The organism is Halobellus sp. H-GB7 (genome assembly GCF_030848585.1).
GTDB classification, from domain to species: domain Archaea; phylum Halobacteriota; class Halobacteria; order Halobacteriales; family Haloferacaceae; genus Haloquadratum; species Haloquadratum inordinatus.
Genome location: NZ_JAVDDW010000009.1, coordinates 56,609 through 112,093, shown reverse-complemented (window position 1 = coordinate 112,093; position 55,485 = coordinate 56,609). Strand labels below are relative to the sequence as shown.

At 66.6% G+C, this 55,485-nt stretch carries 55 protein-coding genes, 2 tRNA genes, 1 other RNA gene and 1 pseudogene (2 of these 59 only partly in view); 33 read left to right on the top strand and 26 right to left on the bottom strand.

The window, feature by feature from the left end; all coding sequences use genetic code 11:
* The 4 genes from RBH22_RS14280 to RBH22_RS14265 all read left to right on the top strand — a co-directional run.
* On the top strand, window positions 1–1,479 hold the 3' portion of the coding sequence (locus tag RBH22_RS14280) for a carboxypeptidase M32 (protein ID WP_306677911.1). 81 nt of this gene lie to the left of the window's left edge; 1,479 of the gene's 1,560 nt are visible here — the last part of the coding sequence; its start codon lies beyond the left edge, outside the window; its stop codon occupies window positions 1,477–1,479.
* 137 nt (window positions 1,480–1,616) lie between these two features.
* A complete protein-coding gene (locus RBH22_RS14275; RefSeq protein WP_256546307.1) occupies window positions 1,617–1,799 on the top strand; it encodes an HVO_0416 family zinc finger protein in 183 nt (60 codons plus the stop codon).
* A gap of 88 nt (window positions 1,800–1,887) precedes the next feature.
* Window positions 1,888–3,744, top strand: a complete 1,857-nt coding sequence (locus RBH22_RS14270) for an ATP-dependent helicase (protein WP_306677910.1) — start codon at window positions 1,888–1,890, stop codon at window positions 3,742–3,744.
* A gap of 6 nt (window positions 3,745–3,750) precedes the next feature.
* Window positions 3,751–4,974: a M24 family metallopeptidase gene (locus tag RBH22_RS14265; RefSeq protein WP_306677909.1), complete on the top strand. Its 1,224-nt coding sequence runs from the start codon at window positions 3,751–3,753 to the stop codon at window positions 4,972–4,974.
* A gap of 12 nt (window positions 4,975–4,986) precedes the next feature.
* On the opposite strand, the gene RBH22_RS14260 is transcribed toward RBH22_RS14265, so the two are convergent.
* The 3 genes from RBH22_RS14260 to RBH22_RS14250 form a co-directional block, all read right to left on the bottom strand.
* Window positions 4,987–5,238: a hypothetical protein gene (locus tag RBH22_RS14260; protein WP_256546304.1), complete on the bottom strand. Its 252-nt coding sequence runs from the start codon at window positions 5,236–5,238 to the stop codon at window positions 4,987–4,989.
* An 81-nt stretch (window positions 5,239–5,319) separates the two neighbouring features.
* A complete protein-coding gene (locus tag RBH22_RS14255) occupies window positions 5,320–6,153 on the bottom strand; it encodes an NAD+ synthase (RefSeq protein WP_306677908.1) in 834 nt (277 codons plus the stop codon).
* Window positions 6,154–6,350: 197 nt separating this feature from the next.
* Window positions 6,351–7,103, bottom strand: a complete 753-nt coding sequence (locus RBH22_RS14250; protein WP_306677907.1) for an SDR family oxidoreductase — start codon at window positions 7,101–7,103, stop codon at window positions 6,351–6,353.
* A 193-nt stretch (window positions 7,104–7,296) separates the two neighbouring features.
* On the opposite strand from RBH22_RS14250, the gene RBH22_RS14245 reads away from it, so the two are divergent.
* From RBH22_RS14245 to RBH22_RS14215, 7 genes are all read left to right on the top strand, one after another.
* Window positions 7,297–8,766 carry an aldehyde dehydrogenase family protein gene (locus RBH22_RS14245; protein ID WP_306677906.1) on the top strand — a complete coding sequence of 490 codons (1,470 nt, stop codon included), beginning with the start codon at window positions 7,297–7,299 and terminating at the stop codon, window positions 8,764–8,766.
* A gap of 187 nt (window positions 8,767–8,953) precedes the next feature.
* Complete coding sequence (locus tag RBH22_RS14240; protein WP_256546300.1) at window positions 8,954–10,291, top strand: ABC transporter substrate-binding protein; 1,338 nt, start codon at window positions 8,954–8,956, stop codon at window positions 10,289–10,291.
* A gap of 15 nt (window positions 10,292–10,306) precedes the next feature.
* Window positions 10,307–11,191, top strand: coding sequence for a branched-chain amino acid ABC transporter permease (locus RBH22_RS14235; RefSeq protein WP_256546299.1), 885 nt, complete (start codon window positions 10,307–10,309; stop codon window positions 11,189–11,191).
* The gene (locus tag RBH22_RS14230; protein WP_256546298.1) at window positions 11,191–12,258 is read left to right on the top strand and encodes a branched-chain amino acid ABC transporter permease; all 1,068 of its coding nucleotides are present in this window, start codon (window positions 11,191–11,193) and stop codon (window positions 12,256–12,258) included. Before RBH22_RS14235 ends, RBH22_RS14230 begins: the two co-directional genes overlap by 1 nt.
* Window positions 12,258–13,085 (top strand): ABC transporter ATP-binding protein, encoded by an 828-nt coding sequence (locus tag RBH22_RS14225; RefSeq protein WP_306677905.1) that lies wholly within the window; start codon window positions 12,258–12,260, stop codon window positions 13,083–13,085. The genes RBH22_RS14230 and RBH22_RS14225 overlap by 1 nt, the downstream gene beginning before the upstream one ends.
* Entirely contained in the window at window positions 13,078–13,818 is a 741-nt protein-coding gene (locus RBH22_RS14220; RefSeq protein WP_306677904.1) for an ABC transporter ATP-binding protein, read from the top strand. Before RBH22_RS14225 ends, RBH22_RS14220 begins: the two co-directional genes overlap by 8 nt.
* Window positions 13,819–13,958: 140 nt before the next feature.
* Window positions 13,959–14,029 (top strand) — tRNA-Gly (locus tag RBH22_RS14215).
* A 124-nt stretch (window positions 14,030–14,153) separates the two neighbouring features.
* Here the strand turns inward: RBH22_RS14215 and RBH22_RS14210 are convergent.
* From RBH22_RS14210 to RBH22_RS14200, 3 genes are all read right to left on the bottom strand, one after another.
* The gene (locus RBH22_RS14210; protein ID WP_256290208.1) at window positions 14,154–15,062 is read right to left on the bottom strand and encodes an acyltransferase; all 909 of its coding nucleotides are present in this window, start codon (window positions 15,060–15,062) and stop codon (window positions 14,154–14,156) included.
* Between the two features lie 136 nt (window positions 15,063–15,198).
* Complete coding sequence (locus tag RBH22_RS14205; protein WP_306677903.1) at window positions 15,199–17,874, bottom strand: heavy metal translocating P-type ATPase; 2,676 nt, start codon at window positions 17,872–17,874, stop codon at window positions 15,199–15,201.
* A 128-nt stretch (window positions 17,875–18,002) separates the two neighbouring features.
* A complete protein-coding gene (locus RBH22_RS14200) occupies window positions 18,003–18,596 on the bottom strand; it encodes an AsnC family transcriptional regulator (RefSeq protein ID WP_256290212.1) in 594 nt (197 codons plus the stop codon).
* 128 nt (window positions 18,597–18,724) lie between these two features.
* On the opposite strand from RBH22_RS14200, the gene RBH22_RS14195 reads away from it, so the two are divergent.
* Entirely contained in the window at window positions 18,725–18,928 is a 204-nt protein-coding gene (locus RBH22_RS14195) for a cation transporter (protein WP_256546286.1), read from the top strand.
* A gap of 26 nt (window positions 18,929–18,954) precedes the next feature.
* Here the strand turns inward: RBH22_RS14195 and RBH22_RS14190 are convergent, their stop codons facing one another.
* Together RBH22_RS14190 and RBH22_RS14185 are read right to left on the bottom strand one after the other, a co-directional pair.
* Window positions 18,955–19,344 (bottom strand): SHOCT domain-containing protein, encoded by a 390-nt coding sequence (locus RBH22_RS14190; protein WP_256546285.1) that lies wholly within the window; start codon window positions 19,342–19,344, stop codon window positions 18,955–18,957.
* A gap of 98 nt (window positions 19,345–19,442) precedes the next feature.
* Window positions 19,443–20,168 (bottom strand): DUF4396 domain-containing protein, encoded by a 726-nt coding sequence (locus RBH22_RS14185; RefSeq protein WP_306677902.1) that lies wholly within the window; start codon window positions 20,166–20,168, stop codon window positions 19,443–19,445.
* A gap of 114 nt (window positions 20,169–20,282) precedes the next feature.
* Between RBH22_RS14185 and RBH22_RS14180 the strand changes: the two genes are divergently transcribed.
* On the top strand, window positions 20,283–22,124 hold the full coding sequence (locus RBH22_RS14180) for an SLC13 family permease (RefSeq protein WP_306677901.1): 1,842 nt from the start codon (window positions 20,283–20,285) through the stop codon (window positions 22,122–22,124).
* A gap of 23 nt (window positions 22,125–22,147) precedes the next feature.
* Here the strand turns inward: RBH22_RS14180 and RBH22_RS14175 are convergent, their stop codons facing one another.
* The 3 genes from RBH22_RS14175 to RBH22_RS14165 are packed head-to-tail and all read right to left on the bottom strand — an operon-like array spanning window position 22,148 to window position 24,587.
* The gene (locus RBH22_RS14175; RefSeq protein WP_256290217.1) at window positions 22,148–22,432 is read right to left on the bottom strand and encodes a DUF6360 family protein; all 285 of its coding nucleotides are present in this window, start codon (window positions 22,430–22,432) and stop codon (window positions 22,148–22,150) included.
* Window positions 22,433–22,439: 7 nt separating this feature from the next.
* Window positions 22,440–24,188 carry a ferredoxin--nitrite reductase gene (locus RBH22_RS14170; RefSeq protein ID WP_306677900.1) on the bottom strand — a complete coding sequence of 583 codons (1,749 nt, stop codon included), beginning with the start codon at window positions 24,186–24,188 and terminating at the stop codon, window positions 22,440–22,442.
* Window positions 24,189–24,233: 45 nt separating this feature from the next.
* Entirely contained in the window at window positions 24,234–24,587 is a 354-nt protein-coding gene (locus RBH22_RS14165) for a hypothetical protein (RefSeq protein WP_306677899.1), read from the bottom strand.
* Between the two features lie 217 nt (window positions 24,588–24,804).
* Between RBH22_RS14165 and RBH22_RS14160 the strand changes: the two genes are divergently transcribed.
* The 3 genes from RBH22_RS14160 to RBH22_RS14150 all read left to right on the top strand — a co-directional run bounded on the left by RBH22_RS14160 (window position 24,805) and on the right by RBH22_RS14150 (window position 26,062).
* Window positions 24,805–24,951, top strand: coding sequence for a hypothetical protein (locus RBH22_RS14160; RefSeq protein WP_256290223.1), 147 nt, complete (start codon window positions 24,805–24,807; stop codon window positions 24,949–24,951).
* On the top strand, window positions 24,948–25,109 hold the full coding sequence (locus RBH22_RS14155) for a hypothetical protein (RefSeq protein WP_256290224.1): 162 nt from the start codon (window positions 24,948–24,950) through the stop codon (window positions 25,107–25,109). The genes RBH22_RS14160 and RBH22_RS14155 overlap by 4 nt, the downstream gene beginning before the upstream one ends.
* Before the next feature lie 260 nt (window positions 25,110–25,369).
* The gene (locus tag RBH22_RS14150; RefSeq protein WP_256290226.1) at window positions 25,370–26,062 is read left to right on the top strand and encodes a hypothetical protein; all 693 of its coding nucleotides are present in this window, start codon (window positions 25,370–25,372) and stop codon (window positions 26,060–26,062) included.
* A gap of 53 nt (window positions 26,063–26,115) precedes the next feature.
* On the opposite strand, the gene RBH22_RS14145 is transcribed toward RBH22_RS14150, so the two are convergent.
* On the bottom strand, window positions 26,116–27,372 hold the full coding sequence (locus RBH22_RS14145) for a PAS domain S-box protein (protein WP_306677898.1): 1,257 nt from the start codon (window positions 27,370–27,372) through the stop codon (window positions 26,116–26,118).
* 38 nt (window positions 27,373–27,410) lie between these two features.
* Window positions 27,411–28,208 (bottom strand): annotated as a pseudogene (locus tag RBH22_RS14140) (PAS domain S-box protein); the annotation flags it as partial.
* A gap of 379 nt (window positions 28,209–28,587) precedes the next feature.
* On the opposite strand from RBH22_RS14140, the gene RBH22_RS14135 reads away from it, so the two are divergent.
* Window positions 28,588–28,661: transfer RNA gene (locus tag RBH22_RS14135), tRNA-Lys, on the top strand.
* A gap of 62 nt (window positions 28,662–28,723) precedes the next feature.
* Here RBH22_RS14135 and RBH22_RS14130 read toward each other — a convergent pair.
* Entirely contained in the window at window positions 28,724–30,154 is a 1,431-nt protein-coding gene (locus tag RBH22_RS14130) for an FAD-dependent oxidoreductase (protein WP_306677897.1), read from the bottom strand.
* Between the two features lie 242 nt (window positions 30,155–30,396).
* On the opposite strand from RBH22_RS14130, the gene glpK reads away from it, so the two are divergent.
* Window positions 30,397–31,935, top strand: coding sequence for a glycerol kinase GlpK (gene glpK / locus RBH22_RS14125; protein WP_306677896.1), 1,539 nt, complete (start codon window positions 30,397–30,399; stop codon window positions 31,933–31,935).
* On the top strand, window positions 31,932–32,702 hold the full coding sequence (locus tag RBH22_RS14120) for a carbon-nitrogen family hydrolase (RefSeq protein WP_306677895.1): 771 nt from the start codon (window positions 31,932–31,934) through the stop codon (window positions 32,700–32,702). The genes glpK and RBH22_RS14120 overlap by 4 nt, the downstream gene beginning before the upstream one ends.
* A 141-nt stretch (window positions 32,703–32,843) precedes the next feature.
* Here the strand turns inward: RBH22_RS14120 and RBH22_RS14115 are convergent, their stop codons facing one another.
* Together RBH22_RS14115 and RBH22_RS14110 are read right to left on the bottom strand one after the other, a co-directional pair.
* A complete protein-coding gene (locus tag RBH22_RS14115) occupies window positions 32,844–34,145 on the bottom strand; it encodes a dihydroorotase (RefSeq protein WP_306677894.1) in 1,302 nt (433 codons plus the stop codon).
* A 66-nt stretch (window positions 34,146–34,211) separates the two neighbouring features.
* Window positions 34,212–34,949, bottom strand: a complete 738-nt coding sequence (locus tag RBH22_RS14110) for a lipoate--protein ligase family protein (RefSeq protein ID WP_306677893.1) — start codon at window positions 34,947–34,949, stop codon at window positions 34,212–34,214.
* A 145-nt stretch (window positions 34,950–35,094) separates the two neighbouring features.
* On the opposite strand from RBH22_RS14110, the gene RBH22_RS14105 reads away from it, so the two are divergent.
* Window positions 35,095–36,012, top strand: coding sequence for a hypothetical protein (locus tag RBH22_RS14105; RefSeq protein ID WP_306677929.1), 918 nt, complete (start codon window positions 35,095–35,097; stop codon window positions 36,010–36,012).
* A gap of 60 nt (window positions 36,013–36,072) precedes the next feature.
* Window positions 36,073–36,579: a PaaI family thioesterase gene (locus tag RBH22_RS14100; protein ID WP_256290237.1), complete on the top strand. Its 507-nt coding sequence runs from the start codon at window positions 36,073–36,075 to the stop codon at window positions 36,577–36,579.
* A 16-nt stretch (window positions 36,580–36,595) separates the two neighbouring features.
* Here the strand turns inward: RBH22_RS14100 and RBH22_RS14095 are convergent, their stop codons facing one another.
* Window positions 36,596–37,177, bottom strand: coding sequence for an isochorismatase family cysteine hydrolase (locus tag RBH22_RS14095; protein ID WP_256546272.1), 582 nt, complete (start codon window positions 37,175–37,177; stop codon window positions 36,596–36,598).
* A gap of 160 nt (window positions 37,178–37,337) precedes the next feature.
* On the opposite strand from RBH22_RS14095, the gene RBH22_RS14090 reads away from it, so the two are divergent.
* From RBH22_RS14090 to RBH22_RS14080, 3 genes are all read left to right on the top strand, one after another.
* Entirely contained in the window at window positions 37,338–38,786 is a 1,449-nt protein-coding gene (locus RBH22_RS14090; protein WP_306677892.1) for an Hvo_1808 family surface protein, read from the top strand.
* Window positions 38,787–38,884: 98 nt separating this feature from the next.
* Complete coding sequence (locus RBH22_RS14085; protein ID WP_306677891.1) at window positions 38,885–40,048, top strand: nicotinate phosphoribosyltransferase; 1,164 nt, start codon at window positions 38,885–38,887, stop codon at window positions 40,046–40,048.
* A 45-nt stretch (window positions 40,049–40,093) separates the two neighbouring features.
* Window positions 40,094–40,708, top strand: a complete 615-nt coding sequence (locus tag RBH22_RS14080) for a histidine phosphatase family protein (protein WP_306677890.1) — start codon at window positions 40,094–40,096, stop codon at window positions 40,706–40,708.
* Window positions 40,709–40,771: 63 nt separating this feature from the next.
* Here the strand turns inward: RBH22_RS14080 and RBH22_RS14075 are convergent, their stop codons facing one another.
* Window positions 40,772–41,377, bottom strand: a complete 606-nt coding sequence (locus tag RBH22_RS14075; protein ID WP_121569112.1) for a TIGR00296 family protein — start codon at window positions 41,375–41,377, stop codon at window positions 40,772–40,774.
* Window positions 41,378–41,646: 269 nt separating this feature from the next.
* Between RBH22_RS14075 and rnpB the strand changes: the two genes are divergently transcribed.
* The 3 genes from rnpB to RBH22_RS14060 all read left to right on the top strand — a co-directional run bounded on the left by rnpB (window position 41,647) and on the right by RBH22_RS14060 (window position 43,823).
* Window positions 41,647–42,070: RNase P RNA component (gene rnpB, locus RBH22_RS14070), an RNA gene on the top strand.
* 106 nt (window positions 42,071–42,176) lie between these two features.
* Window positions 42,177–43,277 carry a matrixin family metalloprotease gene (locus RBH22_RS14065; protein WP_306677889.1) on the top strand — a complete coding sequence of 367 codons (1,101 nt, stop codon included), beginning with the start codon at window positions 42,177–42,179 and terminating at the stop codon, window positions 43,275–43,277.
* A gap of 213 nt (window positions 43,278–43,490) precedes the next feature.
* Window positions 43,491–43,823: a hypothetical protein gene (locus RBH22_RS14060; RefSeq protein WP_121569114.1), complete on the top strand. Its 333-nt coding sequence runs from the start codon at window positions 43,491–43,493 to the stop codon at window positions 43,821–43,823.
* A gap of 138 nt (window positions 43,824–43,961) precedes the next feature.
* On the opposite strand, the gene aceB is transcribed toward RBH22_RS14060, so the two are convergent.
* From aceB to RBH22_RS14045, 3 genes are all read right to left on the bottom strand, one after another.
* Complete coding sequence (aceB, locus tag RBH22_RS14055) at window positions 43,962–45,263, bottom strand: malate synthase AceB (protein ID WP_256546598.1); 1,302 nt, start codon at window positions 45,261–45,263, stop codon at window positions 43,962–43,964.
* A gap of 155 nt (window positions 45,264–45,418) precedes the next feature.
* The gene (aceA, locus tag RBH22_RS14050; RefSeq protein ID WP_256290243.1) at window positions 45,419–46,450 is read right to left on the bottom strand and encodes an isocitrate lyase; all 1,032 of its coding nucleotides are present in this window, start codon (window positions 46,448–46,450) and stop codon (window positions 45,419–45,421) included.
* A gap of 1 nt (window position 46,451) precedes the next feature.
* Window positions 46,452–46,856, bottom strand: a complete 405-nt coding sequence (locus RBH22_RS14045) for a hypothetical protein (protein WP_306677888.1) — start codon at window positions 46,854–46,856, stop codon at window positions 46,452–46,454.
* Window positions 46,857–47,249: 393 nt separating this feature from the next.
* Between RBH22_RS14045 and RBH22_RS14040 the strand changes: the two genes are divergently transcribed.
* The gene (locus RBH22_RS14040) at window positions 47,250–48,482 is read left to right on the top strand and encodes an MBL fold metallo-hydrolase (RefSeq protein WP_306677887.1); all 1,233 of its coding nucleotides are present in this window, start codon (window positions 47,250–47,252) and stop codon (window positions 48,480–48,482) included.
* Between the two features lie 11 nt (window positions 48,483–48,493).
* Here RBH22_RS14040 and RBH22_RS14035 read toward each other — a convergent pair whose 3' ends face one another.
* Window positions 48,494–49,264 (bottom strand): DUF5806 family protein, encoded by a 771-nt coding sequence (locus tag RBH22_RS14035; RefSeq protein ID WP_306677886.1) that lies wholly within the window; start codon window positions 49,262–49,264, stop codon window positions 48,494–48,496.
* Between the two features lie 338 nt (window positions 49,265–49,602).
* On the opposite strand from RBH22_RS14035, the gene RBH22_RS14030 reads away from it, so the two are divergent.
* Genes RBH22_RS14030 through RBH22_RS14020 form a run of 3 tightly spaced genes read left to right on the top strand, consistent with a single transcriptional unit; the run spans window position 49,603 to window position 51,484 of the window.
* Window positions 49,603–50,520: a winged helix-turn-helix domain-containing protein gene (locus RBH22_RS14030; protein ID WP_306677885.1), complete on the top strand. Its 918-nt coding sequence runs from the start codon at window positions 49,603–49,605 to the stop codon at window positions 50,518–50,520.
* Window positions 50,521–50,564: 44 nt separating this feature from the next.
* Window positions 50,565–50,933: a universal stress protein gene (locus tag RBH22_RS14025; protein WP_256290249.1), complete on the top strand. Its 369-nt coding sequence runs from the start codon at window positions 50,565–50,567 to the stop codon at window positions 50,931–50,933.
* Window positions 50,930–51,484 (top strand): GNAT family N-acetyltransferase, encoded by a 555-nt coding sequence (locus RBH22_RS14020; protein WP_256290250.1) that lies wholly within the window; start codon window positions 50,930–50,932, stop codon window positions 51,482–51,484. The genes RBH22_RS14025 and RBH22_RS14020 overlap by 4 nt, the downstream gene beginning before the upstream one ends.
* A gap of 9 nt (window positions 51,485–51,493) precedes the next feature.
* Here RBH22_RS14020 and RBH22_RS14015 read toward each other — a convergent pair whose 3' ends face one another.
* Window positions 51,494–51,952: a universal stress protein gene (locus RBH22_RS14015; protein WP_256290251.1), complete on the bottom strand. Its 459-nt coding sequence runs from the start codon at window positions 51,950–51,952 to the stop codon at window positions 51,494–51,496.
* A 138-nt stretch (window positions 51,953–52,090) separates the two neighbouring features.
* Between RBH22_RS14015 and RBH22_RS14010 the strand changes: the two genes are divergently transcribed.
* A complete protein-coding gene (locus RBH22_RS14010) occupies window positions 52,091–52,558 on the top strand; it encodes a universal stress protein (protein ID WP_306677884.1) in 468 nt (155 codons plus the stop codon).
* Window positions 52,559–52,717: 159 nt separating this feature from the next.
* Window positions 52,718–53,980: a phosphohydrolase gene (locus RBH22_RS14005; protein WP_306677883.1), complete on the top strand. Its 1,263-nt coding sequence runs from the start codon at window positions 52,718–52,720 to the stop codon at window positions 53,978–53,980.
* A 107-nt stretch (window positions 53,981–54,087) separates the two neighbouring features.
* On the opposite strand, the gene RBH22_RS14000 is transcribed toward RBH22_RS14005, so the two are convergent.
* From RBH22_RS14000 to RBH22_RS13990, 3 genes are all read right to left on the bottom strand, one after another.
* A complete protein-coding gene (locus RBH22_RS14000; RefSeq protein WP_256546261.1) occupies window positions 54,088–54,570 on the bottom strand; it encodes a DUF5807 family protein in 483 nt (160 codons plus the stop codon).
* Window positions 54,571–54,647: 77 nt separating this feature from the next.
* Window positions 54,648–54,803, bottom strand: a complete 156-nt coding sequence (locus tag RBH22_RS13995) for a hypothetical protein (RefSeq protein WP_199723024.1) — start codon at window positions 54,801–54,803, stop codon at window positions 54,648–54,650.
* Window positions 54,804–54,956: 153 nt separating this feature from the next.
* On the bottom strand, window positions 54,957–55,485 hold the 3' portion of the coding sequence (locus RBH22_RS13990) for an HAD-IA family hydrolase (protein ID WP_256546260.1). Its footprint extends 119 nt past the window's final position; 529 of the gene's 648 nt are visible here — the last part of the coding sequence; its start codon lies beyond the right edge, outside the window; the stop codon is at window positions 54,957–54,959.

Sequence of the window (55,485 nt, the reverse complement as noted above, 5' to 3'; positions counted from 1 at the left end):
GAAGAGTACCGACGCGTGGCGAACGTCCGCAACGCGAGCGGCATCCTCTCGTGGGACCAGCAGGTGATGATGCCCGACGCGGGGACGCCGGCGCGGTCACAGCAACTCTCGACGCTGTCGTCGCTGTCGCACGACCTCCTCACAGACGACGCCGTCGGCGACGCGCTCGACGAACTCGAAGCGACGGAACTGAGGGACGAACAGGCGGCCGTCGTCCGCGAGATCCGTCGCGAGTACGACCGCGCAGTCGCCGTGCCGTCCGAACTGGTCGAGGAAATTTCGACGACTGCGTCGGAGGCGCTGCCAGCGTGGAAGGAAGCGAAAGCCGAAGACGACTTCGAGGCGTTCGCGCCGTACCTGCAGAAGCACGTCGAACTCAAACGCGAGTACGCAGAGCACATCGATCCGGACCGCGACGCCTACGAGGTGCTCTTCGAGGACTTCGAGCCGTGTCTCTCCTTAGAGCGCGCGGAGTCGATCCTCGAAACGCTCCGGGAGACGCTCGTGCCGATGATCGAGGAGGTCAGGGAGTCCGAGGCCGAACTGGCGACGGACGCGTTCACCTCGCTCGGCGAGTATCCCGCCGGCGAGCAGGAGGACCTCTGTCGAGACGTGCTCTCGACGCTCGGCTATCCCTGGGATCGGGGCCGCCTCGACACCGCGCCGCACCCGTTCTCCTCGGGTACGACGTTCGACGCGCGGGTGACCACTCGCTTCGATGAGACCGATCCGCTCGGATCGCTCACGTCGACGATCCACGAGTTCGGGCACGCGACCTACACGCTCGGCCTGCCAGACGAGCACTACGCGAGTCCGCTCGGCGAGGATCGGGACCTCTCGGTCCACGAGTCCCAGTCGCGCCTCTGGGAGAACCACGTCGGGCGCTCGCAGGCGTTCTGGGAGGGCTTCCTGCCCACGTTCGCCGAGCACTTCCCGAAGGCTTCCGAAGTGACGCCCCGAGAGGCCTACGAGGCCGCAAACCAGGTCTACGAGGACAACCTCATCCGCGTCGAGGCGGACGAACTCACCTACCATCTGCACATCATCATCCGCTTCGAGATCGAGCGCGCGCTGATCGCCGGCGACATCGACGTCGACGAGGTGCCGGAAGTCTGGAACGACAAGTACGAGCAGTACCTCGGCGTCCGCCCCGACACCGACAGTGAGGGCTGTCTCCAGGACATCCACTGGAGCCACGGCAACTTCGGGTACTTCCCGACGTACTCGCTGGGGTCGGCGATGGCTGCCCAGTTGTACGCGGCCGCCGAGGACGACATCGACGATCTGGAGGCGGAGATCACCGCTCGCGACTTCGACGCGCTGCACGAGTGGCTGACCGAGAACGTCCACCGCCACGGGGCGCGCTACGAGACGAACGAACTCGTCGAGCGGGCGACCGGATCGGCGTTCACCGCGGAGGCGTTCGTCGACTACGTCACCGAGAAGTACGGCGCGCTCTACGACCTCGATTCCGTCTGAGGGGCGGGCCGGCGGTCGATCGCACCCGCCACCCGCCGGACGCTGTTCTCGACGCGTGAGCGGAGGCTCGCGACCGATCCTCACGACTCTGTACTCGGCAGTAGGACTAAGTATTGGTACGACATACCATATCGTGTATGGCCTCAGCACCGACTTCCGACGACGCTCTGTTCGACCAGTTCCTCGACGACCGCGGTCACGATACCGAGACAGTAGACTGGGAGACGTCGTATAACAAGAAGCAGTGTCCGGAGTGTGGTGCACTTCACGACGCCAGCGCGACCGACTGCGCCGTCTGCGGGTGGGATCCGCGCGCGTAGGACGGCCCGCACGAAGGCTCGAATCGGCGTCTCGAACTTCATTCTCGAAACAGGTACTTTATCACGCGCAAGCGCGTGAACGCCTTCAATGAGCGACTCCGACGCGACGGTCACCCGATTGTTCGGTGGCCCCGGAAGCGGGAAGACGACGGCCCTGCTCGATCGGGTCGACGAGCTACTGGATCAAGACGACGTCACGATCCGGGACATCCTCGTCGTCTCCTACACGCGGGCGGCCGCCGCAGAGGTTCGCGAGCGGCTCGCAGAGCGGCTCGACATCTCCCCGCGGGCCCTGAAGGGCAACGTCGCGACGATGCACGCGAAAGCGTACGAACTGCTGGATCTCTCCCGGAACGACGTCGTCGGCGAGAGCGACAAAAAGGAGTTCTGTGAGGAGTACGGCGTCGAATTCGAAGACGAGTACGGCGGCGCCGGCCGACGGACCGCCCGCTCGACGACGATCGGCAACAAGATCATCGCGACGAGCCAGTGGCTCCAGCGCACCCGCCGAGACGTCTCGGACTGGTACGACGTCCCCTTCCAGTGGAACGTCGAGGAAGTCCGGCTGCCGCCCGAGGTCGACCCGAACGCCCAGGAGGGCAACAAGTACACCCCGACGTGGCCCTCCGACGACGACCGGATCGACGTCCCCGAGGTGATCCGCGCGTGGCGGAGCTACAAGGGTGAACACGGCCTCGTCGGCTTCGCGGATATGCTCGAACGCGTGAAGCAGCGCTCGCTCGTGCCCCACGTCGACTACCTCGTCATCGACGAGTTCCAGGACATCACGACGCTGCAGTACGACGTGTATCAGGAGTGGAAGCCCCATATGGAGCGCGTCCTCATCGCCGGCGACGACGACCAGGTCGTCTACGCCTGGCAGGGCGCGGACCCGAACCTGCTGCTCGACGCCGAACGCGACGAGGACGAGGTCCTGCCGAACTCCTATCGGCTTCCCTCGCAGGTCCTCAACGTCGTCAATCAGGAGATCCGCCACATCGACAAACGCCAGGAGAAGGACCTCCGGCCGCGCAAGGAGGGCGGCGTCGTCGAGGGGATCGAATCCCCGTCGATGCTGGATCTCGCACGGAACGTCCGCTACACGATCGAGCAGGGCGACGACGACGAGACGGTGATGGTGCTGTTCCGCGCCCGCTATCAGCTGTTCCAGTTCATCGACGAGTTCCTGCCGCTCGGGATGCCCTTCTCGGCGCTCACCGACCAGCGGATGTGGACCGATCGGCTGACGCAGTACGTGCGCGGGATCGAGCGCCTCGAACGCGAGGAACCGCTCGACGGACTGCAGGCGCGGCGGCTCGCAGATATGCTGCAGGACTCGGCGTTCGGAAGCAACGACCGCGACGACCTCTTCGATCGCATCGACGAGCTACAGGAGGACGTCGGCGTCGACGACCTCACCGACCTCTCGGTCGATCCCGACGTGATCACCGAGTTCGCGCCGTTCGCCCCCGACGGGGCCTCCGCGGGCGATATGCTCCGGAAGGTCACCTCCTTCCAGCGCAACTCCGTCGAGGCGTACTTCGCGGGCGAGTACCGCGGGATGGACCCCGACCGCGTCCGCATCGGCACGATCCACTCCGCGAAGGGTCGCGAGGCCGACCACGTCTTCGTCGCGACCGACCTCACCGAGAAGGTCGTCGAACAGATGGCCGCCTCGGTCGAGGACGACGAAGTCGACGCCGTCGAGGAGTTCACCGCCAGCACCGACCCCGTTCCGATTCTCACCGACAACGAGCGCCGGGTGTTCTACGTCGGGATGTCCCGTGCGCGCGAGCGTCTCATCATCCTCGAAAACCTCGTCAGCGGCGCGCCGACGCTTCCGGTGAGCGTGCTGCTGCACAACGAGATCCGCGACGAGTCGGTCGAGGAGCTGCTGGCCGACGCCCAGGAAGGCGAAGTCCCGGCACCCGAGCCGGACGCCTGACCGAGCGTGTCCCGCGAGGGTTCCGAGTCAAGGTCGATTCGGACCGACTGGTCGTTCCTCGACGACGCGCTCGGAGCGACCGACGCGGTCGGCTTCGTCGCCGCCGGCGGCCGGCGTGACGACAGTCTCCGGTACCTGACGCGCTTCGACGGACCGGATCGCGAGTACGCGTTCGTCCGAACGGCGGGAGCAACGCGCGAGAGCGTGCTCTGTGCACCCGCCGGGTTCGAGACGAAAGCGACCCGGCAGTTCGACGGCCGCGTCGCGACCGAGCGCGCCGGCGACCCCGCAGGCGAGCGAGCCGCCGCGATACTCGACCACTCGGAAACAGGAGCCGCGAGCGACGGCGAACCGCCGCTCGTTCTCGTCCCACCGACGATCCCGCACGATGCCGCCGTCTATCTGGAGCGCGCGGGCTACGAGTTGCAGTCGACGACGGCGGTCGCGGACGCCCGACGGATCAAGACCGACAGCGAGATCGACGCGATCCGGGGCGTCCAGGCGGCAGCAGTCGCGGCGGTGCGTCACGCCGAGGGGATTCTCGCAGCGGCGGACGCGGCGGCAGACGCAGACGCGGGAGACGGCGGGGGGCGCGAACTCCGCTGGCAAGACGCACCGCTCACGACCGATCGGCTGACGCGAGAGGTAAACGCCGAACTGGCTCGGCACGGTGTCAGCGACGTCGGAAACACCGTCGTCAGCGTCGGGGCACATCGCTCGGCCGGCGACGGAGGGACCTGCGAAGCCGTCTCGATCCGAACGAACGAGCCGATCCGTATCGAGGTCGCGCCGCGCGGATCCCACGGCTATCACGGCGCGCTTACGCGGACGGTCGTCGTCGACAGCGACGGCGGCTGGGATCGCCGCGCGTACGTGGCCGTCGAGTCGGCACTCGACGCCGGACTGTCCGAGATCGAGGCCGGTGCCGACGCTGGGGACGTCGCCCGCGAAGCCGACGCGGAACTGGCTGCGTTCGGCTTCGATCCGACGACCGGGATCGAACTCCCAGACGGGCCGCTCGACGTCGGATACGGCGTCGGACTCTCGCGGCGCGAGTCGCCGCCCCTCCGCGGTGGCACAGCACTCGAAGCAGGGATGGTGATTGCTGTCGCGCCCGGGGTGGCCGATCCCGAGCAGGGCTGCGTCCGGCTGAGCGCGCTGGTCGTCGTGACCGGATCTGGGTACGAACGCCTCGGCGACGACTCGCACTCGTTTTCGCCGCGGGCGTAATTGGCCCAGAAATCAGGGTGTGTCCTCGTCGTCGTCCGGGGTCTTCACGACCGCGCCGAGGACGCGTTCGCCGATTTTCATCGGGACATCTCCGGGTGTCGTAAGGTACTGCGGGAGAACGACCATCGCGACAGCGATGGCTACCGCGCCGGCGCCGAGGGCGATGTCGCCCTCCGTCAGTCGAGTGAGCCCGAAGATCCCGACCGGTGCGGCGAAGATCATCGTCGCCGCCAGTTGCAGCGTCCCGAGGATACCGAGTCGCATCGTGCGACAGATCGACCGCGTTCGGGTAAAAGGCTCGCGGTCAGAAGAAAGACTGCGGGACCAACGCGGGCGAACGGCTGCTCAGCGGTGCAGCGGCTCGGGAGCCGGCGGCATCGAGCGCTTGTGGGCGCTGCCCTCGTAGAGGTCGACGACCCGCTCGATCTGCGCTTCGGTGACGTCCAGTTCGCGGACGGTCGCCGCCACCGAGAGCGGACCGTCGACGTGGAGCGCGAGGATCGCATCGAGCGTGTCGTAGTTCAGTCCCATCTCTTCCTCGTCGGTCTGGCCGGACCACATCCCGGCGGAGGGCGTCTTCATCACCAGTTCCTCCGGCGCGCCCAGGAAGTCCGCGAGCTGGCGCACCTGCTGTTTGTAGAGGTTGCCGATCGGGTTGCAGTCGACCGCCTGATCGCCGTACTTGGTGAAGTAGCCCGTCAGCGCCTCCGAGCGGTTGCCGGTCCCGAGGACGACCTTGCTCTCGTGGTTGGCGACGAAGTAGTTCAACACGCCGCGAACGCGGACGTAGACGTTGCCGGCGGCCATCCGATCGTCGGCGGCCTCGGGAAATGTATCGAAGAACGTCTCCGCGATCGGCTGGATCTCGACGACGTCGTAGGGGATTTCGAGTTCCTGTGCGAGCCACTCAGCGTCGCTCATATTGTCTTCGGTGTTCACCACGCTCGGCATCACGAGGCCGTGAACGTTCTCGGCGCCCAGCGCTTCGACCGCCAGATACGCCACGGTCGTGCTGTCGATGCCGCCCGAGAGACCGAGGACCGCGCCCTCGGCACCGGCCCCGTCGACGACGTCGCGGATGAACGACTGGAGGTGGTCGGCCGTCCGTTCCAGTTCGGGTTCCGAGAGCCGAAGATCGAGCGGTGCGTCCTCTGTGAGGACCGAATCGTCCGTTGTCATCAGAGAAAGATACCGACTGAGGACACTAATACTCACCCGTCGTGGGAGATAAGTGGCCGTCCGTTCAGTTCCCTGGGAGCTTTCGCGGAGAATAGTCGTCGGTCTCAGCCCGGGAGTCATAGGGATTGTCGTAAGTTCTCATAGATGTCTCGCCGGACGGTACGGCGAGAATCTCCGAACAGTGACGATAATCCCTATCAGATGTCCCGACCGCCGTCGACTTCCAGCGCCGTGCCGGTGATCATCTGGGCGTTCTCGCTTGCGAGGAAGACCGCGGCGTCGGCGACGTCGTCCGGTTCGGCGAGGCGGCCCAGCGGGATCGTCTCGGCCATTCCCTCGACGGAGAGGTCGTCGCCGGCGAACTGCGGCAGCATCCCGGTGTCGGTGGCGACCGGGCAGATGGCGTTTGCCCGGATGTCGTCGTCCGCCAGTTCGAAGGCGAGTTGTTTCGTGAGCGTGATCATCCCGCCCTTCGAGGCCGCGTACGCCGAGAGGCCCGTCCGCGGGCGGATGCCGGCCGTCGACGCGGTGTTGAGAATGACGCCGCCGCCCTGTTCGCGCATCCGCGGAACGGCGTACTTCGCGCCGAGGAACGCGCTCTTGAGGTTCACGTCCTGAATCCGGTCCCAGGTGGCTTCCGTCACCTCCTCGACGGGCGTCGCCTCCTGTGGGATGCCCGCATTGTTGTGGAGCACGTCTATCGACCCGAACTCCTCGACCGTCCGCGCGATGAATCCCGCGACGTCGTCGGCGTCGGAGACGTCCGCGGTGATCGCGACGGCCTCGGCGGCTGTTTCGGCTTCGATCGTCTCGACCGTCGCTGCGGCCGCGTCGGCGTCGATATCGACGACGGCAACGGCCGCGCCGTGTTCAGCGAATCGGTGCGCGATTCGTTCGCCCATCCCCGAGCCGGCGCCAGTGACGGCGACTGCTCGACCCTGAAAGTCCATAGTTGCTGGCGAAGCCGTCGGAGTATGAACGTTTCCCTGTGTTCGATTCATACTGGCGGACAGAACTATGTGAAAATTATTGGTACCCCGTGGCTACCAAGATGATTCACGAACTGCTGTCCGACAGTATCAGTCATCGGTGTATGTCCGTCTCGATCCAAACATTGACACGGGCCATCGACGACCAGGAGGTATGCGAGAGCCAGACGTTCGAGAACGGTACCCGCACCTCGTCGGCGGGGAGTGGACCGAGCCCGCGGCGGGCGAGTACGTCGAGACCACCGATCCAGCGACGAACGAGCCGATCACGACGGTCGCCGCGGGGACGACAGCCGACGTCGACGCCGCGGTGGCGGCCGCCCGGGAGGCGTTTCCCGAGTGGCGCGAAACCGACCCCGTGACGCGCGGACAGCGCGTCCACCGGGTCGCGGAGTTGATCCGAGAGCACAAAGACGAACTCGCGGCGATCGAATCGCTCGATCAGGGGAAGCCGCTCTCGCAGGCGAAATCCGACTTCGAGGGTGCGGCGCGGTACTTCGAGTACTACGCCGGCGCGGCCGACAAACTGGAGGGCGAGTCGATTCCGGTCGGCACCGGGCAGGTCGACTACACCGTCAGAGAGCCATACGGCGTCTCCGCGCAGATCGTGCCCTGGAACTTCCCGGGGAATCTGTTCGCGCGGGGCGTCGCGCCCGCACTCGTCGCCGGCAACGCGACCGTCGTCAAGCCGGCTCCGACGACGCCGCTGTCGGCGTTCCACCTCGCAGAGCTCTGCTATGAGGCCGGAATCCCCGAGGGCGCGGTGAACGTCGTCGCCGGCGGCGGCGAACCGGGCGAAGCGCTCACCGCCCACGAGGGCGTCGACACGATCACCTTCACCGGCAGTGTCCCTACTGGGCAAGCGGTGATGCGCTCGGCGGCCGAGAACGTCACGCCCGTCACGCTCGAACTCGGCGGGAAGAATCCCGCGATCGTCTACCCCGACGCCGACGTCGAGGAGGCGGTCGGCTGGATCGCGACGGCGATCTTCACGAACGCGGGGCAGGTCTGTTCGGCCGCCGACCGGGCGCTCGTCCACGAGGACGTGTACGACGAGTTCGTCGAGCAGATCACTGATATCGCGGACGCCTACGAACTCGGTCCCGGACGGGACGATCCCGATATGGGGCCGCTCAACAGCGCGGCGCACCGGGATCGGGTGTGTGAGTACATCGAACAGGGCCGCGAGGAGGGTGCGGCCGTCGCGGCTGGCGGCGGCGTGCCCGACCGCGAGGGCAACTTCGTCGAGCCGACGGTTTTCGTCGACGTCGACAACGAGATGGTCGTCGCCCAAGAGGAGATCTTCGGTCCGGTGTTGGTCGTCGTACCGTTCGGCGACGACGACGATCCGATCGAGATCGCCAACGACGTCGAGTACGGGCTCACGGCGGGGATCTTCACGAACGACGTCCGCCGCGCTCACCGCGACGCCCAGCGACTCCAGGCCGGTAACGTCTACGTCAACAAGTGGTTCGGAGACACGAATCAGACGCCCTTCGGCGGGTACAAGAAGTCGGGCATCGGCCGCGAGAAGGGGTTCGAAGCGCTCGACTCGTACCTCCAGACGAAGAACGTCGCCGTCAACCTCGAACGGGGGCTCGGCGACGACCTACCCGGGGCCTGATACTGATTACTCTCGTCTCTTACCGCCGACCAACACCACCGGGAGTGGCGCTCGCCGGTAAACAGTGAGAGTAATCACTATGAGATCGGGGCGCGGATAGTTGTGAGTACGTATGCCACTCTAGCAGCGGGGTGAAACCGATACCATCCCATATACATTTATTACAAACACTCGTCGAGTGTGTCGCGTGAAGCAGAGACGCGAATTCTTAGTTGGGGCAGGGACAGCAGCGGTTGCCGGTCTTGCGGGCTGTTCTGGTGGCTCGGGATCGGGAAGTACCACTGAATCCGGTGAAGGGACCACCGCCACGGGTGGAGACGAGACGACGACCAGCGGTGGCGACGGCGGAAGCGGCGGCGACGCGATCCCGATCGGCGTGCTGCTGCCGTTCTCCGGCGAGTACGCGTGGGTCGGCGAGAACGTGCTGCCGGTGACGCGGATGATCGCCCAGGAGATAAACGAGCAGGGCGGCATCGGCGGTCGCGACGTGACGCTCGTGCAGGCCGACACCGAGGGGTCGCCGTCGGCGTCGCTCTCGGCGGCGAAGAAGCTGATCAACGTCGAGAACGTGGCCGGCATCATCGGTCCGACGTCGATCACGATGTCCGCCGTGTTCGACCTGTTCCAGGAGAATCAGGTGCCGATCGTGACGCCGACGGCGGGGACGACGTCGCTCGACGACCGCGGCGGCGAGTACGTCTTCCGGACGGTGCCATCGGACGCGCTCGGCGGGCGGGCGATCGCGAAAGCGCTCCGGAACCAGCAGTACAACACCGTCACCGACTACTCGAATATGGCGCTGATGGTCGGGAACAAGGAGGTCTTCCAGTCCTTCAAGAGCCCGGTCCGAGAGTCCTTCGAGGAGTTCGGCGGAACGGTCACCGAAGCCGTCGACTTCAAGACCGGCAAGGCGTCCTACGAGAGCGAAGTGCAGACGGTGATGAACTCCGATCCGGAGGTCACCGTCCTCGTCGGGTCGAAAGACGACAGTATCAAAATTATGCGTGCAGCGTATCAGGCGGGCTACGAGGGCAACTGGTACGTCACGCAGGACCAGACGACAGACGTCTTCCTCGAGGAAGCCCCCGAGCAGGTCACCGGCGGGATTCTCGGACTGCAGTCTGCGACCTATCAGGCCGCCGAGGAGGAGGGCCGGATCGAAGCCTTCCAGCAGCGCGTCACCGACTTCAGCGGCTCGAAGCCGAAACTGTTCGCGCGGAACGCCTACGACGCGATGAACACGCTCGGTCTCGCGATGAAGGCCACCGCGACGGCCGGCGACGAGATCACGCCCCCGAACGTCGCGGGGAACGTTCGGACTGTCGCGAACCCGCCGGAGACCGTCGTCACGAACTACACCGACGGCGCGTCGGCGATCGAGGAGGGGTCGGACCTCGATTACCGCGGCCTCGTCGGTCCGATCGACTTCGACGAGGACGGCGACGTCGGGTCGCCGTTCGCGATTATGCGAGTCGAAGAGGGTAGCTGGACGCAAGCGGCGACGATTCCGCCGAGCGAACTGTAGCGTTCGTTCCACGCTATGGTTGCCTTCGTTACGCAGTTCATTCAGACGCTTATCTACGGCCTGATCGAGGGCAGTGTCATCTCCGTCGGCGCTGTCGGACTGACGCTCTCGTACGGCGTGACCCGCTTCATCAACTTCGCGTACGGCGAGTTCCTCACCTACGGGGCGTATCTCGCGTTGTTCCTGTCGGGGGCCGGACTCGGCCTCTCGCTTCCGCTCCCCCTCGCGACGATCGTCGCGGTCCTCGTCGTCGGCGCGTTCGGCGTCGGCGTCTCCCGGGTCTTCTTCGAGCCGTTGTCCGATCGGGGGCCGCTGCCGCTGCTCATCACTTCGATCGGCGTCGCGTTCATCCTTCGGTACGCGCTGACGGCCGCCGTCGGCGTCTCCGCGAAACAACTTCCAGTGCCGCTGATGCGGCCCGTCGAGGTCTTCGGCGTCGGGACGACCCCGCTCCGTGCGGCGGTCTTCCTCGTCGCGATCGCGACGATGCTCCTCATCCACGTGCTCTTGACGTACACGATGCTCGGGAAGACGATGCGGGCGACGAGCGGGAACCGCAACCTCGCCGAGATCGCTGGCATCGACACCGACGGCGTGATCCGGCGGACGTGGTTCATCTCCGCTGGCGCGGGCGCGCTGGCCGGCGTCCTCTATGCGGTCCTGTTCGCACCGTTCCGCCCGACGGTCGGCTTCGAGTACCTCATCGTCATCTTCGCCGCGACGCTTTTGGGCGGCATCGGTCGGCCGTACGGCGCGATGCTCGGCGCGATCATCGTCGGCGTCGCGATGAGCCTCGGGACGACGTACCTCTCTGCGGAGTACACGATGGCGTACGCGTTCGCCATCCTCGTCGGCGTGCTGCTGTTCAAGCCCGACGGCATCGCCGGAGGTGAGATCTGATGGGCGTGTTCACGCCGACGGCGCTCCTTTCGCTGCCCGGTTGGGGATCGTTCCTCCTCACGGTGCTCACCATCGCGGGCATCTACTCGCTTCTGACGCTCGGGCTCAACATCCACTACGGCTACACCGGCCTGATCAACTTCGGCCACGTCGCGTTCTTCGCGGCGGGCGCGTACACGGCTGCCTTGCTGACGGTGCCCCCGCCGGCGCAGGTCTCCGGCGCGGAGTACGTCTTCGGGCTGAACCTCCCGATGCCGCTCGGCCTGCCGATCAGTCTGGTCGCCGCCGCCGTCGTCGGTGGCTTGCTGGCGACGCTCATCGGCGCGACGAGCGTCCGCCTCGGCAGCCACTACCTCGCGGTCGCGACGTTCGCGCTCGCGGGCATCTTCGGCAGCGTCCTCGAAAACGAGGCGTGGCTGACCAACGGCTCGTTCGGCCTCAACAGCGTGCCGAAACCCGGGCGCGCCGCGATGAGTGCCGACACGTGGGCGGTGACGTACTTCGTCTTCGTCGTCGTCGTGCTCGTCGTCGTCGCGTTCGTCCTCTCCCGGCTGACGGGGTCACCCTTCGGTCGCCTGCTCAAAGGCGTCCGCGAGAGCGAAGACGCCGCACAGATGCTCGGCAAGAACACCATCCGCGTGAAGCTCACGTCGTTCGCGATCGGCGGGGCGGTCGCCGGACTGGCCGGCGGTCTCTACGCGCACTACGTCGGCAGCGTCGTCGTCCAGCAGTTCGTCCCCGCAGTGACGTTCACCGTCTGGGCGGCGCTGCTGCTCGGCGGCGTCGCCTCGAACACCGGCGCGGTGTTCGGCGCGTTCCTGCTCGTTGGCTTCCGCGAATCGACGCGGTTTCTCACCAACATCTACGACAGCCTGCTCGCGTCGCTGCCGACGGTCGCCGCCGACGCGCTCCGTCTCGCAGTCGAACCGCTTCCGGATCACGCCTCGTTCGTCCCCAGCCTCCGATTCGTCGTCATCGGGCTGTTGATCGTGCTCGTGATCCGCTACCGGCCGGAAGGCGTCTTCGGTGATCCGAACGAGATCGACGCCATCGGGGAGGAAGACTGATGAGCCGAGACAGAAGCAAATCGGACGCCGCCGCAGGCGTGACCCGTTCCGACTCCGACGCGCCGCTCCTCGAAGTCGACGACGTCGTGAAGCGCTTCGGTGGCCTGACCGCTATCGACCACGCCTCCTTCGGCGTCGAAGCGGAGTCGATCACCGGCCTCATCGGGCCCAACGGGGCCGGGAAGTCGACGCTTTTCAACTGCGTCACGGGGATGCTGACGCCCGATTCGGGGGCCGTCCGCCTCGCCGGCGAGGACGTTCAGGACCTCCCCCCGAATCGGATCGCCCAACGCGGCCTGGGGCGGACGTTCCAGACGCCGAAGATCTTCCGCGGGATGAGCGTGCGCGAGAACCTCGCGTTCGCGGCGCGCGGACAGACTGGCGAACGGCCGATTTCGGCGCTCGTCCAGCCCGGTACCGTCGGCTCCGAGGAAGCAGACATTCGAGAGCGCGTCGACGACACGCTCGCGTTCCTCTCGCTCGATCACCTCGCCGAGGAGTACGCCAGCGGGCTCTCGGGTGGGCAGCGGAAACTGCTCGAACTGGGACGCGTGCTGATGTTAGATCCCGAGATCATCCTCCTCGACGAACCGATGGCCGGCGTCAATCCGTCACTCGCCGACGACCTCCTCGATCGGCTCCACGAACTCAACGACCGCGGGCGGACGATTCTCCTCATCGAACACGATATGGACCTCGTTATGAACCACTGCGACCGTGTCGTCGTCCTGCACAACGGCCAGACACTCGCGAGCGGCCCGCCGTCGATCGTCCAGGAAGACGAACGGGTCGTCGAAGCGTACCTGGGAGGCTTCGAGAATGCATAATGCAGACCTCGAAACAGTCCCGGAGATCGACGACGCGCTCTTCTCGGCGCGTGGCATCGAGACGGGCTACGGCGAACTGCAGGTGCTCTACGGCGTCGACGTCGACGTCCGCGACGACGAGATCGTCCTCGTCTTCGGGCCGAACGGGGCCGGCAAGTCGACGCTGATGAAGGCGCTCTACGGTCGCCTGCCGCTGTGGGAAGGGACGACCGAGATCGGCGGCACCGACCTTTCAGAAGTCCGTTCGAACCGGATGATCGAACACGGCGTCGGGTTCGTCCCGCAGACCGAGAACGTCTTCCCGAATCTCACCGTCTCCGAAAACCTCGATATCGGCGCGATTCACACCGAGGATCCGGCGTCGCGGCGAGCGGACCTCTTCGAGTTGTTCCCGCGACTGGAGGAACGACTCGAACAGACGGCCGAGACGCTCTCGGGCGGCGAGCGGCAGATGCTGGCGATGGCGCGCGCGCTGATGCCGGACCCGGATCTGCTGTTCATCGACGAGCCGTCGGCCGGGTTGGCCCCACAGCTCATCGAACGGACGTTCGAGCACATCGCGCGAATTCGTGACGACGGGACGGCCGTGCTGATGATCGAACAGAACGTCAACGCCGCGCTGTCGGTCGCCGATCGGGGCTACGTCCTCGATATGGGCGAGAACCGCTTCGAGGCCGACGCCGAGACGATCCGGGAATCCGAGCGCATCCGGGATCTGTACCTCGGGAAGTAGGCCGCTCGCCCATCGGCTGGGGAGAACGCTGCGCGGCTTTCTGCCGGGGGGTGAAACCGTTCTCGCCCCCCGTTCCGTCATCCTTAAGTCGAGCCTGTGGCTCTGTTTCGAGTGGAGGCCGGCGTAATTGCCGCCAGTGCGCGCCAGTGGTCCAGTGGTAGGACAGTGGCTTCCCAAGCCACTAGCCCGGGTTCAATTCCCGGCTGGCGCATTCTCGTCCTCGTTTCGCTCGATAGCTGCTGTACTAACCGCTCTCTCGCTCGCTATCGTCCGTGAAAATATTCGTACCCTGAGCCGCGCGGCGAACAGGTGACGGCAGGGTCCTCGCAGACGGGTTACTTCGGCGCGTCCGGCGGCGTCAACTCCCGCTGGAATTCGTCGAACGTTTCGACCTCCTCGGGCAGGTCGTACTCGATCCGGCGCTCGGCCTGTCGGTTCCGGAGTGTGTCCTCGACGGGGTCGGCGACGGACTCCCAGCCGGGTTTGACCTTCAGGCTCTTGGCGGGGATGCCGGCCGCGACGTGGTGGTCCGGGACGTCACCCTGAACCACGGAACGCGCGCCGACGACGGCGTTCTCGCCGACGCGGCAGCCGGCGCGGACCATCGCGTCGTAGGTGACGCGGGCGTCGTCGCCGACGATCGTGTGGTAGTTCTCGACGTCGGTCTGGTCGACGACGTCGTGGTCGTGGCTGTAGAGGTGGACGTTGTCCGAGATCGACGCGCGGTCGCCGATCGTGAGTTTGCCGCGGTCGTCGAGGTGGACGTCGTCGTGGATGACGACGTTGTCGCCGACAGTGATGTTGTGCCCGTAGGTGAACGTGATCCCCTTGAAGAACCGGCAGTCGTCGCCGCACTCCTCGAAGAGGTGGTCGGCGAGCATCTGCCGGAACCGGAGCGCGAAGTCGACGTTGTCGGCCATCGGCGTCGCGTCGAACTGCCGCCAGAGCCACTGGAGATACTTCGAGCGCTGGAATCGGTCCTCGTCTTTCTCGGCGTAGTACTCCGATTCGAGCGTCGCGTTGCAGGGGTCGTATCCCTGGAGTCGGACGCGCTCGGCCGCCGAAATGTCTTCGCCGGCCTGCCAGCGGTCGTACGCCTCGCGGTCCCCGTGGAGATCGACGAGCGTCTCGGTGACGACGCGGCAGATCTCCTCCTCGGAGGAGAGCCGCTCGTCTACCTCGTCGATGAACGCCGCGACGTTCGCTTCCGCCTCCGCGGGAAGGGAGACGTTGACTTTTGTCATCGGCGCCGGGTTCGGACTCCGGCGTCAAATCCGTTCGGTTGTGCGAAGCTCCCGACCGACCGCTGTGAATCGATGGCACGGAGCTAGAGAGCGGCCCACAACGAGAAGCGGACCGTAGAAAGCTAACGGGCGATGCTTAGTTCCGTCCGCGCAGGAACCCGAGCACTCTGTAGTCGTGGTCGGGGGTGTACCGACGGAACAGCAGGCTGTTCGTCAGCACCGACACCGACGACAGCGCCATCGCGCCCGCCGCCAGGATCGGCTGTAAGAGTCCCAGCGAGGCGAGCGGGATCATCGCGGTGTTGTACCCGAGCGCCCAGAAGAGGTTCTGCTTGATCTTCGCGAGCGTCCCCTCCGAGACCCGGATCGCTTTCACCACGTCGGTCGGGTCGTCACGCATCAGCGTCACGTCGGCCGCCTCGATGGCGACGTCCGTGCCCGAGCCGATGGCCGTGCCGACGAAGGCGGCCGCGAGCGCCGGCGCGTCGTTGACGCCGTCGCCGACCATCATCGCCTTCCGTCCCTCCGCCTGAATCGCGTCTACGGCGTCGGCCTTCCCGTCGGGGAGTACCTCCGCGCGGACGTTCTCGGGGTCGATGCCGACCTGCTCGGCGACCGCGCGGGCCGTCCGCTCGTTGTCGCCGGTGATCATCTGTACGTCGACGCCGCGTTCTCGAAGCGCGCTGACGGCGTCGGCTGCGGTCTCTTTCACCGTGTCGGCGTCGGCGACGACGCCGAGGACCTCGCCGGTGACGTCGGCAGCTTCCGCGTCGGCGGGCACGCGCCCGACGAGCATCGCGGTCTTGCCTTCACTCTCCAGGCGGCGCATCGCGTCCTCGGCGGGCGCGGGGTCGATCCCGGCGTCTTCGAGGAGGCGGCGGTTGCCGACCAGGACAGTCTGTCCGTCGACGGTCGCACGGACGCCGTGACCGGGGACGTTCTCGAAGTCGTCGCTGTCGGGGACGTCGATACCGCGCTCTCGCGCGCCGTCGACGATCGCCTGCGCGAGCGGGTGCTCGCTGTGCTGTTCGGCGGCGGCCGCCAGCCGAAGCACCTCGGTTTCGGGGGCGACGCGCTCCTCAGATTCCGCTGGATCGCCCGCAGCACCCTCGTCGCGGTCGACCTCACGGAGTTGACCGCCGTCCGGCGTGGGTTCGAGCGCGACGACGTCGGTCAGCGACATCTCGCCTTTCGTCAGCGTGCCGGTCTTGTCGAAGACGACAGTGTCGACGTCGCGGACGCGTTCGAGTATGTCGCCGCCTTTGAACAGCACCCCGTTCTGGGCGCCGATCGAAGTTCCGACCATCGTCGCCGCGGGCGTCGCTAAGCCGAGCGCACAGGGACACGCGATCAGGACGGCGGACGCGAACACGAGGACCGCGAACTCGAGCGTCGAGACGGTGCCGCCGGCCGCGGCCGGGCCGCCGACCACGACGCCCCACAGCGGGAGCGCCTCGACGAAGCCGGCCAACTGCGCCGGGAACAGCATCCAGACCGTCGCCCAGAACAGGGCGTTGACGATGACGGCGGGGACGAAGTACGCCGAGATCCGGTCGGCGAGGTTCTGGATCTCCGGCTGCCGCGACTGCGCTTCTTTGACCGTCTGGACGATCTGCTGGATCGCCGTGTCGGAGCCGACTTTCGTCGCCTCGACGACGAGCACGCCGTTCTGGTTCACGGTCGAACCGACGACCTCGTCACCGTCCGCTTTCGAGACGGGGACAGACTCGCCGGTGACCATCGACTCGTCGACCGCGGACTCGCCGTCGACGACGACGCCGTCGGTCGGGATCTTCTCGCCGGGACGGACCTTCATCCGGTCGCCGACTGCGACGTCTTCGAGCGGGACTTCGCGCTCGGTGCCGTCGTCGTCGACGAGCGTGGCCGTGTCGGCCTCCATTTCGAGCAGCGACCGGAGCGCCTCGGATGCCTGGCCCTTCGAGCGCGCTTCGAGGTAGTTACCGAGCGTGATGAACACCAGGATGAGCGCGGCGGTGTCGAAGTACAACCCCGCGTCTGGCAGGATGCCGAGCAGCGCGACGACGGAGTACAGATACGCCGTCGTGGAGCCGAGCGCGATGAGCACGTCCATATTTGCCGTGCCGTTCTTCACGATCGCCGTGTAGCTGTTCTCGTAGAACTCGCGGCCGAGAATGACCTGTACGGGCGTCGCGAGCGCGAACGCGACCCAGCCGAAGGGGAGGCTCGTTCCGGGAATCGCCTCCGGCACGGTGCCGGGTGCGAACAGGTGCAGCGCCAGCATCGCCAGAAGCGGCGTCGAGAGCGCGGCCCCGAAGAGCGTGAGTCGCTTCTGGCGACGGATCTCGGCTTTCCGAGCCACGTCGCGGGCGTCCTCACGACTGCCCGCGTCGCCGTCGCCGCCGTCGTCGTCCTCGCGGACCGGCGCGTAGCCGGCGGCCGCGATGGCGTCGTAGAGGTCCTCCATCGTGACCTCGCCCGGATTGAACTCCACCTGCGCCTCGTCGGTCGCGAAGTTCACGTCCGCGCTGACGACGCCGGGTGTCGACTCCAGCGCCGTCCGGTTCGCCTCCGCGCAGTTGGCGCAGGACATATCCGTGATCGCGATCGAAACCGTCTCCGAGACCGGATCGTAGCCGGACTCGACGATGGCGTCGTATATCTCACCGAGCGACGTCCGCTCGGGGTCGTACGTCACCGTCGCCTCGTCGGTGGCGAAGTTGACCGTCGCGTCCTCGACGCCGTCGAGTGCGTCCAGCGCTCCCTGTACCGACTGCGAACAGTTGGCACAGGACATTCCTCGGACGTCGAGGTGAGTTGTCCGTGTACTCATCTTAGGTAGTACTAGGGGACCCTCTCTTACCTCGTTTGTCCCTTTCAGACCCGCGATATCCAAGCACCGAAACCTTCGAATCCAAAGTCAGATCGGTCAGCGGTCGCCAGTCGGCTGTCAGCGGACGGTTACGCCGCGTCGGCCTCGAACTGCTCGTAGCGCTCGCGGAACTGCGCCAGACAGGAGGGGCAACAGAAGTGGTAGCGCTCGCCGTCGAAGCGCTCGCTACGGCCCTCGCTCGTGACGGTGTTCCCGCACTCCGCACACGACAGCGCGAACTCGGCGCCGCCGAGCGCCGGACTCCACTCGACGTCGCCGACGACGGTCACCTCGTAGTCGTCGACGCGAGAGAGGTCGACGAGGCGGTCGAGTTGCTCGCGCACGGCATCGGCGCGCAGGCGCGCGTGAAACACCACATCGCCCTCGGCAGTGACGAAGACGTGTTCGACTGGCTCCGCGCCGACGACGTCGTCGCGGACGGCCTCGACCACGTCGGAGGGGAGTTCCAGCGTCACGAGGACGGGCACCCCCGCGCGGAGTTGCGAGCGGTCGACGTCGACGGTGAAGCGCCGGATGACGCCCGATTCGCGCAGTCGTTCCACCCGATCCGAAACGGCCGGTGGGGAGAGGTCGACCGACTCGGCGATGTCGCTGTAGGGGCGTCGAGCGTCCTCTACGAGCAGTTCCAGGATACGAACGTCAGTCTCGTCGAGCGCGGACATACATACTGTTCGTGTCGACGGCTAAAGTACGTTTGCCGGAACGCTTTCGTTTCGAAAGTCGCGGCGGGATCTGGTCGAAGAAGAAAAACCGAGAGACACATATCAGACTAGGAGCAACGACGCGAGTGATGAGCCAGACGCAGACGCTCACCGTCGACGGAATGAGTTGTGGCCACTGCGAACAGACGGTCGAAGACGCACTCCAGTCGGTTTCGGGCGTCGAATCGGTCGAGGCCGATCGCGAATCGGACGCCGTGACGGTCGAGGGCGACGCCGCCGTCGCGAATCTCGTCGACGCCGTGAACGACGCCGGCTACGACGCTTCGGCCTGAGTCGGGACGAGCGCTCGGGTCGCCGACTACTGCTCCTGTTCGAGCCGATCCCGCCGGCGCTCGAACTCCTCCTCGGAGAGGTCGCCGCGAGCGTACGCCTGCCGCAGTTCTCGAATCGCCGGATCAGGGCGATCCGCGGCGACCGCGCGGTAGAGGAGGTATCCGCCGCCGATCAGCGCGACGAGGAGGAGGAGTCGCCACACCACCGCGACGAGGAGCCACCAGCCGGATGTCGACCCCATCATTCCGCTTCCCGTCCAGGAGTCGTGCATCGGCCCCCACATCCCGCCGGTCATTCCGCTCCCCCATCCCATCGTGCTACCGCCCACTCCGAGCAGGAGTGGCCCGACGAGGAGGAGCGCACCGACGGCGACGAGGGCGCCGAGGAGCCACCGCGTGACGTACTGCTGTTCCATCGTGTCTCACCAGTTGCTAGTAAGGGCTCCCGACTTACCGCAGTTTTCACTTCGAAGTGCGTGGTGGAGAGCGCCAGAAATTTCGGTTTCGAAACCGATCAGGCGGCGCTCGCGTCGCTTCCCTTTGCGGCCGTCGGGTCGCTCATTCCCTCTTTGACGCCGACAGCGACGAGAGCGACGTTGACCGGATACGCGGCGACGAAGCCCAGCGACAGCGAAAAGATCAGACCGCCCCAAAATAGCGCGGTGCCGATCGTCGCCTCGCCGGCGAGGAGAACGTCGGTCCCGATCGCGACGACTTCCATCACGGTGATACTCGGCGTCTCGGTGTACAGCGCGTCGCGGACGGCCGTCGAGAGCGCTTCGCCGTCCTGCAGGAGCGGCCCGACCGTGAGCGCGTACCCGAACAGGTACGCGAGCGCGAACGTGCCGAGCGTAGTGACGAGCGTATTCTGGATGGCGACGAGGCCGACGAGCACGACGACGCCCGTGACTTCGCCCGCGCCACAGCCCGAAAAGCAGTGGGCCGTCGAGCGCGCGCCGCGTCGCCACAGCGAGTCGTGCGCCATCTGTTGACGACCGCTCAGCCAGTAGATGGCGAGCCCGAACGGCCCCGAATAGAGGACGACGAGCCCCCAGACGCCGTTCATCAGCGAGGAGAGCCCGGTGTTTCGCTCGCGGAGGTCCCACCATAATGCACCGAGCGCGGCGGCGACGGCGACCGCCCAACCGAAGAGTACCGCCGGCTCCGAGAGGATCGGAACGAGTGCTTCCCGGGCCGGGTCGACCGCGTGCGTCAGTCGGCCGATGAACGTCCCGAGCATCCGTTTTTATGACGGCACACAGACAGAAGGGCGTGGCGGTCAGACGCGCGATGGACGACGAGCGAATGAGTACCCTCGAAACGTATATGAACGCTCCGGGAGACTCCGAGGCAGATGCCGCCTTTCGGGGTGCCCGGCGTGGCCGTCGTGTTCGCGCTGGTCGTCCTCGCCCTCGTCGCGTTCGTGACGGAGATCGTCCCCAACGACGTCACAGCGATCGGAATCGTCGCCGCGCTGGTCGTCCTCGAACCGTGGACCGGAGTGGACGCGAGGACCGCCATCTCCGGATTCGCCAATCCGGCGACTGTCACGATCATCGCGATGTATATGCTGAGCGCGGGGATCCAGGAGACGGGGCTGATCAAGCTGCTCGGCGTCGTCCTCGCGGATCTGACCGAGGGCAGTGAGTTCCGCGCGCTCGTCGCGACGGTCTGTACGACCGGACCGATCGCCGGCTTCGTCAACAACACGCCGGTCGTCGCCGTCTTCATCCCGATGATCACTGACCTGGCCGAGCGGACGAACACCAGTCCCTCGAAGCTCCTCTTGCCGCTGTCGTATGCGGCGATTCTCGGCGGAACGCTCACGCTCGTCGGGACGGCGACGAACATCCTCGCGAGCGACTTCGCCCGCGTGCTCATCGACGGACGTGACGGGATCGGAGTCTTCGAGTTCACCGGCCTCGGCGCGGTGCTGCTGGTCGTCGGGAGCGCCTACCTCCTGACGGTCGGACGACGGCTCACGCCCGCGCGGATTCCGGCCGACGCCGACCGCGTCTCGGAGTTCGACCTCTCGGACTACCTCGCGTTTATGCGGGTACGCGAGGGGTCGGTCGCCGTCGGGGCTGCGTTCGACGCCTTCGACGCGGAGCATCCGGACGTTCGGCTCCTGCAGTTGCGACGCGGCGGGACGGGCATCGCCGGTCCGCACAGCGATATGTCGATCGAAGCGGGCGACGTCCTCGTCGTCCACGGGTCCGTCCAGGCCGTCAATCGGTTCCGCGAGGAGGCGGACGTGAGCCACCTGCTTCGGGAGTCGGTCACGCAGGACACCTTCGAGACGTCGGCCACCGACAGCACGCTGGCCCGCGCGCTGGTGTCCGAAGGCTCGCGGCACGTGGGCGAGACGGTCGCCGAGACGGGGTTCGGCGAGTACCACCAGACGACGGTGTTGGCGATCCGCCGCGAGGGCGACCTGATCCGCACCGAGATCAGCGAGGCGACGCTGCAGGCCGGCGATCTGCTCTTGTTGCGGACGACGCCGGCGTCGCTGCGTTACTTCAGCGACACCGGCGAACTGCTCGTGATCGACGAGCGCGGCCTGGAAGAGCAACTCGGTGACGAGGGCGACGCGCTTCCGCCGGTGTCGTCGACCGCGCCAGTCGCGGTCGGAATCCTGCTCGGCGTCGTCGCGGTCGCCGCGCTCGATCTGTTACCGATCGTGATCGCCGCGCTCGCCGGCGTCGTCGCGATGGTCGTGACGGGGTGTCTCTCCACGTCGGACGCCTACGATGCCGTCTCCTGGAACGTGATCTTCTTGCTGGCGGGCGTCATTCCGCTCGGGGTCGCACTCACGGAGACCGGCGGGGCGGCCCTGCTGGCAGAACTCCTCGTCGCTATCGGCGGCCTGCTCCCGCATACGGCGGTGCTGTTCGTGCTCTACGTGGCCGTGGGGTTGCTGGCGAGCGTCATCACGCCCGTCGCGACCGCGGTGCTCGCGATTCCGGTCGCCGTCGACGCGGCCGCGCGCCTCGGGGCGAACGAGTTCGCGTTCCTGCTGGGGGCGATGTTCGCGTCGGCGACGTCGTTCGTGACGCCGGTCGGTTATCAGACGAACCTGATGGTCTACGGCCCCGGCGGCTACGAGTTCACCGACTTCGTACGCGTCGGCGGGCCGCTCCAGTTGCTCTTGGCGGTCGTGGGGACGGCCGGAATCGCGGTTCTCTGGGGCGTGTAGTGGCAGGTGAAAAGAAAGAGAGATCAGCGATCGGTCGCGCCGTCGACGTCGTCGGCGTACGAGTACAGCGCGTCCGCGAGCGTCCGTGCTTCCGTCGCAGAGAGCGTGACCTCGTCGGCGTGCGCCGGGAGCGAGTCGAGTTGGGCGTTGTCGAGTTCGAGTTGGAGCGTCACGTGATCGGGGTCCTCTCGCGGCGCGGTGACGTTCAGGACGGCGAGCGCCTCGTTCTCGAAGTCGTGACCGCGTGCAGTGGCGTCGACGAGGTCGAGCGTCGTGTAGGCGTTCACCTTGAGGAGGCGGTCCGGCATCGTCGGCTCAGTCGTCCGCCGGCGTGGGCGGGGCCGCGTCCATCCCGTCTTCCTCGGCGTAGGGGTACCACGTCATCTTCGTGTTGTGCAGCATCGGGTCCTCGTAGTCCGTCTCCTCGGGGTCGACGAAGGCGTCGAGTTCCGCGTCGTCGTGGCGGTCGACGAACGCGCGGAAGGATTCCCCATCGTCGCGTTCGGCGGCGAAGCGGTCGATCAGGTTCGCGATCGCACCGGGGACCTCGTCGGCCGGGACGCGCTGGGTGACCCAGCGGGCGAACTGCGGTTCCTCGCCGAGGCCGCCGCCGAGGCCGACGTCGAGCGCCTCGACCGCCTCGCCGTTCTTGCGGGTCTTCATCCCGCGGAGGCTCACGTCGGCGATCTGCGGCTGCGCGCAGGAGGCCGTACATCCAGAGAGGTGGATGTGGAACTCCTCGACGTCGTCGGGCAGGTCGACGTTCTCCTTCAGCCAGCGCGCGAAGCGTACCTGCCGGTTCTTCGTCTCGACGATCGAGAGCGAACAGAACTCGGTGCCCGTACAGGCGACCGAGCCGCGCATAAACGGCGAGGGGTCGGGCGAGTAGTGTTCGAGGAGCGACTCGGCGAGGAAGTCGTCGAGGTCTGCCTCGGGGACGTCGGTCACGATGACGTTCTGTCGCTGGGAGAGTCGCACCTCGCCGGAGCCGTACTCGTCGGCGAGATCGGCGAGGTCGAGGACGTCGGCGGCACCCATCCGGCCGACGAGGACGTTGAGCCCGACGAAGTACTTCCCATCTCGCTGCTCGTGGACCCCGACGAGGTCGTTGCGCTCGCCCTCGCCGGTGTTGTAGGTGTACTCCTCGCGGACGTCGCGGCCGGCGGTGTGCAGCTCGAAGTCGACGTACTCCTCCTGGAGCGTCTCGCGGACTTGCTCGGCTCCCCACTCGTCGACGAGGAACTTGATCCGGGCGTTGTAACGGTCCTCGCGGTCACCGTTGTCACGGAAGAGCGCCGAGAGGCCGCCAGCGACGGCCGGGACGTTCTCGGGGCGCACCCACACGTCGATGTCGCGGGCGAACCGCGGCTCGTTGCGAGCGAGGCCGCCGCCGACGCGGACGTTGAAGCCGACGACGTCCTCGCCGTCGATCTCCTTGTACGCCGGCTCGAACGCGAGGTCGTTGATGTCGCCCTGCCCAGAACCGTCGGCGGAGCCGGTGACTGAGACCTTCCACTTCCGCGGGAGGTTCGAGTGGTCGTCGTCGCCTTTGAACGTCTCGTTGAGTTCGCGGATGACGGACCAGGCGTCGACGACTTCCTGGCCGTCCTTGCCGGCGACGGGGTTCCCGACGATGTTCCGCCAGGAGTCGCCACACGCCTGCTGGGTGGAGAGCCCGTTCGCCTCCAGTTTCTCGAAGATCGCCGGCACGTCCGAGAGTTCGATCCAGTGCAGTTGGATCGACTGCCGGGTGGTGAAGTCGGCGTAGGCGTCGCCGAAGATCGGGTTCGTGCCCGGTCCGGTCGCGTACTCGTTCGCGATCTCGCCGACGACGCGCAGTTGTCCCGGTTCGAGCACGCCGTTCGGCGTCCCGATCCGCATCATAAAGTAACCCTCCTGGCCGTTCCGCTGGTGGTACAGTCCCCACCACTTGAAGCGCTCGAACCACGCGTCGCGCTCGTCGTCGGGGATGGCATCGTAGCCCTCCTCGGCGAACCTGAACAGGTGTTCGCGTATCTCGTTCCCGTAGACCTCTGATTTCCAGTTCTCGACGTCCGTTGGCATCTTATCGGACCCAGGAGACCGATACTCAAAGGCGAACGCGTGCCGTCAACCCTGCCCGGTGCTCCCGCTATCCGGAGAATGTTGCCCACTCTTTGGGGATCGGGGTCGGAGAACGCTCTCGCGGTCGATATCTTCGAATGCACCGTCGACGACCCGGCCGACGGGCACCCAGCCGGTCGTCGCTTTCGTCCCGCAGGCGATGCACTGACCGTAGACGCGGACTTCGACCGTTCGGCCGTCGATACCGACCTCCAGGAAGTTCTCGACGACCAGATCCGAGAGGTTACACTCGCAGAATCCCGGGGCGTCGAGCCGCCAGAGTTCGCTCACGCTCACCTGCCGCGTGTCGTCGACAGAGAGCCACGCACCGTCGTCGAGGATACGAAGTCGAGTCGTCACACGACCGGCTACGCGCTCGGGAGCCCCGTCTCTGACGGCGGTCACAAAGGGCGACGCTGTCGGTGACGCCGTCTCGCACACAATACCCGCGCTGTCGGTCGGTTTTGGCCTATAGGAGTCGTCGTAGAAGCCGGAACGGAGTTCCGGTATCCGGGAGTAGTGGTCCGATTTACTCCGGAAGCGACCCTTATGCGGAGCGGGGGCATACGCGGATTCGATGACCGACCTGGTCCCGACAGACGACTGCGCTTCGATCGAGAGCCCCCTCGGGGGGCAGCGACAGCACGCCCCCGCCGACGTCGCCCCCGAGCTGTACGGCCGACGAGAGGAACCGGCGAGCGACCACGCGACACCGACCCAATGAGCCAGACGAAAGACTCCGACGACGACGCGACGGACCGAATCGGCGACCGCGACACCGCCGAGTACGACCACCTCGACGACCTCTCCGACGGGGCGGGCTGCACCGAAGTCTGGGAGCACCTCTCGGACAGCCGCGAGGAACCCGCCGCGAGCGACTGATAGTGATTACTCTCACTGTGTACCGCCGAGCGCCACTCCCGGTGGCGATGGTCGGCGGCAAGAGACGAGAGTGATCATTATGAGGCCGAGGCCGTGCCCAGTGACCCATCCGCGAAGCCGAGTCGGTGTCGAACGCGAGCGCGCTACCCGAGGCGGCCGATTGGGTTCCAGCGCCGCTCAGAGCCGATTCCGACGGTTCTCGCCCGCGGCGCACGCCGGGGAGAGGCTTTTAATCGCAGGCTCGCTACGTTGATCCGAAGATGACCGACGACGCCGACGCCCACAGGCGACTTCCAGCCGACCGCGAGGAACCGGTCGGCGAGCCCGTCGTCCGCGCCGATCCCGCCGTCACCGGCGAGCGCGCCAAGGAGGCCGTCGGATTCGATCCCGACGACCCCGAGAGCGTCGCCGAGGCCGCTGAGACGGTGCTGGCGTTCTCGCAGAACACCGTGGGGGCGGCGGACAACGTCTATATGCTCCGCGGGGCGGCCGCCTGTGCCGCGCTCGTCAGGGGCGTCGGTTCGTACAAAGCGGCGATCGACCGCGCCGGCGGCGACGTCTCGGTCTCGTTCGTCCGGAAGTGGGCCCGCGTCCACGACCTCCCGCAGGCGATCCGCCGGCACGTCGCCCGCGGTGACATCGCGCCGACCGCCGCGAAACACATCGCTCGCGTCTCCGGCGTCGACCGCTTCGATCTGGCGTGGGCCGTCGTCGACGCCGATCTGACGGTCCGGCAGGTGCGCCGCATCGCCAGCGAGGTCGACGGCGACACGAGCGCGGCGGACGCACTCGCCGCGCGCGGGGTCGAACTGGGACGGCTCGAACTGGACCTCCCGCTCGAAACGTACCGCGAACTCCGCCGGCGCGCGTCGATCGAAAACCGCGACCCCGGCGAACTAGCCGCAGAAGCGCTTGACGCGTACTTCGACGAACGAGCAGTCAGTCCCGACTAACCGTCCCGTCCCACGGCCCCGAGAAGCTACGTTGCGTCCGGCGGCGACACTTCTTACGTTGCGTCCGGCGGCGACACTTCTGCGTCTGACGACCGAGACGACGCCGCAGCATCGCGAGCGGATTCGGGCGTCGGCAACTGAAGCGCGACGACTGCTCCGGCCGCCTCTCGTTCCGTCGTTCTCTCGTCCCCGGAGCCGTCGGCCTCCGCTGACTCGAACCGGAGCGACCCCCCAGAGCGCTTCGCGACGTGGTAGACGAACTGCAGGCCGAGACCCGACCCGTGGAACAGCGGTGTGATGTCCGTCGTTCCCCGCGCCGCCTGCTGTTCCATCTCGGGGATCCCCGGCCCCGTGTCGGTGACGGTGACGACGACCTGCTCGCCGTCACGCTTGACGGTCACCGAAACGTCGGGATCCTCGCCGCCGTGGACGATCGCGTTCGTGAGGAGTTCGGCGATCGCGTCACTGAGCTCCGGAATCGCATAGACGTCGTACGCCTCCGGACAGTCGACCGAAATCGAATGATCCGGGTGCTCCTCGCGGAGCCCGGAGACGACCTCCTCGAGAATCGGACGAACGCCGAGGCGACGTGGCACGGAGTCGTCGGTGAGGAGATCGACGATCCGTCGTTCTTTGTCGGCGAGGTCGACCAGTTCGTTGCCCGTATTCTGGATCGTCTGCACCGAACGCTTCTCCTGGCCGGTCGTTCGGTCCTCGAGCAGTTCCGCGTGCCCGAGGATCAGATTCATCTTGTTGTAGAGGTTGTGTCGCAGGATCCGATCGAGAACGCGGAGTTGGTGCTCGCGTTCGGCCTGGTCGGTGACGTCCCGACAGATCGCGACCGTGCCGTCGACCTCCCCCTCTTCGTTGTAGTGGGGGTATCGCGTCGTGACGAACGAGCGCTGCCCTTTCGTCGGGAACGTCGGACTGAGTTCGTAGGTGATCGCCCGCTCCTCTTCGACGACGCGGGTTTTCTTCTGTTGGATCTTCTGCGCCGTCGGTTCGTCCATAAAGTCGAACTCGTTGGACCCGACGAGTTCCGATTTCGAGATCCCGGCGTACTCGGCGACGGCGTCGTTGACGACCTCGAACGTGCCGTCGCACTGTTGGAGCATAATCGGATCGTCGAGGCGGAGGACGATCTCCTCGAACGTCTCTAGCCGTTCTTTGGTGTGGATCAGTTCGGTGATGTCGGTCTGGATCGCGACGAACCCCTCGACGGCGTCGTCCTCACCCACAATCGGCGCGATCGTCTCGGATGCGTGGTAGTGCTCGCCCGATTTGCGCTCGTTGACGATCGGTCCGACCACACCTCCCCCGAGAGAACGGTACTCCAGAGGGTTCGGTAGTACTCCTTGTTCATCTCGCCGGACTTGAGTATCGAGGGCGTCTCGCCGATCACCTCCCGAGGAGCGTAGCCCGTGACGTCCTCGAACGCGGGGTTGACGTACGTGATCGTCCCGTCCCGCTCAGTGATGAAGATGGCGTGTCCCGCCGCCTCGACCGCGCGTTTGAACCGCCGAATCACGTCTTCGCGGTCCTTCCGTTGGGAAACGTCCTGGAACGCGCCGCGGACGCCGACGATCGTTCCATCTTCGTACATCGGCTCACCGCGGGAGCGTACCCAGCGGACCTCGCCGTCGGCCCTGAAGAGTCGGTAGGTCGAGTCGAACGGGTCCCCGGAGAGTGCCGCCTCCACGTCGGCGCGGACTGCGTCGCGATCGTCGGGGTGATAGAACTCGATGGCGTTCTCGAGCGTCGGATCGAACGTCTCTGAGACGCCGTGGAGACGGTACGTCTGTTCGGTCCACGTGAGTGCCTCCCGCTCGGCGTCGAGTTCCCAACCGCCGACGTCGGCGAGTTCGGACGTCTGTTCGAGGAGTTCGCGCTCCTCTGCGTGTCGTTTCTCGCGGGCGCGCCGCGCGACGAAGTCGTCGATGGCGTCGACGAGGAGGTGGTGCTCGTCGGTGTCGATCGACTCCGGGAGGTATCGGGTCGCTGTGCGCTCGGTCGACGCACGCGCCAGTTCCGGATTCTCGGTCGACGGATAGACGATCACGGGGACGGTCACGGTACTGTCGCGACGGTTCGTGGCGCCGTGCGGGGCGTCGGGCGTGATAGCGGCGGACGCGTCCGCGTCCGGCATCGAGCGGCGGACGATGCAGTCGATCGGCTGTTCGCGTCGCGGGCGGTCGCAGTCTGCTGTCGAGGTTACCGAGGCGATCCGGAGTGGACGCGATCGGCCCTCGACCGCCGCACGGAGCGACGACGCGAGCGTCTCGTCGCCACAGACGAGAACAGTTCTGGTGCGTGACCCGGGGGTCATAGGTCACCGGCTCGACAGGAGCGGCGCGCTGGTCGCCAACTGCGAGCCACACGGTTGTCGATTAGCCCCCGAATCACACGTCTCACGCCGAGTAGTATCGGGGCCAGGATATATCTTCTTCTGATTATCAGTTGGGCCGCTGTCAAAACGACTCCCGAGACTAAACGCTTATCACGACCCGTCAGTTACCCCTGGGTGCGGGCCGGTAGCTCAGTTCGGCAGAGCGTCTGGCTTTTAACCAGACGGTCGGGGGTTCAAGTCCCTCCCGGCCCGCTTGCTGTCACTAAACGATATGCCGAGCGACAGCTCGCTGTCTTCTCTGCGAGCTCGTCTGTTCAAGGCAGCGACCCGTTCAGCACCTTCGCAGCGACGAGGACGGGGTCCCAGACGGGGCTGAACGGCGGCGCGTAGCCCAGATCCTGCCGTTCGAGTTCGCCGACGGTCATCTCCGCGCCGAGCGCCGTCGCGACCGTATCGATGCGGATCGCCGCGCGGTCGGTGCCGACGACGCTCCCGCCGAGGAGCCGGCCCGTCTCACGGTCCGCAGTGAGCGTGACGGTCGTCTCCGCCGCGCCGGGGTAGTAGCCCGACCGCGACCCGGCGGTGATGGTCTTCGAGACCGGGTCGAAGCCGGCCTCTCGGGCGCGCTCCTCGTCGATGAGCCCGGCCCGCCCCGCTTCGAGATCGAACGCTTTCACCATCGCCGTGCCCGCGACGCCGCCGACGGGCGAGGGATCGCCACCGACCGTCGCCCCGATCGCGCGGCCGGCGCGGTTGGCCGGGAGGCCGAGCGGGTCCCACGTCGGCTCGCCCGTGACCATATGTGGCATCTCCGCGACGTCGCCGGCGGCGTAGACGCGCTCGACGGACGTCTGCCCGTAGGCGTCGGTCGCGATCGCCCCCGACGCGCCGAGTTCGACCGGCGTGTTCGCGAGGAGTTCCGTATTCGGCTCGATGCCGATTCCGACGAGCGCGGCGTCGACGTCGAGTTCCGAGCCGCTCTCGCAGACCACTTCCGAGACGTGCCCGTCCTCGCCGCGGAGTTCGACGACTTCCTCGTCGAGATGGAGCGTGACGCCGGTGTCACGGAGGTGCTCGGCGACGGCCTCCCCGACCGCCTCGCCGAAGCCCGGGACTGGATAGCCCGTGCGCTGGAACAGGTGTACGTCGAGATCCCAGGCCTCGAAGGCTTCCGCCATCTCGACGCCGACGTAGCCCGCGCCGACGACGGCGACGGTCTCGGGCGGCGTCATCGCGCCGTACCGCTCGACGACAGCCTCCGGGAGCGCGTCGCCCCCGCCGAGGTCCGCGGGATCGAACTCTCCGGGCGGGGTCAGATACGAGCGGATCGCGGCCGCGTGGTCGAGGCCGTGGAGCGTGAAGACGCTGTCGAGCGGTGCGCCCTCGATCGGGTCCGAAATCGCCCGGGCGCCCGTCGCGACAAGGAGGTCGCCGTAGGGCTGTTCGAAGGTCGCACCCGCGCTCTCGACGGTAACGGTCTGTTCGTCGGTGTCGACCGCGACGACCTCGTGCCCGCGTCGGAGGTCGATGCCGCGCTCTCCGGCGTCTTCCGGAGAGAGCGAGAGCAGATCGTCGAGGCGTTCGACCTCGCCCTTCACAAAGTATGGCGTCCCACAATGTGCATAGGAGATCCACTGGCCCTTCTCGAAGACGACGACATCGCGGTCGGGGTCGGTCCGGCGACACTTGCTCGCAGCCGAGAGACCGGCGGCGTCACCGCCGACCACGACAAACGGATCAGACATACCGCCACCTGCGACCGCCGGTGATAGATAGCTTTCGCCGGACGACGTCGCTCGCGCACGGCCGCCGGGACGACAGCGGCATCAGCGGCGTCCGCTCGAACGCCGGGTTTTAGCATCCCACGGCTCACAGATCGACCGACTATCCGGCGACCTCGTCGTGAACGATACGACGCAGGCAGTGTCACGACCGACCACGCATCTCACAGGGCCACGCAACTCACAGGACCACGCAACTCACAGATATGCACGAACGCACCTACGTCGGCGCGATCGATCAGGGAACGACCGGCACGCGGTTCATCGTGTTCGACCACGGCGGCCAACCCGTGGCGAACGCCTACGAGACGCACGAACAGATCTATCCCGAACCCGGCTGGGTCGAACACGACCCCGAGGAGATCTGGGAGAACACGGCGGCCGTCATCGAGCGCGCGCTCGACGACGCCGGCATCGACGCCGCACAACTGGCGGCGATCGGGATCACGAACCAGCGCGAGACGACGCTCGTCTGGGACCGCGAGTCGGGCCAACCCGTCTACAACGCCATCGTCTGGCAGGACCGACGAACGACCGACCGGATCGAAGGGCTCGAACGGGACGGCAAAGACGACTGGATCCGCGAGACGACGGGGCTCGAACCCGACGCGTACTTCTCGGCGACCAAAGTCGAGTGGCTCCTCGACAACGCCGATCCGATCAAACTCAGGCGGATGCGGCCCGAAGACGTCCGCGACCGTGCCGAGGCGGGCGAACTCTGCTTTGGGACCATCGACTCGTGGCTGATCTACAAGCTCACCGGCGAGCACGTCACCGACGTGACGAACGCCTCGCGGACGATGCTGTTCGACATCCACGAGATGACGTGGGACGACGACCTCCTCGCAGAGTTCGGCGTGCCGGAGGCCGTGCTCCCGGAGGTGCGTCCCTCCTCGGACGACGACTACTACGGCACGACCGACGCGGAGGGGTTCCTCGGCGCGTCCGTCCCGGTCGCAGGCGCCCTGGGCGACCAGCAGGCCGCGCTGTTCGGCCAGACGTGTTTCGACGCCGGCGACGCGAAGAACACCTACGGCACCGGATCGTTTATGCTGATGAACACCGGCGAGGAGGCCGTCAGTTCGGAGCACGGCCTGCTCACGACCGTTGGCTTCCAGCGGTCGGGCGAGCCGGTGCAGTACGCGCTCGAAGGCTCGATCTTCATCACCGGCGCGGCGATCGAATGGCTCGAAGACCTGACGCTCATCGACGATCCCGCCGAGAGCGAGGCGCTCGCACGCTCTGTCGACTCGACGGACGGCGTCTACGTCGTACCCGCGTTCACTGGACTGGGTGCGCCCCATTGGGATCAACGGGCCCGCGGAACGATCGTCGGGATGACCCGTGGAACCCGGCGTGAACACATCGTTCGGGCGACGCTGGAGTCGATCGCGTTCCAGACGCGCGACGTCGCCGAGGCGATGCTCGAAGACAGTGGAATCGAGCTGTCGGCACTGCGCGTCGACGGCGGCGCCGTGAAGAACAACTTCCTCTGTCAGTTGCAGGCGGACGTCGTCGGAACCGAGATCGTCCGGCCCGAGGTCGACGAGACGACCGCGCTCGGCGCAGCCTACGCCGCCGGCCTCGCGGTCGACTACTGGGAGTCGCTGGAGGCGCTCCGTGAGAACTGGCAGATCGACCGCGAGTTCGAGCCAGCGAGCGACGCCGACGTCGACGAGCGCTACGGCCGCTGGCAGGAGGCCGTCGAGCGCTCGCTCGATTGGGCCAGGGACGACGAACGATGAACGTCGCGGCCGTCCAGCTCCCGGCGGAGAACGCCCCCGAGGAAAATCGCGACCGGGCTGTCGAGCGCGTTCGCGACGCCGCAGAGCGCGGGGCCGATCTCGCCGTCCTGCCCGAGATGTGGCCGGTAGGCTACTTCGCGTTCGACGCCTACGACGACGCCGCCGAACCGGTCCCGGGGCCCACGACGGATCGGCTCGCCGCGCTCGCGGACACGCTGTCGATCCACCTCCACGGCGGGAGCCTCGTCGAGCGCGACGGCGACGACCTGTACAACACGTCGGTCCTGTTCGGCCCGGACGGCGAACTGCTCGGGACGTATCGGAAGATCCACCTCTTCGGGTACGACTCCGAGGAAGCGACGCGCCTGACGCCGGGAGACGAAATCTGCGCCGTCGAGACCGACCTCGGGACGCTCGGACTGACGACCTGCTACGACCTCCGATTCCCGACCCTGTACCGCGAACTCGTCGACGCCGGCGTCGAGATACTGCTCGTCACGTCGGCGTGGCCGCGGGAACGACTCGATCACTGGCACCTGTTCACCCGGACGCGGGCCGTCGAGAATCAGTCGCTCCTCGTCGCCGCGAACCTCACCGGATCGATCGACGGCGTCGACCTCGGCGGCGAGAGCGTCGTCGTCGACCCCTGGGGCATCGAGCGCGCCAACGCCGGAACCGACGCCCGAACGGTGCTGGCCGAAGTCGCCCACGACGAAGTTCGCGAGACGCGCGAGTCGTTCCCGGCGCTAGCGGATCGACAACTGTAATCGAAACGACGCGCGGCGGCCGAACGTTTATATCGGATTGCGGGGCCAGCGTCTCCGTGAGCTAACGCAGGTCCCGCGTCGGGACGCGGTTGCCCGGCACGTCGACGCGGGAGCGGTCGTGCCGGCTGTTTATTCCTATCCTCACTTCCGGACGTTCACACCGGCCTGCTCGCCGACGATCTCCGCGCCGTCGTAGACGACGTCGCCGCGGACTAGCGTCAGGTCCGGGAAGACGCCGGTCATCCCCTCGAACGGCGTCCACCCGCACTTCGAGTGGAGTTCCGACCCGCGGATCTCGGTCGCGTTCTCGGGATCGACGAGCACGAGGTCCGCGTCGTAGCCCTCGGCGATGCGGCCCTTCTGCGGGAGGTCGAAGATCTCGGCCGCGTTCGTCGCCGTGACGTCGCGGACGCGCTCGTAGGAGATCTCGCCCTGCCGCGCGCGTTCGAGGAGCAACGGCAGCATCGTCTCGACGCCGGGCACGCCGCTCGGGGCGTTCCAGAGGTCCGCCTCCTTCTCGTCGACGGTGTGCGGCGCGTGGTCGGTCGCGACGATGTCGACGTCGCCGTCGACGAGCCGCTGCCAGAGCCCCGCGCGTCGCTCCTCGCTTCTGAGCGGCGGGTTCATCCGGCCGAAGGTGCCCAGTTCGGTCGCGTCCTCGCGGGAGAGAAAGAGGTGATGCGGCGTCGCTTCGCAGGTCGCCCCGCCGGCGACGGCGGCATCGACGCCCTCGGGCGTGCTCGTGTGCGCGATGTGTATCGACGCACCCGTGTCGGCGCCGACCTCGACCGCGCGTTCGACTGCCGCTTCCTCGGCCGCTGCGCGTCGGTACTGACTCCAGACGTCGGCATCGGCGTCGCGTCCGACGCCGCCGGCGTCGCGCTCGCGCGCCGTCTCGTCGAATAGATCCGCATCCTCGGCGTGGACGGTGACGACGACGCCTGCGTCGGCAGCGCGCCCGACAGCGTCCGCGAAGAGATCGGCGTCGATACCCATATCGCCCGTCGAGTCCGCGAGGAAGACCTCACCGAGTGCGAACAGCGGCCGCTCGAACAGCGAGTCGGGCTCCCAGTCGGGTGTGACGCCGCCGTTGATGCCGTAGTCGACGTACGATTCGGCGGCCAGCGACGCCTTCTCGTCGAACGCGTCGCCGGTGGTCGTCGGGGGCGTCGTGTTCGGCTGATCGACGACGGTGGTCACGCCACCCGCCGCCGCACTCCGTGAGCCGGTCGTCCAGGTCTCCTTCTGTGAGTGGCCCGGCTCGCGGAAGTGGACGTGCGCGTCGATCGCTCCCGGCAGGAGGAGTCGCTCGGCGGCGTCGACGACGCGGTCGACTGCGTCGGCGTCGATCGAATCAGCGACTTCGACGATCGTCCCCGAGTCCGTGCGGACGTCGCGAACGCGTCCGTCGGCGAGTCGCGCGTCACGAAAGAGTGTCGACATACTCGGGCATCATCCGCAGGCGACCTAAGCCCGACGGTTCGGGTCGAGAATCAGATTCGACAGCGGCTACACGTCGGAATCGAGAAGCGACGCGGCGTCGACCGACGCCCTGCGAACCTCGCCACAGAACGAATCGTAGAGCGCGTCGACGACGCGGTCGGGGGGAGTAGGCGCGCCGGCACGCGCTACGCTGCCGACCGACGTCGGATCGAACGGCACGTCGAGCGCTCCGTACACGGCGTCGAGAACGGCGGCGAGTTCCTCGTGGGCGTCGACAACGACGATTCCCGAGACGACCGCAGCGTCTCGACGGACGCGCTGGGCGATGCCGGAGATCTTCCCGTGCGCCTGGACGGAGTGCGCGCCCGGACAGAACGACGCGTCGGGCTCGCCGCGGCGCGCGGGAACGCCGAGCGATCGGAGCGCGCCGACGACGCCGGTGGTGGCCGCCTCGTATCGAGCGTCGAGTCCCTGACGGGGGTCGGCCTCGGCCGTCGGAATCACGGCCGCGAACGCCACCGTCGACCCCGTGTACGCGACCGCACGGCCGCCGACGCTTCGTTCGATCGGCGAGTAGCCGCGGGCTTCGGCCCGCTGACAGGCCAGTTCGTAGTCGTCCGCGCGCGTGTCACGGCGGCCGAACGCCACCTGTCGGTGCGGCGTCCACGCGCGAACCGCCGGGACGCCCGTTGCTGCCACCCGGTCAGTGACGGCGTCGAGGACGGCGCGGTCGTCGTCGAGGGACGACGGACGGCCGCGGACGACGCGAACGCGTGCCGCGTCGGGGACGAGACGGTCGATCACGTAGGGGACCTGTGCGCCGACGCACCTAAGCGCTCTCGGTCCACCGATGGCGTATGGCCGGTGAGTCGGCGTGACGCCGGGGAACGAGTCCAGTACGCACAGCGGGGCAGCGGCGACGAGGCCCACGAGCGCCGAGCGAGTACAGATCCCGGAGTCGACGCTCCGCGAGTACCGCCGTTTTTCGCTCTACAACTCGCCGTACCCCGCGCACGATTCGGGCTGTGCCATCGACCTCTATCCGGCGACGAACGAGGCAGTCTCGCCAGTCGCCGGCGAGGTGCGGGAGACGCGGACCGTGCGCGCGCCGCCGAAGTCGTACGCGGCGGACGCCGAGTACCTCATCCTCGTCGACGTCGACGCAGCGCGGAGCGGAATCGAGACGGGCGGGCGTGAGTCTGCGGACCTCGTCGCGCGCATCCTGCACGTCCGACCCGACGTGGAAGCGGGCGACGTCGTCGCCGTCGGCGACTCGCTCGGGGAGATGGTTCGCTCGGGCTTTTTCGCACCCTGGGTCGCGAACCACGTGCACGTCGGCTTTCGCCACGCGGGCCAGAATCTCCACCGCGCGGGCGGATCACTCCCGCTCGACGTGGCCGTCGACGTCGTTTCGATTCCGTGGGATGGAACGGGCGAGGTCGTCGAGACCGGCGAGACGTACGCACTCTTGGACGCGCCCGAACACCCCGCTGCGGAGGAGCAGTTCGCCGGCATCGCGGGCGTCGTCGACGACAGTGACCGCGACAGGGGAGAACCAACCGAGTACGTCGTCCTCGACGGGGGACTGACGCACTACGCGGGCGGCGGGGCGCTGGGACGGAGTTACGAAGCCGCCAGCACGGTCTCCGTTCTGGGCCACCCCGTCGGCGACGTCGTCAGTCGAGACGTGACGTGGCGCGACGTCGACGTCCTCGCCAACGGCGAGCGGATCACGGGAATCTCGCTTTTCACCGGCGTCGACCCGGAATTCGGCGCGAAGCTCGTCTGTCCGGACCGGGCGTTCACTGTGGGCGAGACAGTCCGTGTAACGGTCCGCGACAGCGACGACCCGATTCGGTTGGGCTGATCTCGCACGGGAAAGCGCACCGACCACTAGCTACATACCGCTCCCCCGCGCGCTTCCGGTATGGCCGACGACCAGACTCGGTCGACGCTCCCGGACGACGCCGCCGCGTTCGTACAGGAGTACATCGAGCAGGAGCACGGCTACCTCTCGTGGCTCGACACGCGCGTCGACGCGCTCGAAGTGGGACGCGTAGTGATGACCGTCCCCTACGACGAAAAACTCACCAACACCACCAGCCCGCCGACAGTACACGGCGGCATCGCGGCGACGCTCATCGACACCGCCGGGGGAATCGCCCAGCGGACGATGCTCGACGATCCGATCGCCGGCGGCGTCGCGACCGTGAATCTCAACGTCAACTACCTGCGGCGCGCCTCGGGCGATCTGACCGCGACCGCCGAGGTCGTCCGCGCGGGCGGAACGATCGGCGTGAGCACGATCACAGTCATCAGCAGTATCCCCGACGACGTGAAGGGGAACGACGAGGCGTCCCGGCGCTGGGAAGGGACGCAAGAGGAGGAGGCCGTCGCGACGGGACAGGCGTCCTATCGGCTGTTCCGGGAGTGAGTGCAGTGGGCGTCGATTACGCGAACGTCACGTCCTCGCGCGCGACGACGTCGCCGAACAGCCAGTCGGCGTGCTCCAGCGCGTACGCTCGATGCTCGTCTTCGATCGCGCCGATCGCGTCCTCGACGAGGACTGTCCGGTAGTCGCGTAAGCCGGCGCTGCCGGCGGTGTGGAGGACGCAGACGTTCGCGAGCGTGCCGCAGAAGACGAGATCGTCGATGCCGTGAGCCGTCAGCCAGCCGTCGAGTTCGGTCTCGTAGAAGGCGTCGTAGGTGTGCTTCACGACGACGTAGTCGTCCGCGCGGACGTCGAGCTCCTCGATCACCTCGGTCTCCCAGGTTCCTTCGACGACGTGTTCGCCCCAGCGCTCGAACTCGTCGTAGTAGTGGGCGTCCTCGAACTGTTCCGGCGGATGGACGTCCCGCGTGTAGACGACCTGTGCGCCGGCGTCCCGAGCGTCCGAGACGAGCGCGGCGATGTCGTCGACGGCCGCTTCGCTCCCAGGAGCATAGAGGCTCCCGTCGGGGTGGCAGAAGCCGTTCTGCATATCGACGACCACGACGGCGGTGCGTTCTGGATCGAACGTGTCGACAGACATATCCGATAGTCGTCGGCACAGCGGCAAAGACGTTCGGCCGGGCAGGTCAGGTCGGGTGCAGCACCGACCGCGTCCACGGGGAGGTACCGAGTCTGCGAGGGGAAACAAGTCCGCGGCGAGGCGGAAAGGTACTTCCGCGCGTAGACCATTTACCCGCACAATGAAGCGGAGACGCGGCCTCGCGGTCTCGGCGGTCGCCCTGTTGCTCGTTCTCGCCGGCTGTAGTGCACCTGTGATGGAGTCCCGGCCCGCAACAGGAGTGAGCGGCGGACCGGACGTCGCCGTGCCGAACGCCGACTTCGACGATCCCGACGGCGACGTCCTCGGCTGGGAAGACGGCTACTGGTACAACGAATCGGTCGACGTCGACCAATCGGACGGACTCACCGACGCCGAGATGCGGGCGTACGTGGCCCGAGCGATGGCGCGCGTCGAGTACATCCGCGGCGAGGAGTTCCAAAAGCGCGTGCCGGTTTCGGTCATCTCCCGCGAGGAGTACCGTAACCGCTCGTCCGGCGGGTCCGCTGGCGATCCGACCGAATACGACCAGTGGAACGATCAGGTGTGGGAAGCGCTGTTCGTCACCGGCGAGTCCCAGAGCAGCGGCTCGGCGATCAGCAGCACCCGGAGCGCCGCCGTCGCCGGCTTCTACTCGCCGACCGACGACGAGATAAAGGTGATCACGGGTACGCCCGAGTCGCCGACGATCAACAACGCGACGCTCGTACACGAACTCGTCCACGCGCTTCAGGACCAACGCTACGACCTCACGAAGGCGAAGTACGGCGGCGAGACCCAGGACGCACAGCTCGCAACCGACGGGCTCATCGAAGGCGACGCGAAGTACGTCGAACAGCGCTACGCCGACCGCTGCGGCGGCGCGTGGGAGTGCGTGGCGACGCCGTCCAGTAGCGGCGGCAGCGGTGGTGGCGGCGGCGATATGAATCTCGGGATCTTCCTGACGATCTTCCAGCCGTACTCCGACGGCCCGGTCTACGTCCACGACCTCGTCACGGCGGAGGGCTGGAGCGCCGTCGACGAGCGCTTCGAGAACCCCCCAGAGTCCACAGAGCAGATCATCCACCGGACCGACGAGGAGCCGACGCCGATCAATTACCGTGACCGGGCGCAAAACGGCTGGAGTACGTTCGAAAAGCAGGGCGAAGGCGGCTCCGACACCGTCGGCGAGGCATCGATGTACGTGATGTTCTGGTACCAGGCGCGGAACGCGGGTGCAGACACGATCGACCCCCGGAGCATCAGCAGCGTCGACAGTCCCTACGACACGTACAACTACGACGCCGAACCGTCGGCTGGCTGGGCGAACGACCGTCTATTCCCCTACCAGAAGCAGACCAGCGCCGGGAGCCAGTACGGCTACGTCTGGGCGACCGAGTGGGACACCGAACGCGACGCGCGCGAGTTCCAGCGCGCCTACCGCGCGATCCTCGACGCGCACGACGCCGAGCAGCGCGCGGCGAACACCTACGTCGTCCCTGACGGTCAGTTCGCGGACGCGTTCCGCGTCACCCGCTCTGGCACGCGCGTGACGATCGTGAACGGCCCGACCGTCGCAGACCTCGACGACATCCGACCGCGGGCCGCCTAGGCCCGCCCCCAGCATCGCTGTCCCGGTTGAAGACAGATCGCCTTCGGAGAGTCGAGACGAACGAGTGAACTTTTCAGCGATCCCCCCGAACGGCGCGTATGGAGTTCGACATCGTCGGTCCCGACGCCATCAGGGATGGGAGCGCGACCGACGCGTACTTCGATCGGACGGAGACGACGCTCCGTCACGCGGGACGGAACCCCCGCGTCGTCGCAGAGATCACCGCCGATCAGTTCCCTGACGGCGATTACGAACTGCTGGCGGGCGTGAAAGACGCCGCCGCCCTCATCGAAGGCCGCGACGTCGACGTGGATGCGATCCCCTCAGGTCGGCTCTTCGACGGCGGCCCAGTGATGCGGATCGAAGGCGACTACCTGGAGTTCGCGCGGCTCGAAACATCGCTACTCGGGTTTCTCTCGCACGCTTCGGGCGTCGCGACCGCTGCACTCGACGTGCGGCGGGCCGCACCCGACTCGCTGGTTCTCTCCTTCGGTGCGCGGCACGTCCACCCCTCGATCGCGGCGATGATCGAGCGGAGTGCCGTCATCGCCGGGCTCGACGGCTTTTCACACGTCGCCGCGGGCGACGTGATCGGTCGCGAGGCTAGCGGGACGATGCCGCACGCGCTGCTCATCTGTTTCGGCCGTGGCAACCAAGAGCAAGCGTGGAAGGCGTTCGACGAAGCGGTCGAGGTGGACGTCCCGCGCGTCGCGCTGTGTGACACCTACTCCGACGAGACAGACGAGGTCCTCCGCGCGGCGGCAGCCCTCGGCGACGACCTCGACAGCGTCCGACTGGATACGACCGGCTCGCGGCGGGGAAACTTCCGCCACATCGTTCGCGAAGTCCGCTGGACGCTCGACGCACACGGTCGCGAGGACGTCGACATCTTCGTCTCGGGCGGGCTGGGACCAGCGGACCTTCGAGAACTCGGAGACGTCGCCGACGGCTTCGGCGTCGGCGGCTACGTCTCGAACGCCGATCCCGTGGACTTCGCGCTCGACATCGTCGAGGTCGACGGCGAACCGGCGGCCAAGCGCGGCAAACTCACCGGCGCCAAAGCGGTCTATCGGACCGCCGACGGCGGCCACCACGTCGGCCTGCGCGACCGAGCGGGGCCGGACGACGGCGACGCCCTCCTCCAGCCGTTGCTTCGCGACGGCGAGATCGTCGAGGACTTCGACTTCGGCCTCGACGCCGCGATCGAGCGGGCCGCCCGCGACGCAGACCTGTGTGAGTACGAACCGCCGACGTCAGCGTAACGAAGTGGACGGGACGCCTATTCCTCGGGAGCGCTTAGCGTCGCTATGGCGGATGAAGTATGGGTCGTCAGACACGGCCAGCGGCGCGACAGCGTCGACCCGGACTGGCCCCAGACCGGAGAGCGCGTGCACGACCCGCCGCTGACCGAGTTGGGACGGTGGGCGGCGTGGCGCGTCGGCCGGCGGTTCGTCGAGTCGGGTCAGACCTTCGATGCAGTGTACGCCTCGCCGTTTCTCCGGGCCGTCGAGACGGCCGACGAGATCTGTCGCGAGACCGGGAACGAGGTGTTGCTCGAACCCGGACTGGGCGAGCATCGGAACCCCGAGTGGTTCGACGCGGACCCCGAAACGCTCTCGAACAGGCAGCTAGCCGAACGGTTCGACACCGTTCGTGATTCACACGAACCGTACGTCGTTCCCGAGTTCCCGGAAGACCACGCCGAGGCGGCCGCGCGGGTCGGCGAGACGGTCAGGCGGATCGTCGACGAGGTGGACGGGACGGTGCTGCTGGTCGGCCACGGACTCACGGTCGGCGGCGTCGTCGATGGACTGACGGGCGACACCGCAGGCGTCGAGGCGCCGCTATGTGGGCTGACGCGGCTCGAACGGGTCGAGGGGACGTGGCGGCTGGATTTCTCCGGAGAGACCGCACACCTGTGAGTCGCGTGCGGGAGCCTCCGGCTACAGAAATCGAGTCAGTGTGCGTGTCCTCCGCGGCGAGCGTTACAGTTCTTCGACGCTGCCGCCGTCGGCGCGCTCGCGGAACACCTGTCCATCGAACAGCGTGACGGTCGTGTCGTCGTCGTTCTGCCAGGCGAGCGGCGAGATGCCTGCCTTACGGCAGGCGTGGGTGAGAAATTGTTCTTCGTTCCAGCCGTTTTCGAGCGGAATGGTCGGATAGAGCCAGCCGTGGTTCCCGTCTTTGTCGATCACGACGCCGTGTGTCCCCAGTTCGAGGTCTTCCAGCGGTCGATCCGTCTCAGTGTAATCGCAGACGACGCAGACCGAGATCGTCAGATTCGAGAGCTCGGGTTGCTCGATCTCGGAGCCACAGGAGTTCTCCGAGGCAGCCTGGATCGCAGCGTCGACGATCGCGTGTCCCAGTTGGTCGTTACCGCGGTACGCGCCGGCACAGCCGCGGAGTCGCCCGCGTCCGCGCGTCGATCGGATGCGGACGAACGCGCCAGTGCGAGCGTAGAATGCATCACGCATACTCCCTGGCTGTTCACGTTGTCCGTGTAGAACGTACGATTCGACCGATTCACGCGCTAACTCGACCGCCCTCGCCCCGTCGTCGTAGGTGAGACGAACGGTCTGCGCCTCGGACATATATTCGTACAAGCGCTCGCCTGACTTGAACGCTTCCCTTCATTCCAGGGGGTATGAGCCCGGAGCCGTGCGTTCCGGACAATTGCGGTACCCGACTGTCGATGCGTCATCTCGGTCCCGAATGTCCAGAAGTTCGTTATCAATTGTTGGAGATTCGGCGTCGTGTAGTCGATCTATCGAAAATATCGACGGTTCCGGTGTCCGAATCGAAATGCGCGTCTAACCGGACGACCGAACGGCTTATTGGACTCACTCACCTCCGATCGAACGGCAGAGAGAGCTCGGCTCCCGTCGGTCCGATTTCGGACTGACGAGGAAAGTCCCCCCACCGTCCGGACGGGTGACCGGGCGCAAGCCCGGAGTCGGAGACGGCTGGCTCTGGAACAGAGACGAGACCCCTCGGCCCGACCGATGAGACGTGAGCGGCGGAGCGATCCGCCGCCGGCACGATCGGGATACCCCCGATCGCGCGCGAACCGACCCGCGAGGGGAGGGAGCTAACCCGTCGAGGGAACGCAGTCGCGAGGTGATCACCTCGCGTTGTGTGCGCGGCCTCGCCGCGCTGACGGCCGAGAACGGATGGAACGGCGAATCCTCACCGGTGCAAGTCCGCGCCGCCAAGGTAGTCCGGACAGGGCGCGGCCGCTTAGCCGAATGCCGAGACGAACAGAAGGGGGCTTACTCCTCTCAGCCGCTTCCCGCTCCCGAGCGACGGCTGTCGCGACCGGGACCGTACCGCGATCGACCCCCACCGACAGCGTGCCGAACTTTCTTGTCCGTCTCCGCCTTCTCTGCGGCTATGCCGACTCGGTCCGCCAGGCTCGCGGTCCTCTCGCTGGCGCTCGTTCTCGCCCTCGCCGGGTGTGTCGGTCCGGTCGTCGAGTTCTCCGAGCAACGGCCGTCGACGCCGGTGCCGACGGCCGATAGCGACGCTCCGGCGACGGCGTCGTCGCCGATGCCCGGGTCGACGGTGACGGGGGGTGGCGCGACCCCGACCGCGACGGCGGCCCCGGAGGCGAGGAATCCGTGGGGCCGGAAACCGATCGTCGTCGCCGTCGAAGATCCGGCGAACACCGGTCGGGAGTGGACGCCGCTCGTCCGGGAAGCCGCCGCCTACTGGGAACGGCGGGGCGAGCGCTTCACGGGCTTTCCCGTCGACTACGAGGTCCGTCCGAACGCCGACGATCCCGACCTCGTCGTTCAGTTCGTCGATACGGTACCGGAATGTGACGGCGCAGACGACGCCGCGGGCTGTGCGCCGCTGATCGAGAATCGCCGGCAGATCGACCGCCCGGAGACCGTCTCGGTCCGCACGGGCTTCTCGGACGACTCGACGGTGCTCGTCGTCAAGCACGAACTCGGCCACACGCTGGGGCTCCGACACACCGATGCGCCGAAAGACGTGATGGCGAGTAGCTCCGTCCTCTACACCGAGCCGCTGCCGGACGCGAAAGACCGGGCGTTCCCCTGGGACGACGGCGACTTCACGGTCTACGTCGACACCGCGAACGCGACTGATCCGGCAGCGGCGCGCCAGCAGGCCCACCACGCCCTCGGGTACTACGAGCGCGGGGCACCGGGGATGCCGTCGAACCTCTCGTTCACGATGGTCGAAGACGCCGACGACGCAGATATCGTCGTTCAGTCCGTCGAGACCTCCCCGTGCAGGTCTGATGCGGCTTCCTGCGGCGGAACTGTCGGCTGGGATCCAGACGGTGACGACGCCGTCGAGACCTACTCGAAGCTCCGGATCTCGCTGGTCGACCTCGACACCGACGCCGTCGCGTGGCACGTCGGCTACTGGCTGGCCTACGGCCTCGGCGCGGAGGACGACAGCGACAAGCCCGAACCGTTCCGGGACGCCACGTACGAGGAGCGCCGCAGTGAGTGGTGGGAGTAGCCCCGAGAGGAGTGATGGGGATTATCGTAAGTCCTCATATATTTCTCGCCGGACGGTCGGCGAGAATCTCCGAACAGTGACGATAATCCCTATGAGTACCGGCGTGGGCGCCACGGACGAGGCGTCCGCGATCGGTCGAACACACCCGGCTCGCGTGCGTCCAACTGGTCCGACGCCGGCGCTTTCTTTTCCTTCGGGACCGAACAGAGAGGTATGACCGAGCACAGTGACACCGGCGGCGACGGGCTGCTCGAAACGGCGGGATTCGACGCCGAAGAGCTAGTGGCAGCCCTCGAATCGGCCTTCGAGGGCAGCGAGTCCGAATTCCGCGTCGTAGCCAGACAGGCGCGCGACCTCGCCGACGCCGGCATCGTCGCCGCCGACCGCGGAGAACCGCTCACCGTCGAGGAGATCGTCCGGAACCTGGAGGACGCGCCCGAGGAGTCCAGCGTCGCAGACCGCTGGAACTGGTGGCTCGGCGCGCTCGAAACCGCCTACGGCGGCTATCGAGAGTTCGAGGTGCGGGCCGTCCCGACAGAAGAGTGAGTCGCGACAGCGTGGAAAAAACGTAGTATGAGCCATCGCGGCGTCGACACACCGACGTGTGCGCCACGGCGGTGTGCGACTCGCGCGGGCGCAGATCACTGACTTCTGCTGCGATTCTGAGCGTCGTGCCGAGGGAAGTCAGTTCCCGACGGCCGTGGCCCGGTCGACGACGTCCTCGCTGTACCGTTCGATCAGTTCCTCGTGTTGGTCCGGACGGTGTTCGTAGACGTCCTGGAACAGCGCGATGGGCGTCATCGCGGCCTGGTAGGTCGCTTCGTCCCACATCCGGTCGGCTTCGATGTCGATCTCGACGCCGTCGAGGCGGAGCGTGGCCGCGCGGGTCATCGCGATGGCACCCTTGCCGGCTTCCTTCGCCGCCTCGAACTCCTCCATCGAGTCGACGACGTCGTCCAGACTCGGGATGTAGGCGGTGCGGTCGAGCAGTTCCTCGCGCAGTTCGTCCTCGTCGAGTTCGAGTTCCTCGCTGCCAACCGTGAGGTGGTAGCCGTCGGGCGTCTCGACGAGCGAGAGGCGGTCGCCGTCGTAGACCTGCGCGTCTCCGGCGTCTTCGAGTTCGACTTCGCGGCTTCCCAGGTCGAGCAGCCAGCTACCGGTCTTCGGTGGAAGCGGGGCCGTGTTGGCCTCCTCGACCTGTCCGGGCGTGAGCGACCAGATGCCGTTCATCCCCTTCGCCCGGTTTTCGGTCATCCGTTCGCGGTACCCCTCGACGTCGCGGATGTCGTCGTAGGGGCCGTCGACGGCGATACAGCCGGCGGCACTCGCCCCGCGGGAGGTGTTGTGCCGGAGTTCGGGCCAGGCCGGGAGTTCGCCCGTCGGCGTCATCGCGCGCATATCCTTGGTGTAGTCGACCTCGCCGTCGACGAGGAGGAACAGGCGTTCGAGGTTGTTCGAAGGCTTGCCCATCTCCTCGCGGAGGTCGCCCATCGCCAGTTCTGCCGCCCCGCTCTCGACGATGACGGACATCGTGAGGCTCCCCTCGTCGAGTCCGTTCTCGGTCTCGACCCAGGTGATGGCCTCGTCGGCCTTCTTCCAGTCGTCGATGTCGCCGACTTCGGGGATCACGAAGCCGTCGATGTGTTCTGCGGCGCCGCCCTCGGGGTCGGTGATCGTGAGCATCTGCTGAAGCCCCTGATACCGGGTAGCAGGGCTGTCGCGGTGCCACACGACGCGCGGGTGGATCTCGCCGGGGAAGTCGGCCCCGTGCTCGGAGACCACCTCGACGATGTTCTCGGCACCTTCATCGCGCATCGAGGGCGCGGTGGCGTCTTCGTTGTCGGGGACCCAGACGTCCGGTGCCTGGAGTCCGCGAAGCGTTGCGGCTCCTTCGAGCATCTTCGCGCTGTTGTCTTCGCCCTCGACTGCCGTCGGCGAGGTGAAGAACGTCCGCACGAACTGCCTGTCGTGTCTTCGTTCCATAATTGTGGCTCGTAGTGGTGGGTAAATATCTGTGGTGGTTGCTATCGAATTATTATGTAGGCCGACGGACCCGTGGATCGGTCCGTTCGGGCCGTCGAACGACGTGAGAAACGCCGGCACTCCGAGGTGCCGACGTCGTTCACGTCTGTCCGACAGGATCAGTCGTCAGACTGGAGCGGCTCGGACTCTTCCTCGGTGAACCCGGCGCTTGACTCCATCCGGCGCTGGGCCTCGGGGTCGAACTCCGTCTCGATGTCCTGGAACCGGGAGACGAACGAGAGTTCGTGGTGGGACTCGGTCTCGTGTCCGAGGTACCGGTCTTCGAGTTCCATCTGGGCCTTCTCGTCGCCCTCGGCCAGTCGCTCGAAGTCCTCGTAGACGCTGTGGGCGCCCGAGTGCAGGCCGAAGAGCGTGATGAAGATGTACTTGTAACCCAGCTCGCCGAGTTCCTGGAACGTCAGCGGGTCCTCCTCTTCGGACCACGCGAACGACGAGGAGTAGTTGAACGCGAGGTCGAGATCGGGGTGCGTCTCGTGGATCGTCTCCGCGTAGTTGACCGCGTCCTCGCGGCTCGGGTCCGGCATCTCCGGCCAGACCAAGTCGACGCCGGCGTCGGCGTAGATGCGCCCGCGTTCGAGGTGTTCCTCCCAGTCGCCGTTGGCCGAGCCGTAGGCATCGGTTCGGGCGATGATGACGGTGTCGTCGCACTGCTTCGCGTCGACGGCGGCCTCGAAGCGGGAGCGGGCAGTCTCGCGGTCCTCGATCTGCTTGCCCGCGATGTGACCGCAGCGCTTCGGCGACGTCTGGTCCTCGATGTGGATGGCGGCGACGCCGGCCTTCTCGTACTCGCGAACGGCCCGGCGGACGTTGTGGACGCCGCCGTAGCCCGTGTCACAGTCGGCGATGACGGGGAGCGTGGTCGACTCGACGATCCGCTTCGCGTTCTCGACCATCTCGGACATCGTCACCATCTCCAGATCCGGGAAGCCGAACTGGCCGAGAACGGTGGAGTACCCCGACATATAGGCGGCGTCGAGGCCGGCCATCTCGGCGAGACGGGCGTCGAGAGCGTGATAGATGCCCGGCGCGAAGGTGAACGTCTGCTCGTCGAGCATCTCGCGGAACTCGCGGGCCGCGGGATTGTCGAGGTCGTCGCGGATATAGGGATCAGACGGAATGTCGAGCGGCATCTCAGCGACCCTCCTGCGTCGTCGAGCGGCTGTCGGTCGTCGTGCTAGTCGTGTCGGTATCGATCGCAGTTTCGGTATGTCGTGTCATCGAGTCAGATCGAAAGCGTGAGTCGGTTCGGTCGGTCGTCTCGCGAGTCTCAGAGCGCAGCGTCGTCGACTGGCCGGCCTGGATCCCGCGGAGGTCGGGGACCAGCGGCGCGTCGCGTTCGTCTTCGATGCGGGGGTATCGAGGCGTCGACTGGGCCGTGCGGGTCGTCGTCTCGGTCGTCGTCGACTGGCCGGCCTGGATCCCGCGGAGGTCGGGGACCAACGGCGCATCCCGCTCGGCGTCGGTTCGGGGGGCGTTCGTGGTTGGCTGTCGAGTCGTTTCGTCGGTCGTCGTCTCGTACTCGTTCGAGCGTGTCATGTCGGTGGATTCGGCGGTCGTGTCGGCGAGTTCGGTCGTCTGTGGCGGTCCAAACGGGCGTGCTCCGGGTTGGAGTGAGAGATTCCGGAACTGGGTACGTGTTTCATCGTTCAGTGCTCGATTTGTCGTGGCTGGTGGTGGGAAATAAATATTATGATCTATAATGATAATATTCTATAATGGGTTTATTGTGTGCAGTTGGATAAGAGGTGTATAATTGAGTGTGAATCTCTGTCACAGCATATGACGACGCCCCGCCACCGTCGACCGGCGGGTGCGCCGCGAGCCAGCGACACCCCGACGTGGGAGCGAGGCGAGGGAAGGCGCGTGGACCGTCGAGAGTGCGACTCGAAAGCGACGAGGCCAAGCGCCCCGGGCGGATACATCGGGTCAATGGACGTTCGCTTCCTCGGCGGCGCTCGCGAGGTCGGCCGAAGCGCCGTGCTCGTGAACGACGCGCTGCTGCTCGACTACGGGATGCTCACCGGGAACCCGCCCCGGTTTCCGGTCGAAGCGCCCGATCCGGAGGCAGTTGTCGTCTCTCACGGCCACCTCGATCACGTCGGGGCGGTTCCCGCACTCCTCGCGGGCGATCGTCGCCCGCCGATCCACTGGACGCCGCCGACGCGCGAACTGGGGCTGACGCTCGCTCGCGACACGCTCAGGCTACACGGCGGGACCTACGACTGTCCGTTCACCGAGGAGGAGGTCCGACGAGTCACGCAGGTCTCAGAGACTCACGGCTACCGGGAGTCCTTCGAGGCGGCGGGCCACGAGGTGACGTTCTACAACGCGGGCCACATCCCCGGGAGCGCGCACGTCCTCGTCGACGACGGCGACACGCGCCTGCTCTACACTGGCGACTTTCACACCGCCGACCAGCGGCTGGTCTCGGGGTCGACGGCACGCCCGGACGCCGACGCCGTCATCTGTGAGAGCACGTATTCGGACGTCGAACACGAACCACGGGACGAGATCGAACGGCGCTTCGTCGAGAGTATCCGAACGGCCGTCTGGGAGGGCGGGACGGTCGTCGTGCCCGCGTTCGCCATCGGCAGGACCCAGGAGATGCTGCTGATCTGTGCGGCTAACGACGTCGACTGTTACGTCGACGGGATGGGAAAACGAGTGACCGAAACGCTCCGGTCTCACCCCGAGTTCGTCCGGGACGCCGCGGCGCTCCGCCGCGCGAAGTCGAACGCCCGCTTCGTCGACGGCCGCGACGGACAACGGAACCGCATCGCAGAGCAGAATACGGTGATCGTGACGACGAGCGGGATGCTCTCCGGCGGACCGGCAATGACGTACGTGCCGGCGATTCGGTCGAACCCGACGAACAAAATCGCACTGACCGGCTATCAGGTCGAGGGGACGCCCGGACGCGAACTGCTAGAAACCGGCCGTGCCGAGATCGACGGGCGAGTGATGCCGATCAGCGCGCAGGTCGAGCGATACGATTTCTCCGCACACGCCGATCGCGATGGGCTGTTAGACCTGCTCGGATCGTACCGGGACGTACCGATCCTCGTGAACCACGGGGACCGATGTGAGACCTTCGCAGACGAACTCACAGAGCGGGGACACCGGGCGTCAGCGCCGGCAGTCGGGGAGACCGTGACGCTCTGAGCGACCGGCGATCACGCCGCGTCGCCGTCGTCACTCGACTCCGCTCCCTCGTCGGTCAGTTCCTCTGTACGAAGATCAGCGCTCGCCTCTCGAACCTCGCGCATCACGCTCGAAATGCGCTCTTCGGCCTCCAGTTCCTCCTCGACGGAGAGGTCGACGCCCTCGACTTCGAGCAGGAACTTCGCGATTTCGGTCACCTCGTACATCAGCTCGTCGAGTTCCTCGGCGGTGAAGAAGCCCGACATCGCGCCGTAGAGGAACGTCGCCCCCGACTTCCGGATCTTGTCTTCGAACGACGAGCGGGCCTGATTGACCGCCTGCGGCGTGTACGTGTCCGTCATAAATGGAACGAGCTCCGGGAGGTTCTCGCCGATCTTGGTCATCTCGACGCCCGTCTCGGTTCGAAAGTCCGCACACAGTCGGGCGATCGCCCACTCGCGGGCGGTGATGTAGGTCCGATCCCGGAGGAAGTCGTTGACGCGGTCGTACTGCGCGCCGTCGACTTTCTTGAACCGTGCGTACTTGCGGACGTCGGCCGGCGTCTCGGTCTCGTCGCCAACCGCCCCTGCAGACGCGGCATCCGATTCGGAGCCGCCTGCGTCGCTGTCGGCGCTCGTGTCGTCCATATCCGCCGAATCGACGTCGGCGTCCGGTTCGGCATCGGCCCCTGACTGGACGCTGGCGTCGTCGCTCTCGCTCGATTGGTCCGACCGCGAGGCCGACGCGTCGACGTCGGTCCGCGGCGCGTCGGCCCTCGACGCCTCGGCGTCGTCGTCTTCCATACTGCCGCGTGTCGCCCCGACGCAAAAAAGCGTTCTGTCGGCGAAAACCGGATGATATGTCCGGATCGAAACAAAGCAAAAGATCATTTCAGATAATAGGTGAATGAAATTTCACCGCGCCTTTTTCAATCACAATAAAGTCCAATAGAGTGCCGGGGTGGAAACTCGGCGAGGTGCCGTCCGGTGTTGGTGCCTCTGCACCGGGCGGTTTAGTGCACTACTGTTTACTACGATCCGACTCCGATTATCGACGATCGAAACATCTGAGCGCCTGCTCACCGCGTGACGGGAATCGGGTTGGCAGAACTGTTTTCAACGCTGATAGGAAACAATGGATCGTGACACGACAGACGGCCAACCATATCGAGCTCGAGGACGGGGCGCTCAAGGCTATCGCCAACGAGACGCGTCTCCGGGTCGTAGAGTGTCTCGGTGCGGCCGTCGAAGACGGACGGTACGGAACCTGCCGCTTCTCGGCGTTGATGGACGAGGTGGGGCTGACCGACAGCGGACAGATGACGTATCACCTCAACAAACTCCGCGAGCAAGGGTACGTCGAACGAACCGACGACGGGTACCAACTCACGCTCCGGGGGTTGCGAATCTACCAGTTCGTCCGATCGGGCGTGTTCGAACAGGGTCCGACCCTCGGTCCATTCGAGATCGACCTCGTCCATCACAAATGCGGGAATCCGCTGTCGATCTACTACGAGGAGCAGCGGCTGTACGGGATGTGTGAGACCTGCGACGAGCTCATCGGCGTCAATCCGGTCCAGCCGAGCGCGTTCGATCCGACCGATCCGGAATCGCTCGAAGACGCGTATCGACAGCGGTTCTGGATGGACAACTTCGCGATGACGCAGGGGTTCTGTCCCTACTGTGGCGGCGATGTGCGGTCGACCATCGATTACCGACCCACGGCGGCCGTCCCCGAGGACGCACAGGGCGAGGATCCGGCGATCACGTTCACGTGTCAGGTCTGTCGCTGGTTCATCAACACGACGATCGAGTATCCCGGCTATCTCCACCCGGCCGTCGTCTCGTTCTGCTACGACCACGGCCTCGATATCCGAGCGCACAATCCGTTGAACGTGCCGCTAGAGGTTCCAGAGTACGTCGTTCACTCCGAGAATCCCTGGCGCGTCGCCGTCACCTACGCCTACGAGGGGGACGCGATCACGCTCACCTTCGACGAGGAGTTGACCGTCCACGACGTGACCTCCGAGACGGACGCCGAATCACCGTCGGGGGCGTAGGTACACCCGACGATTTTTCTACTCCGGCGACGACATCCGGGCGTATGAGAATTCTCTTGGGCATCGGCGGCGCCGATGACTCTCTGCAGGCGCTGGCGCGGACGGTCGAGCGCGCGGTCGAGGCGGGCGACGAACTGACTGTCGCGATCATCGACGAGGGGGGCACAGAGCGCTCTGTCGAGGAGATCGAATCGGCCGTGACGGAGACACTCGAGGAGAACGGCGTGGACGCCGAGATCCGCTACGTCGCCGGCGATCCGGGGAGCAAACTCGTCGACGTCGCCGAGTCCGAAGGGTACGACCGCATCGTCCTCGGTGGGGGAACGACGAGCCCGATGGGGAAGATCCAACTGGGAAGCACCGCGGAGTTCGTCCTGTTGAACTCCCACGTCAGCGTCACGCTCGTCCGATGAGCCGAAATCGCCGCTATCCAGACGAGATCGCAGGCCCCTTCGAGAGCCCGCCGATCACGTTCGAGGATCGGGACGGGCGCGAGATAGATATTCGCGCGCACGACGGCAGCGACGAGGAGTACGAGGCGCTGGCGTCGATGTACGATGCGTTCGACCCCGCCGACCGCGCCCAGGGGATTCCCCCGAGCGAGGAGCGGCGCATCCGCGAGTGGCTCGACAACATCCTCTGTGCAGAGTGTCTGAACGTCGTCGCGTGGGACGGCCAGACGGCCGCGGGCCACGCGACGCTCGTCCCCGACGGCGACGCCTACGAACTCGCGATCTTCGTCCTCCAGGCGTATCAGGAGGCCGGGATCGGCACGCACCTGATGAAAGGACTGCTCGGGTACGGCGCGGAGTCCGGCGTCGAGAAGGTGTGGCTCACCGTCGAGCGGTGGAACAAGGCCGCTGTCGGCCTCTACAAGAAGATCGGCTTCGAGGTCAGTGACTCCGAGAGCTTCGAGATGGAGATGGGGATTCGCCTCTCCGATGGGAGCGACGAGGGCGGATAACGACCCGATTCAGACCGACAGAACAGGCTGGCTGGCGTACAACAGGACGTACTCGGCGGCCTTCGCGAGTACTTCGCCGGGGGCGCCCGAGAGCGGTTCGCGCGGCACCACGAGGAAGTCGGCGTCGAGTTCTTCGGCGGTGTCGAGAACGACGCTGCCCGGATGGCGGAGTTTCATCTTCGTCGAGAAGCCGTAGGCGACGGACGTCGACAAGGAGACGCCGTGGTCCTCGGCGATCCGTTCGGCCGTCTCGGTTATCGCCTGGCCGTCGGCGGCGACCTCCGTTTCGTCGACGATGCCGTCTTCGATCGCCTGGACGACGTCCTCACCGAGCATATGGACGACGTGGACCGTCGCGTCGTACTCGGCGGCGATGGCGGCGGCGTGCGCTACCGCCTCGGTCGACTCGTCGCTTGCATCCACCGGGACGAGTACGAGGTCGACAGACAGCGGCCGGCGTTCGGTCATACCCGCACCTGCGGCGTCCGACGGCAAAAATCCTCACTTCGACGGTCGGCGGAGTGCGAACCGCCGCGGCGGACGTGAGTCCCCCACCGAACCGCCGAGCCGTCGGGATTTATCCCGAGCGAACGTGAACCGTCGGCTATGTTCGAGACGATCGTCATCGCCACCGACGGCTCCGAGAGCGTCAGACGAGCCGTCGACGTGGCGCTAGACCTCGCCGACCGCTTCGACGCCGAGGTACACTGCCTGTACGTCGTCGACGAGGGCGACGTGGCGTCCTCTCCGGAGCGTCTTCGCGACGAGATGCAGGACGCGCTCGTCGAGCGGGGCGAGGAAGCGATCGACGAGGTCAGAGAGTCGACCGACCGCGACGTCGTCACCGCGATCAAGGAGGGCCACCCACCGTCGGTGATCGACGAGTACGCCCGGAACGTCGACGCCGACGTCGTCGCGCTGGGGACGCGAGGCCGACACGGCGAGAATCGCTTCCTCATCGGCTCGGTCGCAGAGCGCGTCGTTCGGACGTGCCCGATTCCCGTCCTCACCGTCCGCCAACTCGCCGCCGACGAAGGAGAAGACGAGTTGACGGGCACGCCGGAGATGGGCTGACTAGCACGCCGGAGATGGGCTGACTAGCACGCCGAAGATGGGCTGACGGGCACACTGGAGATGGCCTAACGAGCGCGAACCACGGGGGCGGAGAACCGCATCCAGGCCCCTGGCCCCGGAACCACGCCGGTTTTCACCCGGGCACCCCTGGTGTGGGCTATGGACGACGAACTCATCGACAGCGCGAGCCTCTCGCTCCCGCGGAAGTCCCAGCTCCCCGGAACCGGCTTTTTCTATCCCGACTCGCTGGACGAAGACCGGACCGAAGAACGCGTCGCCGAGGCCGTCGACGGATCCGAAGCCGTCGTGATCGCGGACACCGACGCCGACGGACTGGGCTGTGTCGCCCTGCTTCGCGAGATGTACGACGCGACGCTGGAGTGGGCGACGTTCGAATCCGACGTCGCAGCGCGCGTCGAGCGCTGGGAACGCGACGTACCTGTCGACGCGGAAGACGAGGACGGAGAAGAGGACGAACCGCCGCGCTCGACCGTCGCCCTGGTCGGCGCGGGGCCGTACTCGCTGGACGAGGCGCTCGAAAACGTCGCCGAGTACGCGCCCGATGGAATCGATCTCTACGTCTGTGACCTCTGCCCCGACGAGTACGCGTGGATCGAAGACGAACTCGCCGCCGCGAGCGACCTCGCGGCGTCGGTCGCGTGGTACGACCACCACCAGTGGGACGACGAGACGGTGGCTGCGGTCCGCGAGGCGGGCGTCGACCTCGTCGTCGGCGAGTCCGACGAGGAGTGTTCGACCGACGTGACGCTTCGTTCGCTCGACTACGACTTCGACGAGCAGTGGGTCGAACTCGCGGCGGTCACGCGCGATCACGACCTCTGGCAGAAGGAGGATCCCCGCAGCGACGACCTCGCGGACTACGCCTACTGGGTCAGCCCCGAGGAGTACGTCACCGTCGTCGGGACGTTTGGCGTCGACCTCCCCGAGGTCGTCGAGCAGTACATCGAACTGCGCCGCGTCGAGAAGCAGGAACTGATCGAGGCCGCCGTCTCCAGAGCCGAGATGAAACAGATCGGCCCCTGGACGGTCGGCGTCACCTACGGCCGCTGCTCGCAGAACGAGGTCGCCGAGGCGCTCCGCGAGCAGGGCTCCGACGCCGCCGTGATCGTCAAGCCCGCCGGCAGCGCGAGCATCCGCGGTTCGGAGGGCTTCGAGTTGGCGCACGAAGTCGCCGGGAAAGTGAACGGCGGAGGACACCCGCGCGCCGCCGGCTGCAAGCCCGACATCTACGACGATATGCTCGATTACGCGCACCACTGGACGACGCAGGGAGCGACCACGAAGCGCGTCATCCTTCGCGCGTTCGAGCGCGTCGCCGACGAGGTCACAGCGGAGAGTGAGGAAGACACGGCGGACGAAGGGAGCGACGCCGACGAGGACGAAACCGACGAAAGCGAGTAACCGAGGCGCGGTTTGCGGAGTCGCGATTACGGGGCCGCAATTCACGGAGTTGCGAGTACGGAACTGCGGAAAAAGCGGAGTTTCGGAACCGGCGGTCCGAGCGCGCGCTATTCGACGTCTTCGACCGGCTCGGCGCCGCCGGGCTGGACGCCCGTCTCGGTCTCCTCGCCGACGACCCACTTATCCGAGTAGCTCTCGCCGCACGCGCAGTGCGCGTAGGCGTGGATGACGTCGCCGTGGGCGTAGAGGCCGCCCACTTCCTCGTTTTGCGCCTCCGAGAAGGCGAAGATGAACTCGACCGCGTGGTCCTCGTCGTCGCCGTCGTCCGCCGGACACTCGCCGCCGTCGAGCGTCCGAGAGATGTGCCCGCGCTGATCCATCGCGCCGCGAGCGAACTCCATCGCGTCCATTCCGGTGCCGGCGGCGAACGCGCGCCGGCCGTCGTCGCCGGGGACGACGAGCACGTAGCCCGAATCGACCGTCTCGCCCATCTTCGGAAGCTTTCCTTGGCTGTCGAGGTACTCGTCGGTGAGAAACAGCGCGACGTCCTCGTGGCGCTCACCGGCGAGGAAGTCTTCGAGTTGGCTCATAGCGTCGAAAGGCCGTCGAGCGATAAAAGCCGCGTGAAATCCGGTGCCGCGATCGCGGCGTCGCCCCCAGGGTCCTCTCAGTGTCTCGTCGCCCGCGCTTCGCGGACGTCGGCCCCGTCGCGGACTTTGTCTTCGCAGTTCGGACAGACGCGTGGGTGCTCCATTCCGTTCGGCGCGAATACCCGGACGTACTCCGCAGTGACGAACGAGCCGCAGTTCTCGCAATTCGGCATCGATCGGAGGTTTGTATTGAATCAAAATAATATTTAGGGACTAACATATTATACCTGGAAATTTTCGGCCAGCCACTTCGACACGGCGGATCACCCAGCGCAGATCGGAGCCGTCGGCGTATCGGAGGGAGGGGAGAGTTCTGTCCGACAGTATCAGCAGAGGGCGGCGATAGCATCGAGCGATTCGACTTCGTAGGTGGGGTCGGCGACGAGTTCGTACTCCGTGCGGTGCGGGCGGCGGACGAACGCTGAATCGACGCCCGCGCGGTTCGCGGCCACGATGTCGACGTTGCTGTCGCCGACGTATAGGACGCTCTCGCCGCCGATCTCCTCGATCGCCGATTCGAGATAGTGCGCCGAGGGCTTCCGGCGGCGGAACCCTTCGACAGACGGCTCGCGTCCCGTCGCGAGCGTGAACAGTTCGTGGAGTTCCCAGTGGTCGACGATGGTCTCGATCGTTTCGTGTTGGTTGTTGCTGACGACGCCGAGCGTCCGGTCGACGTCGTAGAGGGCGTCGACGTCCGCGTACAGCGTCTTCTCGCCGCGCTCGATAGCCGCTCGCTGGGCTGCCGCGGCGTTGGCTTCGTGCCGCGGCCAGAACGTCTCGTGATCGAGGTCGAAGAGTGAACACACCGCGCGGATGCGCGAGAGGCCGCCGTGGATGATAGCGTCGACGGCCTCC

Bases quoted from the DNA above. Each gene is read 5' to 3' on its own strand.
- RBH22_RS14275 (WP_256546307.1), top strand. From the start codon at position 1,617: ATGGCCTCAGCACCGACTTCCGACGACGCTCTGTTCGACCAGTTCCTC.
- RBH22_RS14060 (WP_121569114.1), top strand. From the start codon at position 43,491: ATGACCGAGCACAGTGACACCGGCGGCGACGGGCTGCTCGAAACGGCG.
- RBH22_RS14075 (WP_121569112.1), bottom strand. From the start codon at position 41,377: ATGTCCGAGGCGCAGACCGTTCGTCTCACCTACGACGACGGGGCGAGG.
- RBH22_RS14115 (WP_306677894.1), bottom strand. From the start codon at position 34,145: ATGTCGACACTCTTTCGTGACGCGCGACTCGCCGACGGACGCGTTCGC.
- aceA (WP_256290243.1), bottom strand. From the start codon at position 46,450: ATGCCGCTCGACATTCCGTCTGATCCCTATATCCGCGACGACCTCGAC.
- RBH22_RS14015 (WP_256290251.1), bottom strand. From the start codon at position 51,952: ATGACCGAACGCCGGCCGCTGTCTGTCGACCTCGTACTCGTCCCGGTG.
- RBH22_RS14095 (WP_256546272.1), bottom strand. From the start codon at position 37,177: ATGTCTGTCGACACGTTCGATCCAGAACGCACCGCCGTCGTGGTCGTC.
- RBH22_RS14260 (WP_256546304.1), bottom strand. From the start codon at position 5,238: ATGCGACTCGGTATCCTCGGGACGCTGCAACTGGCGGCGACGATGATC.
- RBH22_RS14010 (WP_306677884.1), top strand. From the start codon at position 52,091: ATGTTCGAGACGATCGTCATCGCCACCGACGGCTCCGAGAGCGTCAGA.
- RBH22_RS14180 (WP_306677901.1), top strand. From the start codon at position 20,283: ATGCCGCCTTTCGGGGTGCCCGGCGTGGCCGTCGTGTTCGCGCTGGTC.
- RBH22_RS14025 (WP_256290249.1), top strand. From the start codon at position 50,565: ATGAGAATTCTCTTGGGCATCGGCGGCGCCGATGACTCTCTGCAGGCG.
- RBH22_RS14195 (WP_256546286.1), top strand. From the start codon at position 18,725: ATGAGCCAGACGCAGACGCTCACCGTCGACGGAATGAGTTGTGGCCAC.
- RBH22_RS14205 (WP_306677903.1), bottom strand. From the start codon at position 17,874: ATGAGTACACGGACAACTCACCTCGACGTCCGAGGAATGTCCTGTGCC.
- RBH22_RS14270 (WP_306677910.1), top strand. From the start codon at position 1,888: ATGAGCGACTCCGACGCGACGGTCACCCGATTGTTCGGTGGCCCCGGA.
- RBH22_RS14065 (WP_306677889.1), top strand. From the start codon at position 42,177: ATGCCGACTCGGTCCGCCAGGCTCGCGGTCCTCTCGCTGGCGCTCGTT.
- RBH22_RS14000 (WP_256546261.1), bottom strand. From the start codon at position 54,570: ATGAGCCAACTCGAAGACTTCCTCGCCGGTGAGCGCCACGAGGACGTC.
- RBH22_RS14190 (WP_256546285.1), bottom strand. From the start codon at position 19,344: ATGGAACAGCAGTACGTCACGCGGTGGCTCCTCGGCGCCCTCGTCGCC.
- RBH22_RS14235 (WP_256546299.1), top strand. From the start codon at position 10,307: ATGGTTGCCTTCGTTACGCAGTTCATTCAGACGCTTATCTACGGCCTG.
- RBH22_RS14250 (WP_306677907.1), bottom strand. From the start codon at position 7,103: ATGGACTTTCAGGGTCGAGCAGTCGCCGTCACTGGCGCCGGCTCGGGG.
- RBH22_RS14170 (WP_306677900.1), bottom strand. From the start codon at position 24,188: ATGCCAACGGACGTCGAGAACTGGAAATCAGAGGTCTACGGGAACGAG.
- RBH22_RS14225 (WP_306677905.1), top strand. From the start codon at position 12,258: ATGAGCCGAGACAGAAGCAAATCGGACGCCGCCGCAGGCGTGACCCGT.
- RBH22_RS14160 (WP_256290223.1), top strand. From the start codon at position 24,805: ATGACCGACCTGGTCCCGACAGACGACTGCGCTTCGATCGAGAGCCCC.
- RBH22_RS14130 (WP_306677897.1), bottom strand. From the start codon at position 30,154: ATGTCTGATCCGTTTGTCGTGGTCGGCGGTGACGCCGCCGGTCTCTCG.
- RBH22_RS14230 (WP_256546298.1), top strand. From the start codon at position 11,191: ATGGGCGTGTTCACGCCGACGGCGCTCCTTTCGCTGCCCGGTTGGGGA.
- RBH22_RS14175 (WP_256290217.1), bottom strand. From the start codon at position 22,432: ATGCCGGACCGCCTCCTCAAGGTGAACGCCTACACGACGCTCGACCTC.
- RBH22_RS14220 (WP_306677904.1), top strand. From the start codon at position 13,078: ATGCATAATGCAGACCTCGAAACAGTCCCGGAGATCGACGACGCGCTC.
- RBH22_RS14210 (WP_256290208.1), bottom strand. From the start codon at position 15,062: ATGACAAAAGTCAACGTCTCCCTTCCCGCGGAGGCGGAAGCGAACGTC.
- RBH22_RS14020 (WP_256290250.1), top strand. From the start codon at position 50,930: ATGAGCCGAAATCGCCGCTATCCAGACGAGATCGCAGGCCCCTTCGAG.
- RBH22_RS14045 (WP_306677888.1), bottom strand. From the start codon at position 46,856: ATGACACGCTCGAACGAGTACGAGACGACGACCGACGAAACGACTCGA.
- RBH22_RS14245 (WP_306677906.1), top strand. From the start codon at position 7,297: ATGCGAGAGCCAGACGTTCGAGAACGGTACCCGCACCTCGTCGGCGGG.
- RBH22_RS14090 (WP_306677892.1), top strand. From the start codon at position 37,338: ATGAAGCGGAGACGCGGCCTCGCGGTCTCGGCGGTCGCCCTGTTGCTC.
- RBH22_RS14100 (WP_256290237.1), top strand. From the start codon at position 36,073: ATGGCCGACGACCAGACTCGGTCGACGCTCCCGGACGACGCCGCCGCG.
- RBH22_RS14085 (WP_306677891.1), top strand. From the start codon at position 38,885: ATGGAGTTCGACATCGTCGGTCCCGACGCCATCAGGGATGGGAGCGCG.
- glpK (WP_306677896.1), top strand. From the start codon at position 30,397: ATGCACGAACGCACCTACGTCGGCGCGATCGATCAGGGAACGACCGGC.
- RBH22_RS14005 (WP_306677883.1), top strand. From the start codon at position 52,718: ATGGACGACGAACTCATCGACAGCGCGAGCCTCTCGCTCCCGCGGAAG.
- RBH22_RS14040 (WP_306677887.1), top strand. From the start codon at position 47,250: ATGGACGTTCGCTTCCTCGGCGGCGCTCGCGAGGTCGGCCGAAGCGCC.
- RBH22_RS14120 (WP_306677895.1), top strand. From the start codon at position 31,932: ATGAACGTCGCGGCCGTCCAGCTCCCGGCGGAGAACGCCCCCGAGGAA.
- RBH22_RS13995 (WP_199723024.1), bottom strand. From the start codon at position 54,803: ATGCCGAATTGCGAGAACTGCGGCTCGTTCGTCACTGCGGAGTACGTC.
- RBH22_RS14185 (WP_306677902.1), bottom strand. From the start codon at position 20,168: ATGCTCGGGACGTTCATCGGCCGACTGACGCACGCGGTCGACCCGGCC.
- RBH22_RS14035 (WP_306677886.1), bottom strand. From the start codon at position 49,264: ATGGAAGACGACGACGCCGAGGCGTCGAGGGCCGACGCGCCGCGGACC.
- RBH22_RS14080 (WP_306677890.1), top strand. From the start codon at position 40,094: ATGGCGGATGAAGTATGGGTCGTCAGACACGGCCAGCGGCGCGACAGC.
- RBH22_RS14255 (WP_306677908.1), bottom strand. From the start codon at position 6,153: ATGACAACGGACGATTCGGTCCTCACAGAGGACGCACCGCTCGATCTT.
- RBH22_RS14200 (WP_256290212.1), bottom strand. From the start codon at position 18,596: ATGTCCGCGCTCGACGAGACTGACGTTCGTATCCTGGAACTGCTCGTA.
- RBH22_RS14155 (WP_256290224.1), top strand. From the start codon at position 24,948: ATGAGCCAGACGAAAGACTCCGACGACGACGCGACGGACCGAATCGGC.
- RBH22_RS14150 (WP_256290226.1), top strand. From the start codon at position 25,370: ATGACCGACGACGCCGACGCCCACAGGCGACTTCCAGCCGACCGCGAG.